Here is a 56,579-nt window from a genome sequence, read left to right as displayed (position 1 = left end):
ATCCGCTCGGCGATCCGCCAGACGGTCCGCCGGTAGACGCGCCACTTTCCCGCCTCCATCAGACCCAGCAGCCCCATGCGTCGGTAGTCATCACCGAGGTCGAGGCTGTGGTACTGGAAGGGCTGGACGACCTCGGGCAGCACAATCCGGCCGGGAGGTGTCCACAGCACGGGGACGATCGCGCTGACGGTGTACCGCTCGGAGCGGTGGTGCTCGGCCTGCCGTCGAAGGAAGCCGTCGAACTCGATCCCGCACCAGTGGCTGGCGAAGTAGCGAGGCGAATACATCGGCATGAAGACCCGGCAGGTCGCGAGCGCCTCCTTGAGGTGCTTCTCCCACTCGCCGCCCAGGGGCATGCGCTTGTCGAGGAAGCCGATCGGAGTCGTCCCGTCGTGCGTGGTCAGCTGCAGGACGAACTGGCACAGCAGCTTATGAAACTCCTCCTGCCGTTCGTCCGGCGCACGCAGGCCGGCGGCGAGGCCGGGCAGCTGTGCGTAGCTGTGGAAGAAATACAGATCCTGGCTGTCAGCCGGGCGGCCGGATAAGTGGGATTCGGTCACCTGCGCTGCCCCCTCCAGCCGTGCGGCGTTCCTTGGACCATTTCACAGCCAAGTGCACCGAATGAGCCATAGGGAGAAGCCGGGCAATCCCTGCACGGGCGGTGGTTCGGGCGGTACTCGCTGAGGTCACTTCTCACACCGCGACGTACGCCACCGGCTCACCCCCCTCCACCGCCTCCGCCCTCCCCAGCTTCACCAGCCGCCGTAGATGGGCCTCCGCCTCGGCTATCGCGATGTTCCTTGATCCGTACGGGATCTGGTCCCAGGGGCGGTTCCACTCCATGCGCTCGGCGAGTTGCCAGGGGGTGAGGGGGGTGGCGAGGAGGGTGAGGAGGTCGGTGAGGCGGGACTCGTGGTGGGTGAGCAACTGGGCGACGCGGGCGGGGGCGTCGGTGAAGGCGTGCTGGTGGGCCGGGAGGATCTCGGCGGGGGAGAGGAGGGCGACGCGTTCGAGGGAGGCCAGGTAGTCGCCGAGGGGGTCGGTGACGGTCGTGTCGTCGGGGTCCTCGTACAGGCCGATGTGGGGGGTGATCCCGGGGAGGAGGTGGTCGCCGGAGAAGAGGCGGCCGTGGCCGGGGAGTTGGGCGGGGTGGGATTCCTCGAGGTGCAGGCAGACGTGGCCGGGGGTGTGGCCCGGGGTCCAGATCGCGCGCAGGGTGCGGCCGGGGAGGTCGAGGAGTTCGCCGGGGACTATTTCGCGGTCGGGGGTGGCGGGGGAGAAGCCGGGCAGGGTGCTGGAGCGGCGGGCGGTGCGCAGGGGGGCCACATGGGCCTCGGGGGCGCCGGCCGCCGTGAGTTTGGCCGCCATGTAGGAGAACCAGCGGTCGGGGCGGGTCGAGCGGGTGCGCCGTACGATCGCCGCGTCCGCCGCGTGCATCGCGATCCACGCACCGGAGGCCCCGCGGACCTTGCCGGACAGGCCGTGGTGGTCGGGGTGGTGGTGGGTGATCACCACGCCGTGGATCTCGGCGGGTGCGGTGCCGCAGGCCACGAGGCCCTCGGCGAGGGTGTTCCAGGAGGTCGGGTCGTCCCAGCCGGTGTCGACGAGCACCGGGCCCCGGTCGGTGTCGACGACGTACACGAGGGTGTGGCCGAGGGGGTTGTCGGGGATGGGGACCTGGATGGACTTCACGCCGCCGCCGTGGTCGTACACCTGCGCCATGGATGCCATGGACTCCCCAATCGCCGTGACACGTTCCGGCCGACCGGGTCAACTATAACTAGAACAGGTTCCGATGGGAGCCCGAGTCATCTACCAGCAGTCCGGCGAGAGCAGGGTGGGGAAGTGCTCGCAGGGGTCCCAGACCGGCATGTCGACGGGCTCGACCTGTCTGATGCGCTCGGGGGTCCAGTACTCCCTGATCTCCTCCGGACTCTGCGTCTCCCGGTGGACCGACACACCGTTCTCGTGCCGCACGGTGTCCCAGTTCGTGGTCATCCACAGTCCGCCGCACACGGCCGCCGTCATGGATGCCCCGAACGCCGCCCAGTGGCCCTTACGCGCTGCCATCTCCATGCCCCTCCCCGACTTGATCAGCGTAGGGGTGAGGTGTGTGCGGTCCGTGGACTCCTACGGGTGGAACTGGTATCAGTTCCGTGTATCTGATGGATCGTCAGAGTCAATGCGTCAGTGAGTCAGTGAGCCAGTGCGTCAGCGTGACGCTCCGGGGAGGCAGTCGGCCATGACCGAGCTCGTGGAACACGGACAGCTGTTCATCGGCGGGGAGTTGACCGACCCCCTGGGCAAGGACGTCATCGAGGTGATCTCGCCGCACACGGAAGAGGTCATCGGACGCGTGCCGCACGCCTCGTCGGCCGATGTCGACCGGGCGGTCGCGGTGGCGCGGAAGGCGTTCGACGAGGGGCCCTGGCCGCGGATGAGCCTCGACGAGCGGATCGAGGTCGTCACGCGCATCAAGGACTCGATCGCCGTACGGCACGAGGAGATCGCCCGTGTGATCTCCTCCGAGAACGGCTCCCCGTACTCCTGGAGCGTCCTCGCACAGGCCCTCGGCGCGATGATGGTGTGGGACGCGGCGATCAAGGTCGCGCGGAACTTCACGTACGAGGAGACGCGCGACGGTGTCCTCGGGAAGATCCTCGTGCGGCGAGAGCCGGTCGGGGTCGTGGCGGCCGTCGTCCCCTGGAACGTCCCGCAGTTCGTCGCCGCCGCCAAGCTCGCGCTCGCCCTGCTCACCGGCTGCACGGTGATCCTCAAGCCGTCGCCCGAATCGCCGCTGGACGCCTATCTCCTCGCCGAGATCGCGAAGGACGCCGGGCTGCCGGAGGGCGTGCTGTCCGTCCTTCCGGCGGACCGCGAGGTGAGCGAGTACCTGGTCGGGCACCCGGGCATCGACAAGGTCTCCTTCACGGGGTCGGTGGCGGCCGGAAAGCGGGTCATGGAAGTCGCCGCCCGCAATCTCACCCGTGTGACGCTGGAGTTGGGCGGCAAGTCGGCGGCGGTCGTCCTGCCGGACGCGGACGTTGAGGCGACCGTCGCCGGTGTCGTCCCGGCCGCCTGGATGAACAACGGCCAGGCGTGCGTGGCCCAGACGCGCATCCTGCTCCCGCGCTCGCGCTACGACGAGTTCGCCGAGGCCTTCGCCGCCGCGGCCGGCGCCCTGGTGGTCGGCGACCCGCTGGACCCGGCGACCCAGGTCGGCCCGCTGGTGGCGGAGCGGCAGCAGCGCAGGAACCTCGACTACATCCGGATCGGCCAGGAGGAGGGCGCGAAGATCCTCACCGGCGGTGGGCGCCCGCCGGGCCTCGACCGGGGCTGGTACGTCGAGCCGACCCTCTTCGGCGACGTCGACAACTCAATGCGGATCGCTCGCGAGGAGATCTTCGGACCGGTGATCTGTCTCCTTCCCTACGGCGACGAGTCCGAGGCCGTGAAGATCGCGAACGACTCCGACTACGGCCTCAGCGGCAGCGTCTGGACGGCCGACACCGCGCACGGCATCGACGTCGCACGGCAGGTCCGTACCGGCACCTACTCGGTGAACACCTTCAGCCTGGACATGCTGGGCCCGTTCGGCGGCTACAAGAACTCAGGGCTGGGGAGGGAGTTCGGGCCCGAGGGGTACGGGGAGTATCTGGAGCACAAGATGATCCACCTGCCGGCCGGCTGGGAGGCGTAGGGGATGGGTGACCGCTGGCACGTCGAGGTCGACCGGTCGGTGTGCATCGGCTCGGCCCAGTGCGTCCACCATGCCCCCGACGGATTCCGCCTGGACACCGGCCGCCAGTCCCATCCGGCCGACCCGGAGGGCGACGCGAACGAGCGGATCCTCGCGGCGGCGGAGAGCTGCCCGGTGGAGGCGATCGTGATCACGCTGCTGGGGAGTGGGGAGCCGGTGTTTCCACCGGAGGAGTAGCGCCCGAAAAATTACCTTTTGAGGGGTTCTATTTCCGGACGGGAGTTCTATTCTGGAAATCGGCCTACGGGACGAGTGAGGGAGTTCGAACCGGAGTAGCCGACTCTGGCGAGAGGCACACGGCTTCCGCTGGGGCCGACATCGACGGTCCGGGCTGAGAGGCCGGAAAGTCGGAAGACCGAGAGGTCGGAAGACCGGAAGGCGACCCCCAGAACCTGATCCGGACAATACCGGCGAAGGGAACCCGTCTCGTAGGTCCTACTTGTGCCCTTCCGGCTTGTGCCCTTCCGGGTTCGTCAGGTCGATCAGACGGCAGACCGTCTCGATGTCGATCTTCACCTGGGCGATCGAGGCACGGCCCGACAGCCAGGTGATCAGCGCCGAGTGCCAGGTGTGCTCGATGACGCGGACGGCGGAGAGCTGCTCGGGCGTCGGGTTCTCCAGGCCCATCGCGTCCAGGATGATCACCGTGGTCTGGCGGGAGACCTGGTCGACCTCGGGGGAGACGCTGCGGTCGGCGAAGGTCAGGGCGCGGACCATCGCGTCGGCCAGATGCGGCTCGCGCTGCAATGCGCGAAAGGCCCGCATCAGAGTCTCCGCGACCCGCTGCGCCGCCGTGTCGCCCTGCGGTGGCTTCTTTCGCAGCGTGCCGTGCATGTGCTCCAGCTGGTCCTGCATCGTGGCGACCAGCAGATGCACCTTGGACGGGAAGTAGCGGTACAGCGTGCCGAGCGCCACCTGCGAGGACTCCGCGACCTCGCGCATCTGCACGGCGTCGAAGCCCCCCCGGCTGGCGAGCTGCGCGCTGGCGTGCAGGATGCGTCGGCGGCGGGCCTCCTGCCGCTCGGTGAGAGGCGGTGAGGAGGGGCTCGCGCTACTGACTTCCGCAGGCATGGATCCCGTCCGTGACAGTCGGTGAGGGTGAGTGACCGGACAGAGCATGCCAGGGTGTCGGCCGTGGCGTGAATCACCTGATCCATCGCTCACAGCGGCGCTACCTGCCGGTAGATTCAGAGCCTCTTGAACGATCAAGTCTGAAACTTGTTCTAGATTAGCGTCCCGGCGTAATCTCGCGGGACATTGCAGGGAGAAGGGGGTCCGGAGTGACCGCTGGGGCCAGGGAGGCCGGGTCCCCCAAGGACCTTGCCGCCGACGGCGAGCGACCGCTCGACATCGCGCTTCTCACCTATAAAGGGAACCCGTTCTGCGGCGGCCAAGGTGTCTACGTACGGCACCTCTCCCGCGAACTGGCCCGCCTCGGCCACCGCGTCGAGGTCATCGGCTCCCAGCCCTACCCCGTCCTCGACGAGGGAGCCGACCACGCCGAGCGCCTGACCCTCACCGAGCTCCCCAGCCTCGACCTCTACCGCCAGCCCGACCCCTTCCGCACCCCGGGACGCGACGAGTACCGCGACTGGGTCGATGCGCTCGAAGTGGGGACCATGTGGACCGGCGGGTTCCCCGAGCCGCTGACCTTCTCGCTGCGTGCCCGCCGCCTGCTGCGCGCCCGGCGCGGCGAGTTCGACGTCGTGCACGACAACCAGACCCTGGGATACGGGCTGTTGGGCGACGTGGGCGCACCCCTCGTCACCACGATCCACCACCCCATCACCGTGGACCGCCAGTTGGAGCTGGACGCGGCGGACGGCTGGCGGCGGCGGATGTCGGTGCGGCGCTGGTACGCCTTCACGCGCATGCAGAAGCGCGTGGCGCGCCGTCTGCCGTCCGTGCTCACCGTCTCCGGTACCTCGCGCCAGGAGATCGTCGAGCATCTCGGCGTACGGCAGGACCGTATCCACGTCGTGCACATCGGCGCGGACACCGACCTGTTCTCGCCGGATCCTTCGGTACGGCAGGTCCCGGGCCGGATCGTCACGACCTCCAGCGCCGATGTCCCGCTCAAGGGCCTGGTCTTCCTCGTCGAGGCGCTCGCCAAGGTCCGCACCGAGCACCCCGACGCCCATCTCGTCGTCGTCGGCAAGCGGCCCGACGAGGGGCCGGTCGCGCAGGCGATGGAACGGTACGGCCTCGAAGGCGCCGTCGAGTTCGCCAAGGGCATCTCCGACGCGGAGCTCGTGGACCTGGTCCGCTCCGCGCAGGTCGCGTGCGTGCCGTCGCTGTACGAGGGCTTCTCCCTGCCGGCCGCGGAGGCCATGGCCACGGGGACGCCGCTCGTCGCCACGACCGGCGGGGCGATTCCCGAGGTCGCCGGGCGGGACGGCGAGACATGTCTGGCGGTGCCGCCGGGCGACGCGGGGGCGCTGGCCGCTGGGCTGGGCCGACTGCTCGGCGACGCGGAACTGCGCGAGCGGCTGGGAGTGGCCGGGCGTGAGCGGGTTCTACGGCACTTCACCTGGGCGAAGGCGGCGGAGGGCACGGTGTCCCGCTACCGCGAGGCAATAGCCCGCTCCGCGGGCCACGACACCGACCGCTCCGCGGGCCCGGACACCAGCCGCTCCGTGGCCCCGAGCAACAGCCGCTCTGCGGGCCTGGACACCAGCCGCTCCGTGGCCCCGAGCAACAGCCGCTCCGCGGGCCTGGACACCACCCGCTCCGTGGCCCCGAGCAACAGCCGCTCCGCGGGCCTGGACACCAGCCGCTCCGTGGCCCCGAGCAACAGCCGCTCCGCGGGCCTGGACACCAGCCGCTCCGTGGCCCCGAGCAACAGCCGCTCCGCGGGCCTGGACACCCCCCGCTCCGCGGCCCAGGACACTGACAGCTCCGCGGCGCCGAGCAACAGCCGCTCCGCGGCAACAGGTATTGACCGCGCCGCGCCCCGAACACCCCGCCGCTCCGCGGCCGCTTCGGATGCCGAACCGGCAAAGGGGGCCGAGGCCGCGACGGTTACCGAGGTCGCCCCGAAGGCCGGCGAAGCCGTGCGCGTGACAGAGGCCGCCTCGGCGGGCGACGCCGTGCCTGTGACCGAAGCCGCCAGGGTCGGCGAGGCCACACGCGTGACCGAAGCCCCGAGCGTCGGCGAGGCCACACGTGTGACCGAAGCCGCGAGCGTCGGCGAGGCCACACGTGTGACCGAAGCCGCGAGCGTCGGCGAGGCCACGCGCGTGACCGAAGCCCCGAGCGTCGGCGAAGCCGCGCGCGTGACCGAAGCCGCCACAGCCGGCCAAGCCGCGCGTGTGACCGAGGGCGCTCAATGACCGCCGTACACACGCCTACCCACCCCACCCCCTCCAGCCGCCCCACCTACACCACCCCCTCCGGCGACTCCCCCCACCCCCACCCTTCCGACCGCGAAAGCAGGGCCACGTGCTGACCGTCGACTTCTCCCGGTTCCCGCTCGCCCCGGGCGACCGTGTCCTGGACCTCGGCTGCGGTGCCGGACGGCACGCGTTCGAGTGCTATCGGCGTGGTGCCCAGGTCGTCGCGCTGGACCAGAACGGTGAGGAGATCCGCGAGGTCGCGAAGTGGTTCGCGGCGATGAAGGAAGCGGGGGAAGCTCCTGAGGGCGCGTCCGCCACGGCCATGGAGGGCGACGCGCTCGCCCTCCCCTTCCCCGACGAGTCCTTCGACGTCGTGATCATCTCCGAGGTCATGGAGCACATCCCGGACGACAAGGGCGTACTCGCCGAGATGGTGCGGGTGCTCAAGCCGGGTGGGCGGATCGCCATCACCGTTCCCCGCTACGGCCCCGAGAAGGTCTGCTGGACGCTGTCCGACGCGTACCACGAGGTCGAGGGCGGCCACATCCGCATCTACAAGGCGGACGAGCTGCTCGCGAAGATCCGCGAGGCCGGCCTCAAGCCGTACGGCACCCACCACGCGCACGCCCTGCACTCCCCGTACTGGTGGCTGAAGTGCGCGTTCGGCGTCGACAACGACAAGGCGCTGCCGGTGCGGGCGTACCACAAGCTGCTGGTCTGGGACATCATGAAGAAACCGCTGGCCACCCGGGTCGCCGAGCAGGCGCTGAACCCGCTGATCGGCAAGAGCTTCGTGGCGTACGCGACCAAGCCCCACCTGCCCCACCTGCCCCACATCTCCGGCACCGAGGCGGCCACCAAGTGACCACTCCCCGGACAGAACACCTCGTCCTGCCCGGGGTCCTCACCGCCGAGCAGGCCGCCGCGACCGTGGCGGGGATCCTCGCCGTACAGCGGGAGGACGGGGCGATCCCGTGGTTCCGCGGGCACCACCTCGACCCGTGGGACCATGTCGAGGCGGCGATGGCGCTGGACACGGCCGGTGAACACGCGGCCGCCGAGCGGGCGTACACCTGGCTGGCGACCCACCAGAACGAGGACGGATCCTGGTACGCCGCCTACGCGGACGGCGCCTTCGACGACGTCACCGACACCGGCCGCGAGACCAACTTCGTCGCCTACATAGCCGTAGGCGTCTGGCACCACTACCTCTCCACCGGCGACGACACGTTCCTCGACCGCATGTGGCCGTCCGTCTACGCCGCGATCGAGTTCGTCCTGAAGCTCCAGCAGCCGGGCGGGCAGATCGGCTGGCGGCGCGACGACGACGGCACGGCTACCGCGGACGCGCTGCTGACCGGCAGCTCCTCGATCCATCACGCGCTGCGCTGCGCGCTCGCCATCGCCGAGCAGCGCGAAGAGCCGCAGCCGGACTGGGAGTTGGCGGCCGGGGCCCTGCGGCATGCGATACGCCGGCATCCGGAGCGGTTCCTGGACAAGGACCGGTACTCGATGGACTGGTACTACCCGGTGCTGGGCGGGGCGTTGACCGGTGCCGAGGCCAAGTCCCGTATGGAGGAAGGCTGGGACCGCTTCGTCGTACCCGGGCTCGGGGTGCGGTGTGTCGTGCCGAACCCGTGGGTGACGGGCGGGGAGTCGGCCGAACTCGCCCTCGCGCTGTGGGCGATGGGCGAGTCGGACCGGGCACTCGGGATTCTCCAGTCCATCCAGCATCTGCGGGACCCCGAGAGCGGGTTGTACTGGACGGGGTTCGTCTTCGAGGACGACGCCATCTGGCCGCGCGAACTGACCACTTGGACGGCCGGATCGCTGCTTCTGGCCGTCGCCGCGCTGGGTGGGCACGAGGCGACGTGTGCGGTGTTCGGTGGGGACCGGCTGCCGACCGGACTGGACCCGGACTGCTGCGGCTGAGCGCTATGGGGGCGTGTGTGGGGCGGGTCAGTGGCGGTGGACCCGGTTGGCAATCGCGTGGCCCACGAACAGGTAGACCACCGCAGCCAAGCCGTACCCTGCCACGACCCTCGCCCACTCCTCGTCGAACGTGAACAGGTCGTACGACCAACCCGCCAGCCAGCGGGCCGCGTCTTGGATGAACTGGACGAAATCGTTAGCCCGATTGGCGTCCAGCACGTACATCAAGATCCACAGGCCCAGAATGAGGGCCATGACATCGGCGACGATCGCTATGACCGTGCCGGCCTGATTGGCACCGTTGCGATATCGAGGGGACATGCCCCTGCGGGTAGCCCTGACGGTGTGACTCAAACCCGCTGCACCGATGCCCGAACGGGTCACTACGTTCAACTGGTGTTCCCCGCAGGGTCGTTCACCGGTAAAGATGATCACCGACGATCCTGCTCCCGGAGAGGGCAGGAGAGCCGGTGTCCGAAGCAGACAGACCGCACGCCACATCCGAAGCGGACAGACCACGCACCGCGCAGGAACCACGACTGCGCACCCGCGACAGGGACCGCCCCCGCACCCGCTTACCGAGCCATGTCCTGGTGGCCTTTCCGCTCGCGCTGGCGGGCCTGATCGCCCTGCTGGTCACGGGCAACGCGCTGCGCCCGTTCGACCGCATCACCACGATCGAGGCCAGGATGGCCTCCAAGTCCGACTACTTCAAAGACCCCGAGGTGCAGCGGCTGTTGCTGAAGCACGGTCTGCGCGTCGACATCCACCGGCTCGGCTCCCGAGGCATCGCCACCCAGTCCCTGAAGGGCATGGACGCGGTCTTCCCGTCCGGCCAGCCCGCGGCCAAGCAGATCCTCAACCGGCAGGACCACTCGGTCCGTTCGGTCCGTCCCTTCGTGACGCCGCTGGTGCTCGGCACGTTCCGGGCCTACGCCGAGACCCTGGAGAAGGTGGGCGTGGCCGCCGCGCAGCCCACGACCGACGGCGGCAGGACGCTCTACTACGACCTCGACATGCGCAAGTTCATGGACCTGCTCGACGGCCGCACCGGAGAGCGGAAGGCCATGGGCGACCAGGACGAGGACGGCATCGAGGAGCGCGCCGACACCTGGAACGGCATCGGCTTCGACCGGGCCGGCGGACGCAGCAACAGCGGCCGGATCCTGGTCCGCACCTCCAGCGTCTGCGAGTCCAACTCCGCGGGCACCTACCTCAGCATCCTCGCGTTCGTGGCGAACGGCGACAGCACACCCGGCGCCGGCGCGGGAGACGAGGGCAAGGCGATGGAGCAGGCCGAGCGGGTCGCCGCGAAGATCAAACCCCTGATTGACCTCCAGGGCATGTGGGCCGACGAACAGGCCGACAGCTACCTCTCCGACCTCGGCGAGAGCATCGCGCCCATCTCCCTGATCTACGAGCACCAGTACCTGACCCACCAGATCGAGTACGAGCAGAAGTACAGCAGGCAGGACACCGACCGCGTCCTGCTCTACCCCACCCCCTACGCCCTCACCGAGCCCCAGCTCATCTCCCTCAGCGACAAGGGCGACCGACTGGTCCGGGTCATCGAGAACGACCCCGAACTACGCCAGCGGGCCATCGAGTTGGGCTTCCGCGTCCGCTTCTCCGGCGAGGACGGAAGCAGCGACCAGCTCAACGAGTACCTGGGCACACGCGGCATCCAGGTGCCGAGGCCCAACCGCGACGAGACCAAGGTGTACGAGCCCGACCTGGACGTCCTCCAGGAGATCATCAACTCCGTGGGCTCCTGCCCGCCACCCGTGCTGGACGCCCCATGAAGCGCTACGCCCGCACCCTCACCGCCTGTCTGACCCTGACCCTGCTCGCCGCCCTCACCTCCTGCACCCAAGGGAACGAGGACGTCACCCTGCGGGTCCTCGCCAGCCCGGAACTCGCCGACCTGGAACCCCTGCTGGACGAGCTGAAGGACGACACCGGAGTCCAGCTGGACATGGACTACCGGGCGACAGCCGACCTGTCCGGCGCCCGGAGCTCGTCGTACGACCTGGCCTGGCCGGTCTCCGACCGCTCCTTCCTGCTGCGGCTCCTGGACGAGGACCGGCGGACGGCACGGCCCGAATCGACCCCGATCATGCGCTCACCCGTCGTGATCGGCCTCACCCCCGAGGTCGCCGACACCCTGCGGGCCGAGGCGCCGGACGGACGGCTGTCGTGGGCGGACATCGCGGACGCCGCGGCCGACGGCACCGTACGGTTCGGAATGGCCGATCCGCGCAGCAGCGACACCGGACGCGCCGCCCTCGTCGGCGTCGCCACCGCGGCCGCCGGCACCGGCAGCGCACTGCGCGAACAGGACGTCTCCTGCGACCGGTTGCGCGGCTTCCGCTCCGGACAGACCCTCACCGGCGCCAGCTCACGGGAGCTCATCGCGACGTACACCGGCCATCAGGGCGAGGCCAACGCGCTGATCGCCCACGAGTCGGAGCTGCTGTCCCTCAACGCGAGCAAGAAGCTGCGCGAGCCCCTGCGGATCGTCCATCCCGACGACGGCATGGTGCTGTCCGACTTCCCGCTCCTCCTGCTCGACCCCGGCGAACGCACCGCGTACCGCGAGGTCGTCGACTGGCTGCTGCGGGACGACGTACAGCGCAAGCTGATGCAGCGCACCTGGCGCCGCCCGGTCAACCAGGACGTCACCCCGTCCGAGCCCCTGCGCGAGTCGGTCGGCAACGCCCTGTCCTTCCCCGACCGGCTGTCCATAGTGGAGCAACTGGTCGCCGACTACGGTGATCCCGCGAGCGCCACCACCGACCAGGTGGTGTTCCTGCTCGACTTCTCCGGCTCCATGCGCGGCGAGCGGATCGCCGGCCTGCGCGCCGCCTTCGCAGGCCTCAGCGGCGCCGACGCGTCCTCCACCGGCAAGTTCGCCCGCTTCTACCGGGGCGAGCACCTCACCGTCGTACGCTTCGGCGGGCGGGTCCTCCAGGAGCGCACGGTCACCGTGCGCGGCGACCGCGACCTGCGCACCCTCGGCAAGGTCGTCGCCGCCGACTCCTTCGACGACTCCACCGCCGTCTGGTCGGCCCTCGACCGCGGCTACCGCATCGCCGCCGACGCCGTCCGGGAGGCGCCCGAACGGCCCGTCGCCATCGTGCTGATGACGGACGGCGAGAGCAACGCGGGAATCCCGTACGAGGAGTTCCTGCGCCGGTACGACCGTCTCGGCGCGGATGCCCGCCAAGTACTCACCTTCCCCGTGCACTTCGGGGAGGCCGACGCGGCGGCGCTGGAGAAGGCCGCCGACGCGACCGGCGGCCGCATGGTCGACGCCGGCCTTTCCTCACTCCCCGACGCGTTCAAGGAGATCCGTGGGTGTCATTGACAGTCAGTGGTGGAGCATGCGCTGGCCGGGGATGGTCCTCTGGCTCGCGACGGCGGCCTGCTGCGGCGTCGTGCTCCGGTACGGGGCGGGGCGCTTGGTGAAGGCCTGGCGCAGGAGGAACAAACCCGGGCACGCGGTCTCCGGCAGGTGCTTCTACCTGGACGAGGAGGAGGTCAAGGACGTGGCGGACCTCCTCCACATACCGAGGTCCGACGTCCAGGTCTCCCAGGAGGTCAATGTCTCGCGCGGCGCAGGAGTGACCGGCACGGTTGCCGGCGCCGGCGCCAAACTGGAGCAGTCCGGAGGCTCCTCGACCAAGACCGAGCGCAAGGACGTCAACACGCCGATGAAGACCATCAGCCTGATCATGGACAGGCTGTGGGAGCAGGACAGGGTGGTGGACGCCGACCTCGTCAAGGAGCGGATCGCCCTCACCGCGGCCCTCGCCGACGAACTGCGGGACACCGCCGCCACGGACGGGGTGGCGCTGACGGACGTCAGGGGCGGTACCTACATCTCGGTCTCCGGCCTCTTCACGGTCCGCGGCACCGACCGCGACGACTTCGTGCTGCGCGCCCGCTACGGCACCGGTGAGACGGCCGCGTGTGTGAAGATCACCTGCGAACGGCCCTGGGTCCGCAGGAGGTTCCCGGTCGACAACTACTCGGAGGACGAGAAGTTCCCCGCCACCTGCCTGGGCCTGGTGCGCTCATGGAACGACCGGACGGCCGAACTGACCCTGGACCCGGTCGCCATCTTCCAGTCCTGAACACCCGTCCCGCGCCTATGCGTTGAGCTCCGCCAACACCCGCAACGACTCCCGGTCCGGCGCCAGCGCGAGCAGATCCGTCACCGGCCCCTTCCGCCACGACTCCAGCCGCTCGGCGATGCGTTCACGCGGCCCGACGAGCGAGATCTCATCGGCGAAGGCATCGGGCACGGCCAGGACGGCCTCCTCCTTACGGCCGCCGAGAAACAGCTCCTGAATCCGCCGTGCCTCCGCCTCGTACCCCATGCGCGCCATGAGATCGGCGTGGAAGTTGCGGGCGGCGTGCCCCATGCCGCCGATGTAGAAACCGAGCATGGTCTTGACGGGGAGAAGCCCTTCCTTCACGTCATCGCAGACCTGGACGCGGGCCATGGGCGCGACGAGGAAGCCGTCGGGAATCTCGGAGATCGCCTCCCCGTACACCTCGGGCCGGTTCGGCGACCAGTACAACGGCAGCCAGCCCTCGGCGATACGGATGGTCTGGGCGACGTTCTTGGGGCCCTCGGCGCCGAGGAGGACGGGCAGGTCGGGGCGGAGGGGATGGGTGATCGGCTTGAGGGCCTTGCCGAGCCCGGTGCCGTCCGCCCCACGGTACGGATGGGAGTGGAACCGCCCCTCCAGCGCCACCGGCGCCTCGCGCCGCAGCACTTGCCGTACGACATCGACGTACTCCCTGGTCGCCGTGAGCGGCGACTTCGGGAACGGCCGCCCGTACCACCCCTCCACCACCTGCGGCCCGGACAGCCCGAGCCCGAGCATCATGCGCCCGCCGGAGAGATGATCGAGAGTGAGGGCATGCATGGCGGTGGTCGTGGGGGAGCGGGCGGCCATCTGCGCAACGGCCGTACCGAGCTTGATCCTTGACGTCCGCGCGGCGATCCAGGTGAGCGCGGTGAAGGCGTCGGAACCCCAGGACTCGGCGGTCCACGCGGAGTCGTAGCCGAGCCGCTCGGCCTCCTGGGCGAGCGGTACGTGATCCGGGGAGGGGCCGCGCCCCCAGTAGCCGAGTGCGAGCCCGAGCCGCATACGCCTGCCCCCTCCTGACGGTGTATCAGACTTACAGCCTGTCAGCCGGAGGGCGACTGTACGACAACGGCCCCTCACCGGGAAGGGTGAGGGGCCGTCGTACGACTTGCCTTACGGCTCAGCCGCGCTGAATACCCGAGGTGTCCTGAAGCACACCACGCCGACCGTCCTGCGTCTGCGCGACCAGGGCCGCACCACGCTGCTCGACGGCCAAGTACCAGGTGCCCGGCGCCAGTTCGGCGATCGGCGTCGGCGAACCGTCCTCCGCGAACAGCGGCCGCGGCACGGGCACGGCGAACCAGAAGGGCGAGAAGTCCCCCGCGGGCGCCGGCGCGGGAGCCTGCGGCTGCCCACCCCCGAAAGGCTGCCCCGGCTGCGGCTGCCCACCGTAGGGCTGCTGCCCCGGCTGCGCCTGCGACTGCTGGGCACCCGGATATCCGTAACCAGCCTGCGGCTGCCCGCCGTAGGGCTGGGGAGCCGCGGGGCGGGGGGCCGGGAGGAGAGCGGCCTGGAGGGCGGGGACGAGGGGGGTGGCGATGGCGCCGGCGGCGAGGACAAGAGCGGCGATGAAGCCCAGGATCAGCCCGGCGGCGGCGCTGCCGCCCTCCGGAACGTCCACCAGGGTCCAGAACATGCTCCACGCGGAGAGAATCGTGAATGCCACACCGACGGTCCCGAGGTCCAGCCCGGCGACCTTGCGCGGCTGGGGCAGGATGCGGTTGACAACGATCAGGGCAGCGCCGATGACCCCGCCCAGGTAGGTGCCGAAGCCGACTCCGAGGTTTTCCCACCCGTTGATGTCAACGTTGAACCCAGAGGCGGAGTAGAGCTGGAGGAACGACGCGATGAACAGCAATACCGCTGCTCCGATCACCACGCCGTCGCCTCGAGTGAGGGAGCGGATATTCACTTCAGGTCCTTGTCAATCGTCTCGTCGTCGGCATCGCTGGAGGCGTCGCTGTCACCATGTCGCCGTCAGGCCCCGGTGTGAAGCGCGGGGGTGGCCCCTCATCGTAGGACGACCTTATCGTCCGACCGACGAGGGTGTCCGCCGGGATCAGCCCGTGGACCACTACCCCCGCAGGAAACTCACGATTCCCTCAGAGATCCCTTGCGCCGCCTTCTGCCGCCACGCCCCGCTGGTGAGCAGTGCCGCGTCCTTGCTATCGCGCATGTTGCCGCACTCGATGAACACCTTGGGAACCGTTGACAGATTGAGACCGCCGAGGTCCTTACGCGTGACCAGGCCGGTGCCGTCGCCGACGTAGTTGGAGGGGGCGCTGCCCGTGACGCGGACGAAGGAACCGGCGATGCGCTCGCCGAGGTCGCGGGAGGGGGTGACGATGGGGGCGGTGTTCGCGGCGCCCTCGTTCACCTTGGCGGGGAGGATGACGTGGAAGCCGCGTTGGCCGGCGTCCGCGCCGTCGGCGTGGAGGGAGACGACGGCGTCGGCGTGCGCCTTGTTGCCGATCTCGGCCCGCTCGTCGACGCAGGGACCCCAGGAACGGTCCCCGTCCTGGGTGAACTTGACCGTGGCGCCCTGCTTGCGCAGCAGCGTGCGCATGCGGTGGGCGACGTCCAGCGTGAACTCGGCCTCGGAGTAGCCGTCGTTGGTGGACGTCCCTGTGGTGTCGCACTCCTTCCAGTTCGTGCCGATGTTCACCTTGCGGTTGATTTCGGCCGTGTGCTGGAAGTTGTTCGGGTTGTGACCCGGGTCGATGACGACGACCTTGCCCTTGAGGGAGCCGGAGGTGGCGTCCGTCGTCGGGGTGGGGCCCGGCGGCTTGTCGTTGTTCGTGGCGGAGATCGTCGGCGCTGAATTCGACGGTGCCCCCGACGGCCGTACGGCGGCGTTGCCGGCGCCACCTCCGTCGCCGCCCACCGCCTCGTACATCACCCATCCGAGCAGCGCCCCGGGCACCAGCGCGGCGAACGCGACGGTCAGGGCTCGGCGGCGGCTGCGGCGGGGCTGGGGAGGATCGAAGTCCGGACCTACGTACGACACGCCTGCCACCTTACGGGCCGACCGCGGCCTGCGCGGGAAGGCCACGGCCGAGCCGCGCCGGAGTTCAGATTCCTGTGCCCGTCCGCTTCAGCACCCGCAGCGAGCCCGTCACCGACACCTCCGTGAACGCGCCGGACTCCAGTGCCCGGAGGTAGACGCGGTACGGGGCCTGGCCGGTGAACTCGTCCTTAGGGTCGGGGAACACGTCGTGGATGACCAGCAGCCCGCCGTCGGCCACATGCGGCGCCCAGCCCTCGTAGTCGGCGCTCGCGTGCTCGTCGGTGTGGCCGCCGTCGATGAAGACCAGGGCGAGGGGGGCGCCCCAGACCTTGGCCACCTGGGGTGAGCGGCCGACCAGGGCGATCACATGGTCCTCCAGGCCCGCCCGGTGCAGCGTGCGGCGGAACGTCGGCAGGGTGTCCATCAGACCCAGCTCGGGGTCGACCGTCTCCGGGTCGTGGTACTCCCACCCCGGCTGCTGCTCCTCGCTGCCGCGGTGGTGGTCGACCGTGAGGGCGGTCACCCCGGCCTCGCGGGCGGCGTCGGCGAGCAGGATCGTGGAGCGGCCGCAGTAGGTGCCGACCTCCAGGAGCGGCAGTCCGAGCCGTCCGGCCTCGACGGCCGCCGAGTACAGGGCCAGGCCCTCGCCGGTCGGCATGAACCCCTTCGCCGCCTCGAACGCGGCCAGGATCTCGGGCTTGGCGGCCGGGGCCATGGGGGTCCTTCCGGTTGTGCGGGTGTGTCCCGTCGTACGTGAGTGTCCTGCGTACGGCCGTATGGGCGCCCATCGTGCACCACACCCCCCGTCATGTGGACGACGGGGGGTGGGGGGCGGCGGGGAGCTCAGGCGGTGACCGTCTGCCCCGGTAGCGCCAGGTCCACGGCCACCGTGCTGTCGTCGCCGGCGTGCGTGGCGGACGAGGCGAGCGGGGCGTGGCCGTCGGCTCGGGCGGCCAGTACGTAGGCGCCCTGGGCGGGGACGGCGAGGGCGTAGCTGCCGTCGTCCGCGGAGAGGGTGGCGCCGGCCTGGCGTCCCCGGCGGTCGATCAGGGTGACCTTGGCGCGGGCCACCGGGCTGCCCTCGGCGTCGACGACCCGGCCTCGGAAGCCACGCAGTGCCTCCTCGGCGCGTGCCAGGTTGGCGTCCTCCTCGCTGCTGGCGCGCAGCTGCGGGTGAGCGGAGGCCGGGCGCTGCTTCGGGAGGAAGAGGGCCAGGAGGAGGCCTACGGCGACCGCGGCGGTGGCGATCAGGAAGGAGACGCGGAAGCCGTGCATGGTCGGGATCGCGACGCCGCCGACGTTGTTCGCGGTGTTGGCCAGCACCATGCCGATGACGGCGCTGGAGACCGACGTACCGATGGAACGCATCAGGGTGTTGAGGCCGTTCGCCGCGCCCGTCTCCGAGGCGGGGACCGCGCCGACGATCAGGGCGGGGAGGGAGGAGTAGGCGAGGCCGATGCCCGCGCCGAGGACCACCGAGATCACGAGGCTCTGCCAGGGGGCGCTCATCAGGCCGAGGCCGGCGCCGTAGCCGATCGCGATGATCAGCATGCCGAGGATCAGGGTGGTCTTGGGGCCGTACTTCGCCGAGAGCCGGGCGTAGACCGGGGCGGTGACCATCATCGTCAGGCCGAGCGGGGCGACGAGCAGGCCGGCGACGACCATCGACTGGCCGAGGCCGTAGCCGGTCTCCTTGGGGAGCTGGAGCAGCTGCGGGAGGACCAGGGAGACTACGTAGAAGCTGACGCCGACCATGATCGAGGCGAGGTTGGTGAAGAGGACGGCCGGGCGGGCCGTGGTGCGCAGGTCGACGAGGGGGGCCTTGGTGCGCAGTTCGTAGACGCCCCACAGGAGGAGGACGACCGCCGAGGCGGCGAACATGCCGAGCGTGGTGGCCGACGTCCAGCCCCAGTCGCTGCCCTTGGTGATCGGGAGGAGGAAGAGGACGAGTCCGGCGGACAGGCCGAGCGCGCCGAGGAGGTCGAAGGTGCCTTCCGCGCGGACCTTGGACTCCGGTACGACGAGAAGGGTGAGGACGATGGAGAGGACGCCGAGGCCTGCGGCGCCGTAGAACAGGGCGTGCCAGTCGGCGTGCTGGGCGACCAGGGCCGCGGCGGGCAGTGCGAGACCGCCGCCGACGCCGATCGAGGAGCTCATCAGGGCCATCGCCGAGCCGAGCTTCTCGCGGGGCAGCATGTCGCGCATCAGGCCGATGCCGAGCGGGATCGCGCCCATCGCGAAGCCCTGGAGGGTACGGCCGACGATCATCGGGAGCAGCGTGCTGCTGAGGGCGCTGACGAGCGCGCCGGCCACCATCACCCCGAGGCTGAGGATCAGCATGCGCCGCTTGCCGTACAGGTCACCGAGGCGGCCCATGATCGGGGTGGCCACGGCGCCGGAGAGCAGGGTGGAGGTCAGGACCCAGGTGGCGTTGCTGGGCGCGGTGCTCAGCAGCTGCGGCAGGTCCTTGATGACCGGGACGAGCAGGGTCTGCATCACCGCGACAACGATGCCCGCGAAGGCGAGGACCGGGACGACGGCGCCGGAGGTGCCGGGGGCGCCCGTGGTCGCTCTGCCGGGGGGCTGGTCAGTCGTCGTTTGTGTCATGTGTACACCGAACTCCGTCTGCCCGGGCAACTATTCCGATGCTTTGGCTCACTAACGAATTCTTGACCTTCTCTTGGGAAACGGGCCTGTTCGTTCGTGTGCCTGGGGCCCGAGGGGACGGTCTGTTCACAGCCACCCCTGCTGCCGTGCCTCCCGCAGTGCCTCCATCCGGTTGCGGGTGCCGGTCTTGCCGATGGCGGAGGAGAGGTAGTTGCGGACCGTGGACTCGGACAGGTGGAGCTTGGCGGCGATGTCGGCGACCGTCGCGCCCTCCGTCGAGGCGTTGAGGGCGTCGCGTTCGCGGGCGGTGAGGGGGTTGGGGCCGGCGCTCAGGGCCGCCGCGGCGAGCGCCGGGTCGATGACCGTCTCGCCGGTCAGCACGCGGCGGACGGCGACGGCCAGTTCCTCCACGGGGCCGTCCTTGACCAGGAAGCCGGCGGCGCCCGCCTCCATGGCCCGGCGCAGATAGCCGGGGCGGCCGAACGTCGTCAGGATCAGCACCCGGCAGTCGGGGACCTGGTCGCGCAGCTCGGCAGCCGCGTCCAGGCCGCTGAGGCCCGGCAGTTCGATGTCGAGGAGGGCGACATCGGGGCGGCTGGTGAGAGCGGCGTCCACGATCGCGTCCCCGGCCGACACCTGGGCCACGACCTCGATGTCGGGCTCCATCCCGAGCAGTAAAGCGAGAGCTCCGCGCATCATGCCCTGGTCCTCGGCGAGCAGGACCCGGATGGACTTGGCGGGCCGGTGGTCCCGGGGCATCTCGTTCACGGGCCAAGGGTAGGTCGTGCGGGGCGTGGTGGACCCGGGGTGTGGCGGGGGTTCGCCCAAGGGCTCGGGGCTTGCGGAGCGGTGCAGCGGTGGCGGGTCCGCGGTGGCCGGCCTGCGGTTCCCCGCGTCGCTGAGGTTGCCTCCGTGGCTCTATCCGACCGGTTGCCGCATCGCATCCGGTGTCGGTTCCCTCGACTCCGTCGGCAGTTCCGCCGTGACCGCGAAGCCGTTGCGTGGGCCGGGGCCCGCTGTCAGCGTGCCGCCGGCCGTGGTCAGGCGTTCCGTGAGGCCGATCAGGCCCGTGCCGCGGAGCGATGCCGGCCTCTCGGGGTGGTCGCAGACGTGCGTGTCCCCGTCGTCCGTCACCGTCAGCCGCACCCGTTCCCCGCTGCCCGACAGGACGAGCTCGCACCGGTCCGCGCCGCTGTGCCGTACGACGTTCGTGACCGCCTCCCGCACCACCCAGCCCAACAGGACCTCGGCCTGCGGCACGAGCGGCGGGCCCGAGCGGCGTACGACGGGCTCGATGCCGGCCGCCCGCAGCGCCGAGACGGCGCGGTCGAGCTCGGTGTTCAGGCTGCCCCGCCGGTAGCCCGTCACGGCCTCGCGGATCTCCGTGAGCGCCTGGCGGCCGACCGCCTCGATGTCGTTGAGCTGGGACTGCGCCGCCGCCACGTCCCCGGCGGCCAGCCGCCGCGCCGCCTCCGACTTCACCACGATCACCGACAGCGTGTGGCCGAGCAGGTCGTGCAGATCCCGGGAGAAGCGCAGACGTTCCTCCTCCACGGCACGCCGGGCCAGCTCCTCGCGGGCCGTGCGCAGCTGCCGTACCGCCTCCGACAGGGACAGGATCGCCGCCGTCACCATCGTCGAGATCCAGGTGGCGTACGCGATGTCGAGGCCGCCCCACCCGTCGTGGGCCACCGAGACGGCCCCGGCCAGCACACCCACGAGCAGACCGGCCGGGCGCAGCTGCGGCATCCGCACGGCCGCGCCCGTGGCCAGCCCGAGCAGCGGGAAGAACAGCAGCCAGTTGCCGCCGTACGCCAGCGCCAGCGCGCAGGTGACCAGGCCCAGCAGCACCAGTGCCACCCGGGTCGAGGTCTCCTCCCGCTTCTCCTTCACGAAGGAGCGGAACGACACGTAGATGTAGAGCGAGTTGAAGGTGAGCAGCCCGAGCCCGCCGATCCACGGCTCCTGGGTCTCCCCCTGGAACAGGTTGGAGAAGGCGCCCATGCCCATCAGCAGCCAGGGCAGCAGACTGTAGGCGTTGGGGCTGCGCTCCTCCCTGAAGGTCTCGCACTCGGTCCCGCGGCTCTTGTGCAACCAGGCCATGCCCCTGCCCCCTGTCGGTACGAACCGATGACATCGACGGTACGGACCCGGACCGCCGCGCGGCAGTGGCGGCTGTACGCGATTCCGCAGGACAAATGTCATGGGCGACCGAGCCGGGCGTGGACCGGGATTCCGACCGACCTGACACGGCGTCAGAAGCCTTCACAACTGCGGAGCGCTCGGCTATACAGAGGGCGCCGGACTGGAACGCGTTCTAGAACGGCCCGTGACGACCTCGGTGCGGCCGACGGTGCGGACGGCCGTACCGAGGTCTTGACCCCCGCCACCGTCAGGAGCCGTATGCCCATCGACGCAGCCAAGGCTCTCGCCGCCGAGCCCCGGACCGACGAGATCTCCTGGAACTCCAAGGACGTCCAGCTGTACCACCTCGGCATCGGTGCCGGCGTCCCCGCCACCGACCCCGACGAACTGCGCTACACCCTGGAGTCCCGGCTGCACGTCCTGCCGAGCTTCGCCACCGTCGCGGGCTCCGGCTCGCCCGGCGTGATCAGCGGACTGTCGATGCCCGGCATCGAGGTCGACCTCGCCCGCGTCCTGCACGGCGGGCAGGCCCTCGTCGTCCACCGGCCCATCCCGGCGGCCGGCACCGCCACCGCGACCCACAGCGTCCCCGCCGTGTACGACAAGGGCAAGGCGGCGGTCCTCGTGCTGCGCACCGAAGTCGCCGACGCCGAGGGCCCGCTCTGGACCAACGACGCCCAGATCTTCATCCGCGGAGAGGGCGGCTTCGGCGGCGACCGGGGCCCCTCCGCCCGCCTCGCACCCCCCGAGGGTGAGCCCGCCCGTACCGTCGAACGGCCGATCCGCGAGGACCAGGCCCTGCTCTACCGCCTCTCCGGCGACTGGAACCCGCTGCACGCCGACCCGGAGTTCGCCAAGGTCGCCGGGTTCGAACGGCCCATCCTGCACGGGCTGTGCACCTACGGCATGACCCTCAAGGCGGTCGTCGACACACTGCTCGGCGGGGATGTGACGCGGGTGCGGTCCTACGTCACCCGGTTCGCCGGGGTCGTATACCCGGGGGAGGCCCTGCGGATCCGCATGTGGCCCGGGGGCGGGGCCGTGCGGGTCGCCGTGAGCTCGGTGGAGCGGGACGACACGCCCGTTCTCGCCGACACCGTCGTCGAACACTCCTGAACTCCGCATGACCTGAGGGGAGCCGCACCATGCGCGCAGCCGTACTGCACGAGATCGGCCAGGACAAGCTGGAGGTCCTCGACGACGTCGAGGCGGTGGGCTTCGGCCCCGGCCGGGTGAGGGTCCGGATGCGGGCCACCGGGCTGTGCCACTCGGACCTGTCCGCGATGAACGGCGTACTGCCCCAGCCCGCGCCCTTCGTCCCCGGCCACGAGGGTGCCGGGGAGATCCTCGAAGTCGGGGAAGGCGTACGGCATCTGAAGCCGGGCGACCGGGTCGTCCTGTGCTGGCTGCCCGCCTGCGGTGCCTGCCCCGCGTGCAAGCGTGGTCAGACCGAGCTGTGCCTGGCCGGGTTCATGAACGCCGGCACCCCCAACTTCAAGCGCCCCGGCGGTGACCTCTTCGGCTTCGCGGGCACCGGCACCTTCACCGAGGAGGCCGTGGTCGACGCGGGCTGCGCGGTGCCGATCCCCGACGACGTGCCCTTCGACATCGCGGCCCTGATCGGCTGCGGCGTCACCACCGGGCTCGGCGCGGCACTCAACACCGCGGATCTGGAAGCCGGTTCGTCGGTCGCCGTCATCGGCTGCGGAGGCGTCGGTATCTCGGCGATCCAGGGCGCGAGGCTCAGGGGCGCCGCCGAGATCGTCGCCGTCGACCCGGTCGCCTCCCGCCGCGAGGCCGCGCTCAGGTTCGGTGCCACCAGGGCCGTCTCCCCGGACGGGCTGGCCGACGCCAAGCAGCAGGTCACCGCGGGCGAGGGCTTCGACTACGTCTTCGAGGTCGTCGGCAGGTCCGCCACCGCCCGCACGGCCTACGAGAACACCCGGCGCGGCGGCACCCTCGTCGTCGTGGGCGCCGGCGCCATGGACGACTTCCTCCAGCTCAACATGTTCGAGCTGTTCTTCGACGAGAAGCGCATCCTGCCGTCCATGTACGGCGGCGGCGACGTCCTGCGCTCCTACGAGCGGACGATCGCCCTGTGGCGCGCCGGCCGTATCGACCTGGACGGCCTGATCACCCACCGGGTGCCGCTGGCCGAGATCAACGAGGCCCTGGACCAGATGCGCACGGGCACGGCACTGCGCACCTGCATCGAGATCTGACGGGGGTATTCGTGTCGCTGCCACTCGAAGGGCTGTCCGCCGTGGTGACCGGTGCCGGTCGCGGGCTCGGCCGGGCCGAGGCGCTCGAACTCGCCCGGCTCGGCGCCGCCGTCGTCGTCAACGACTACGGGCAACCCGGCCGGGACGGCTCGGGCGATGCCTCCGCCGGCCCCGCCGAGCAGGTCGCCGCCGAGATCCGTGCGGCGGGCGGCAAGGCGCTCGCGCACACCGGGGACGTCGCCGACTTCCAACAGGCCGGTGAGCTTGTCGAGTTGGCGATCGCCGAGTTCGGCAAGCTGGACATCCTGGTCAACAACGCGGGCATCCTGCGCGACCGCATGGTCTTCTCCATGGCGGAGGAGGAGTGGGACTCGGTGATCCGGGTGCACCTCAAGGGGCACTTCAACACCACCCGGTTCGCCGCCGCGCACTGGCGTGAGCGGTCCAAGGCGGCGGGAGGGCCGGTGTACGGGCGGATCGTGAACACCTCCTCGGAGGCGTTCCTCGCCGGATCCGCCGGGCAGCCCAACTACGCGGCGGCGAAGGGCGGCATCGTCGGCCTCACCACCTCCACCGCCCTCGCGCTCGCCAAGTACGGCGTGACCGCCAACGCCATCTGCCCACGCGCCCGCACCCGTATGACCGAGGACGTCTTCGCGGGCCTCGAACGGCCCGAGGACGGCCTCGACCCGCTCGCCCCCGAGCATGTCGCCCCACTCGTCGGCTACTTGGCCGCCCCGGCCGCCGCCCGGCTCAACGGCCAGCTGCTCGTCGTGCACGGCGGCATGGTGGCGATCGTCGAACGGCCACGGGTGGCCGCCAAGTTCGACAGCAAGCAGGACACCTTCACCTACGACGAGCTGGACGCGCTGCTCACACCGCACTACGCGGAGCGGCCGGCGGGGGAGACGTTCGCGGCGGCGGAAGTGCTCGGACTGAAAAGGGCGTAAAGGGTGTAAGGGTGTAAAAGGCGTAGAGACAAAACCGCCATGGGCAGATACGAGAACGGCCCCGCCCCTCATGGTGGGGGCGGGGCCGCGCGGCGTCGGCGTCAGGCCGCCGTCTCGTTCTCCTCGGCCGGCTTGCGATGCCGGCCGCGCGGGGCCGTCTCGCCGTCCTGGGCCGAGACCGGGCCCCGGTGCCTGCCGCGGCCGGAGACCTTCTGAACGTCGTGAACGTCGGCCGGCCCCGGCTGGGTCGTGCTGGCGTTGCTCATCGGAAAACTCACCCCGTCAACATGATCTTTCTTACAGCCGGGCGAGTTTAACCGGCCGACCATGGGCCGAATCCAGACGGCCACGCCAACCGCCACTAGTTCGTTACAAGACCGCCCAACGGGGCTTGCTGCAAGGGCACAGGACGGGGCGCGACGGGACGCGGAGGCTCCGTTTCCGCGGGCTCGGACACCGTGGATTCCGGTGTCGCGCCGGGTGCTTCGGCCTCCGCCGCCGACGAGAACTCCTCCCCGGCGGCCACCCCCACCCGAGCCACCCCGCACCGCACCTCCGCCGTGGCATACGGCAGTTGGAGCACTCCGTCCCGAGTCCACCACCCGGCGCCCGCCAACCACCCTTCGGGCGCCGCGAGATGACACACCTGCCGTTCCGCGGGCCGCCACACCCCGACCCAGCTGCCGACCGGCCCGTCGACGCGCAGCGCCACCCCGCAGCTCTCCGGCGTCAGCACCTGCCCCGGCTGGATCGCGAACGGCGTCACCGCGCATTCCGGCATCCGCAGGCACTCCGGGAAGCGCACCGGCAGGGTGCTGCCCAGCACGCCCCAGCCCAACCGTTCCTGCCCCGGCGAGGGGGCGTCCGAGCGGATCAGCAGCAGCCCGCTGTCCGGGTCGGCGAGCAGCACCCGGTCGTCGCTGTCGTCCGCGATCTGCAGCAGCGGCGACACCTCGCCGCCCCGCCCCAGATCGACCACCACCGCCTTCGTACGGCCCCCGGACTCCCGGTCGAGGGCCAGCATCCGCCCCTCCCGGTCCAGCCACACTCCACCCGAGCAGCGCCCCGGGATCTGCGCGAGGTGCTCCGGCCCGAAGGCGCCCCCCGCGACCAGCCACACCGCGCTGGAACGCCGGCCCACGGCGAGGGCGTAGGCCTTGTCGCCGCCCGGCGCCGGAGGCAGCATCCGCAGCCGGGTCCCCTCCTCCGGGCACTGGACCGCGCCCAGCAGCAGCTCACCCGTGCCGGGCCCGGTCGGGTACAGCAGCGAGAACACATGCCGTCCATCGGTCGGGCGGCGGATGAGGACCCGCCCGTCGCCCATCGGCTGCACCTCGGTGCCGGGCTCCTCCGGCTGGTGGGAGGGCAGCGGCACGGCGTAGGGCTCGGGGCCGTCCAGGGTCCAGCGCTCCGGGAACCAGCAGTCGCCCGCCGGTGCGAGACGCGCGGCGTAGGAACCGTCCGCCGTGATGGCGCATCCCGCCCGAGGCGCGTCGCCGTCCTCGTGCTCCGCCGCCGACTCGATCGCACAGGCCGTCATGGTCCGGTCACCTCCAGTGACGAAGCTAGTTTTCGCACGCACAGGCGTGGGACCGGGAAGGTTCCGCTTCACACAAAGGGGTGGCAGAGGAACGATTCGCCTGAGGAAACGGGGGTGCGTGTGCTGAACGGAGCCGTGGTGGCGCCGGACGGCCACCGGGGAGTCGCTCCGGCCGCTCCGGCGCCGGTACAGCCGTACGGACCAGCCAGGTAGCCTGTCCCTCGTGCCCCGTCTGTCTGAAGTCATCGCCGCGCTGGAGAACCTGTGGCCCGCCGAGCGGGCCGAGTCCTGGGACGCGGTCGGCACCGTCGTGGGCGATCCCGACCAGGCGGTCTCCCGGGTGCTGTTCGCCGTCGACCCGGTCCGGGAGATCGTGGACGAGGCGGTGAAGCTGGACGCCGACCTGCTGGTCACCCACCACCCCCTCTACCTTCGCGGTACGACGACGGTCGCGGCCTCCACCTTCAAGGGCCGGGTCGTCCACACGCTCATCAAGAACGACATCGCGCTGCACGTGGCGCACACCAACGCGGACACGGCGGACCCGGGAGTCAGCGACGCGCTCGCCGGCGCCCTGGACCTGCGCGTCGTACGGCCCCTGGTGCTGGACCCGACCGACCCGGAGGGGCGCAGGGGCCTGGGCCGCGTCTGCGAGCTGGACCACCCGCTCACCGTCCGCGAACTCGCCGCCCGCGTCGCCGAGCGGCTGCCCGCCACCGCGCAGGGCATCCGCGTGGCCGGCGACCCCGAGGCGACGGTCCGCACGATCGCCGTCAGCGGCGGCTCCGGCGACGGCCTCTTCGACCAGGTGCGGGCGGCCGGCGTCGACGCCTTCCTCACCGCGGACCTGCGCCACCACCCGGCATCCGAGGCCGTGTCCCACAGTCCTCTCGCGCTGCTCGACGCGGCGCACTGGGCCACCGAATGGCCCTGGTGCGAGCTGGCCGCCGCCCAGCTCGACGAGATCTCCGACCGCAACGGATGGGACCTGCGCGTCCACGTCTCGAAGACGGTCACCGACCCCTGGACCGCCCACGCGGCGTCCAACCCGCCCACTAGAACCACGGGAGCCCCCAACTGAACGCCGCGCCGGCCGACCAGATCCGACTTCTCGACGTCCAGGCCCTCGACGTCCGCCTCCAGCAGCTCGCGCACCGGCGGAGGTCGCTGCCCGAGCACGCCGAGATCGAGTCGCTGACCAAGGACCACACCCAGCTGCGCGACCTGCTCGTGGCCGCGCAGACCGAGGAGAGCGACTGCGCCCGCGAGCAGACCAAGGCCGAACAGGACGTGGACCAGGTGCGCCAGCGCGCCGCCCGCGACCAGCAGCGCCTCGACTCCGGCGCCGTCACCTCCCCCAAGGACCTGGAGAACCTCCAGCACGAGATCGCCTCCCTCGCCAAGCGGCAGGGCGACCTGGAGGACGTCGTCCTGGAGGTCATGGAGCGCCGCGAGTCCGCGCAGGAGCGGGTCGCCGAGCTGACCGAGCGGGTCGGTGCCGTCCAGGGGAAGGTCGACGACGCGACCGCCCGCCGGGACGCCGCCTTCGAGGAGATCGACAGCGAGTTGGGGACGGTCGCCAAGGAGCGCGAGGTCATCGCGGGGTCGGTCCCCGCGGACCTGCTCAAGCTCTACGACAAGCTGCGCCAGCAGCAGGGCGGCATCGGCGCGGCCAAGCTGTACCAGCGCACCTGCCAGGGCTGCCGCCAGGAGCTCGCCATCACCGAGCTTAGCGAGGTCCGCGCGGCGGCGCCCGACACGGTGGTGCGCTGTGAGAACTGCCGCCGGATCCTGGTGCGTACGGCGGAGTCGGGTCTCTAGGACCCGGTCGGTAAGGGGCTTTGGTCGTGCGGGAGTTCATCGTCGAGGCCGACGGCGGGTCACGGGGCAACCCGGGGCCCGCGGGCTACGGAGCGGTCGTCATCGACGCGGCGACGGGCCAGACGCTGGCCGAGGCGGCCGAGTACATCGGCGTCGCCACGAACAACGTCGCGGAGTACCGGGGCCTGCTCGCGGGCCTGCGCGCCGCGCACGCACTCGACCCCACGGCCACGGTCCACGTCCGCATGGACTCCAAGCTGGTCATCGAGCAGATGTCGGGCCGCTGGAAGATCAAGCACCCCGACATGAAGCCGCTGGCGGCGGAGGCGGCGCGGGTGTTCCCGGCCCCGCAGCTGACGTACGAGTGGATCCCCCGCGAGCAGAACAAGCACGCGGACCGGCTGGCCAACGAGGCGATGGACGCGGGCAAGCGGGGAGAGCAGTGGTCGGCCGCGGCTTCCATGGCGGAACTGGAGGCGGCTGACGCGAGGGCGGCGAGGGCCGCGGTGACCGAGGCGGAGCCTCAGCCGTCCGGCCGGCCGGGAGAGGCCGGGGCCGAGGCCGTGGCCCGGGCCGAGGCCGATGTACGGGCCGCGCGTACCGTGGCCGCGCCCTCGACCGGCTGGGGTCCCGCCGACATGGGAGCGCCGGCCACCTTCGTACTGCTCCGGCACGGCGAAACCCCCCTCACCCCCCAGAAGCGGTTCTCCGGCAGCGGCGGCACGAACCCGTCCCTCTCCGACGTCGGCCGGGAACAGGCCGAGCGCGTCGGCGCCGCCCTCGCCCGGCGCGGCACCATCCAGGCCGTCGTGGCCTCGCCGCTGGCCCGCACCCGGGAGACCGCCGGCATCGTCGCCGCCCGCCTCGGCCTCGACGTGAGCATCGACGACGGCCTGCGCGAGACCGACTTCGGCGCCTGGGAGGGCCTCACCTTCGGCGAGGTCCGCGAGCGCTACCCGGGCGACCTCACCGCCTGGCTGGCCGACCCCGAGGCCCGTCCCACCGGCGAGGGCGAGAGCTTCGCGGCCACCGCGACCCGCATCGCCGCCACCCGCGACAAGCTGATCGCGGCGTACGCGGGCCGCACGGTCCTCCTCGTCACCCACGTCACCCCGATCAAGACGTTCGTACGCCTCGCCCTGGGCGCCCCGCCCGAGTCCCTGTTCCGTATGGAACTCTCGGCGGCCTCCCTCTCGGCGGTGGCGTACTACGCCGACGGCAACGCGAGCGTACGGCTCCTCAACGACACCTCACACCTGCGCGCCTGAACCCTTGAGCCCGGCCGCCTCCCGCGCCAGCGCCTCGACCCGCCCCCAGTCACGCGCCGACACCACGTCCGCCGGAAGCATCCAACTCCCGCCCACGCACCCGACGTTGGGCAGCGCGAGATAGCCGGGCGCCGACGCCGGACCGATCCCGCCCGTCGGGCAGAACCGGGCCTGCGGCAGCGGTCCGTACAGCGACTTGAGAAACGCCGTGCCGCCCGCCGCCTCGGCCGGGAAGAACTTCATCTCCCGCACCCCGCGCTCCAGCAGCGCCACCACCTCGGACGTGGTCGACACCCCTGGCAGACACGGCACCCCGGACGCCCGCATGGCGTCCAGGAGTACGTCCGTCCAGCCCGGGCTGACCAGAAAGCGCGCCCCCGCCGCGGCCGCGTCCATCACCTGCCCCGGCGTGATCACCGTGCCCGCCCCGACCACCGCGTCCGGTACGGCGCCGGCGATCTCGCGTATCGCCTCCAGGGCGGCCGGCGTCCGCAGCGTCACCTCGATGGCGGGCAGCCCGCCCGCGACAAGGGCCCGGGCCAGCGGTACGGCGTCGGAGGGGTCGTCGACCACGACCACGGGGACGACGGGCGCGAGATCCAGGACGGAGGTCATGGCCTCATCCTGCCCAGGGCTAGCAGCATGCGCAAAGGTCGTTGCGCATGCTGCAATAGTGGCCTAGTGGATCTCCGCCACCAGCACATCCAAGGTCCACGCCTTCCCGGCCTTCCCGGGCGCCTCCACCTCTACCTCGTACCCGAGGTCCCGCAGCGCCTCCACCAGCTCCGCCGGACCCTTGGGCGCGGCACCCGCTGTCAGCAGGCTCCGTACGATCCGCCCCTTGGTCGCCTTGTTGAAGTGGCTGACCACCTTCCGCGTCGGCGCGTGCAGCACCCGTACCGAGGCCGTCCGCCCGGCCACCTCGCCCTTCGGCTTCCACGCCGCCGCGTACGCCGACGACCGCAGATCCAGCACCAGCCCGTCCCCGGCCGCCTCGGGCAGCACATCCGCCATCGGCGCCCGCCAGTGCGCCCCGAGCGCCCCGAGGCCGGGCAGCTTCACACCCATCGAGCAGCGGTAGGAGGGGATACAGTCGTTGACGCGCACGGCTCCCCACAGCCCCGAGAACACGAGCAGCGACCGAGTCGCCCGCTTCTTCGCGGCGGCGTCCAGCGACGCCAGGTCGAGGGCGTCGTACAGCACCCCGGTGTAGATCTCCCCGGCCGGCCGCGCACCCGCCGTCGGCAGCCCGGCGTTCTTGGCGACCTCGCCCCGCAGCCCCTCACTGAGCCCGAGTACGTCCCGTGCCTTGTCCTCATCACCCGCACACAGCTCGACCAGCTCGGTGAGGACGGCCTCACGGGCTTCGGTGAGTCCCGGCAGGGACAGTGACTCCAGCTTCAGCGAGGCACCCCGACCGGACGAGGCCTTCCCCTCGGAAGGCGGCAGCAGGACAAGCACACGTACTCCTTCAGTCGAACTCCGCCACAGCGTACGGCGTGCCCGCCGACGACCCTCGCCCTACGCTCGACTCATGCCCCGCCGCCACATCCGAGTGACCGGCGCCCCCGAGGCCCCCCTCCGGGCCGCCCTCACCGAGCTGCGCACCAAGCTCGGCATCCCCGGGAGCTTCCCGCCCGAGGCGCTGGCGGAGGCCGAGCGAGCCGCGAAAGCTCCCGTCCTCCCGTCGTACGACGCCACCGACATCCCCTTCCTCACCATCGACCCGCCCACCTCCACCGACCTCGACCAGGCGATGCACCTGTCCCGGCAGGGCACCGGCTACCGCGTCCGGTACGCCATCGCGGACGTCGCCGCCTTCGTCGTACCGTCGGGCCCGCTCGACCGGGAGGCCCACCGGCGGGTGACCACGCTCTACTTCCCGGACCTGCGGATCCCGCTGCACCCCGAGCCGCTGAGCGAGGGCGCGGCAAGCCTGCTCCCGGACCGGGACCGCCCCGCCGTCCTCTGGACGATCGACCTGGACGGGGACGGCCGTACGCTCGCCGTCGACGTCCGCCGGGCCCTCGTCCGCAGCCGGGCCAAGCTCGACTACGCGGCTGTGCAGAGGGAGATCGACGCCGGGACGGCGGAGGAACCGCTGGCGCTGCTGAAGGAGATCGGCGAGCTGCGGGAGCGGCTGGAGGTGGAGCGGGGCGGGATCTCGCTCAGCGTGCCGGAGCAGGAGATCGTGGAGCGCGATCACGCCTACGAGCTCGCGTACCGGGCCCCGCTCCCCGCCGACGGCTGGAACTCCCAGATCTCCCTGCTGACCGGCATTGCCGCCGCCGACCTGATGCTGGCCGGCGGCACCGGCATCCTGCGCACCCTCCCAGCCGCCCCCGACGGAGCGGTCGGCCGCCTCCGCCGTACCGCCCACGCCCTGCACATCGACTGGCCGCACCACGTCTCGTACGCCTCGCTGGTCCGCTCCCTCGACCCGCACCGCCCGCACCACGCGGCCTTCCTCCAGGAGTGCACGACACTGCTGCGCGGCGCCGGCTACACGGTCTTCACAGGCGGTGCCCTCCCGCCCCTCACCACCCACTCCGCCGTGGCCGCCCCCTACGCCCACTGCACGGCCCCGCTGCGCCGCCTCGCCGACCGGTACGCGTCCGAGATCTGCCTGGCGGCCGCCGCCGGCCGGCCGGTGCCCGAGTGGGTGCCGGCCGCCCTCGACGCGCTGCCGGCCCGGATGGCCGAGGGCACCCGGCGGGCGGGCACGGTCGAGCGGGAGTGCGTCGACATCGTGGAGGCGGCGCTGCTGAAGGACCGGGTGGGGGAGGTGTTCGACGGCTGGGTGGTGGAGGTGGAGGAGCGCCGACCGGCCGTCGGGACCGTGCAGTTGGAGTCCCCGGCGATCATCGGCCGCATCGAGGGCATCGAGGGCATGGACGCGCTACCGCTGGGGGAGCGGCTCAGGGTCCGCCTCACACAGGCGGATCCGGGAGCGGCGAAGGTGCGCTTCGAGCCCGTGTGACCGCCTTGACGAGACTGTCGGCGTCGTCGGCGTGGAAGCGGACGAGGTGGATGTCGCGCCGACGGCCGAGAAAGGTGAAGTGGGCGACGGGCTCGGCGAGTTCGAGCGTGACGGAGGTCTGTGCGCCGATGGCGAGGTCGAGTTCGCCGGCGGCGCGCTCATGGGTGGTGCGCAGCTCACGACGCACGTGCGCGATCTTCTCCAGCGGTATGCGCAGATCGACGTGCGCGCCACGGCGGACGCGCAGGAAGCCGGCGTCGAGGACGTGCGGCCGCACGACGGAGGCGGCGTGCATCCCGATGACGACCAGGAGGGTGTACATGTCCACCATGAACCACACCCGCTGCACGGCCGGGTGGTTGCGCAGCAGCACGGACATCATGATCGACTCGATCACGATCACGAATCCGAACCCCAGCATCATCGTGCCCTGCCCGCGCGCGTACCCGAAGCCGGTGCCGTCACCGAGCCCGTGCCGACGCCGGGCCACCCACAACCAAAGGCTGACGACGAGCCGCAGCTCGTGCCGCAGCAGAGTGAGCGCGGTCCGCGTCATGGCCCGTGCCCTTCCGTGAGGATCCGCAGCGTGCGGCGGATCGCCTCGGCCTGTGCCGGGGCGAAGTCGGCGTAGAAGGCGCGCAGGAAGCTGTTGTCGGGGTCGACGTCCGGCCGCTCCGGGAGCAGGTCGGGGGGCAGACAGTCGGCCAGGGCGCGGGCCGCGTCGTCCACGCGCGGGTCGGAGGGGTCGGCCTCGGCGAGGTCGTCGAGCAGCGAGTAGGCCGCGAGGACCTGATCCTTGCCGCCGGGCCGGGCGAAGGCCTTCCCGAACGCGCTCACGAGCTGCTCCCGCCCCTCGGGGCCGGCCGTGGCCTCGATCAACGCGAGCATCTCGCGGTCCTTGGCGGCCATGGGGGAGTCGGAGACGACGTGGGCCATGTCCTGGAACAGGGCCGCGAGCCGGGGCGACACGGGCCCCTCGGCGGTCACCGCGCCCTCCGTCGCCAGCAGCGCCCGCAACCGCGCCCGCCGCTCCCGGATGGCGTCCTCCTGCCGGGCAAGATCCTCATCGAGCTCGGTGAGCACCTCGACAAGATCCTTCCCGGCCTCCTCCGCGAGCACGTCCCGCACCTCCGCGAGCCCGAGCCCCAACTCGGTCAGCCGCCGGATCCGCGCCAGCACGACGGCATGCCGCAGCGTGTAGTCCCGATAGCCGTTGGGCCGCCGCTCCGGCTCGGGCAGCAGCCCCTGATGGTGGTAGTGCCGCACCGTCCGGGTGGTGACACCGACGGCGGCGGCGAGTTCTCCGATCCGCATGGGATCAGTAGAGACGTTGACGTTGCGGCGGGGTCAAGCGGCTGCCTCCGGCGGACTCCCGTACAGGTGACCTGCCACTGTTCCGTGCCGGTGAGCTGCTGTAAGGGCGTTCCATGGACGCCATGGCACAGGATCCGATCACCCAGAAGCTCCTGCTGGAGTGGATTGTCGACCTTGAGGCCCCGGAGGGCCTCCGCGTGGAGCTGGTCGAGGGGGAAGTCACCGTGGCCCCGCTGCCGGACGGTCATCACGAGCACTGCGTCAGCCGCATCGTGGGTCAGTTGCATCGGCGGTCTCAGACCGACATGCAGTTCTCCGGGAACAAGGGGTTGAAGCTGAAGAATGCGGAGGGCTACCCCCAAGACCACGTGATCCCGGACGGCACGTTCGCTCCCAAGGAGCTGAGGCTCTACCGGGGGGCCGATCCCTGGATGCCGTGTGAAGGAGTCGCCATGGTGCTGGAGGTCACGTCGTCGAGGCCGCAGACCGACCGTGAGGCCAAGCGCCGCTGCTACGCCCGCGGAGGTATCCCGCTCTACCTGCTGGTCGACCGAGAGACCTCGTGGGTCACGCTGTTCAGCGACCCGAAGTCGGCCGACTACCAGGAGTTGCGCGCCGTAGCCTTTGGTAAACCGCTCGCCCTGCCCGAGCCCTTCGCCTTCGACCTGGACACGGCGGACTTTCTCTGAGGCCGCCTGCGTTGCACTGCTAGGCGGAGCGAGGGGGTGCGTGGTGAGGGAAGAGGCGCTGTGGACCAGGGCGCGGCTCGGCCAGGACGGCCCCCCGCTCGATCTGCTGACCGCCCGCTTCGACCGGCACGTCTACGCCCCGCACGCTCATGACGAGTTCACGATCGGCGTCTGCCTCGGCGGCAGCGAGGTCATCGACTACCGGGGTGGCCGCATCCGCCCCGGCCCGGGCTCCATCGTCGTACTGGCACCCGGCGAGATGCACACAGGCGGCCCGGCCGAGTCCGGCGGCTACGCCTACCGAGCCCTGTACGCCGAGCCGTCGCTCCTGACGGACGGCACCCTCGGCACCGTCCCATACTTCCACGCCCCCCTCCTGGACGACCCGGAACTGGCCGCTGCCCTGAGCCTCGCGCACGCCGAACTGGCCGCCTGCCCCGACCCGTTGGAGGCCGAGTCCCGCATCCCGTGGCTCATGACAGCCCTGACCCGCCGCCACTCCACCGCCCGGGCGACGACCGACACCGTCGCGGGCGCGGGCCACATAGCGAGGACGGTCCGCGACCGCCTGGCCGACGAACTCACGGCCCCACCCTCACTCGCGTCCCTCGCCACCGACCTCGGCCTCTCCCGCTACCAGCTCCTGCGCGCCTTCCGTACGACGATGGGGATACCGCCGTACGCCTGGCTGGCCCAGTACCGGGTGAGCAGGGCGCGCGGCCTGCTGGAGACGGGCCTGCGCCCGGCCGAGGTCGCCGGGATGGTCGGCTTCGCGGACCAGGCGCACCTCACGCGATGGTTCCGCCGCGTACTCGGGGTGACCCCGGCGGCGTACCGCAACAGCGTTCAAGACAGCAGGCGGTGAGGGGGCCGAAACTCGCCGCATGACTGCACGCGGCTGGTTCCTGTTCGCCCTGATGAGCGTGGTCTGGGGCATCCCGTATCTGCTGATCAAGGTGGCGGTGGAGGAGGTCTCCCCGTCCATGGTGGTGTTCACGCGATGCGCCCTGGGCGCCGCGCTCCTGTTCCCCTTCGCACTCCGCCAGGGCGGCCTGCCCCGCACGATACGGACGCACTGGCGCCCCCTGCTGGCCTTCGCCTGCATAGAGATCATCGGCCCCTGGTGGACCCTGACCGACGCCGAGCGCCACCTCTCCAGCTCGACGGCGGGCCTGCTCATCGCGGGCGTTCCGATCGTCGGGGTGGCCCTGGCCCGCTTCTTCGGCGCCACGGAACACCTCGGCCTGCGCCGCCTGACCGGCCTGGCCCTGGGCCTGGCCGGCGTAGCGACCCTCACGGTCCCGCACCTGACCGGCGGCGATGCCCGCTCCCTGGCGGAGGTGCTGCTGACGGTACTGGGCTACGCGACGGCACCGCTGATCGCGGCGAGGTGGCTGAGGGACGTGCCGTCCCTCCACCTGACGGCGGCGTGCCTGACCCTGGCGGCGCTGGTCTACGCCCCCGCGGCGGCGCTGACCTGGCCTTCCGCCATGCCGTCCGCCGGGACCCTGACGGCCCTGGCGTCCCTGGGCGCGATCTGCACGGCGGTCGCCTTCGTGGCCTTCCTGGAACTGATCAGGGAGGTGGGCCCGACGCGGGCGACGGTCTTCACGTACGTCAATCCGGCGGTCGCGGTGGCGGCGGGGGCGCTGTTCCTGGACGAGCCCCTGACGGCGGGGGTGCTGGCGGCGTTCGTCCTGATCCTTGCCGGATCGGTACTGGCGACGGCCGCACCCCGCGGGCCGGTAACATGGTCGACACGGCAGACGAGCCGGGCGGACGGCCGCGTGGAGTCCCTGAAGGGGCTTCCCGAGGAACGTCCGGGCTCCACAGGGCAGGGTGGTGGCTAACGGCCACCCGGGGTGACCCGCGGGACAGTGCCACAGAAAGCAAACCGCCGGGGACCTCGGTCCTCGGTAAGGGTGAAACGGTGGTGTAAGAGACCACCAGCGCCTGAGGTGACTCAGGCGGCTAGGTAAACCCCACCCGGAGCAAGGTCAAGAGGGAGCACCCCGGTGCTCCTGCGCGGACGTTCGAGGGCTGCCCGCCCGAGTCCGCGGGTAGACCGCAGGAGGCCGGCGGCAACGCCGGTCGTAGATGGATGGCCGTCGCCCAGGGGCCCGCGAGGAACCCTGGGAACAGAACCCGGCGTACAGCCCGACTCGTCTGCCGCTCCTCCCAGAACGGCACCCCCGGAGAAACTCCCCAGGACGCGCCGCTCCTTCAGGGTGCCACTCCCCGACTGCTCACCTCTTAGGAAGCAGGCGGCGTAGGAACGGGCTCGGGATGCCGTGCCAGAAGATGTCGAGGCTGTCGCGAGCCCGGGTCACCGCCACGAACAGCAGGGATCGCGCCCGCTGGAGTTCCCTCCGGTAGCGGGCTGGGTCCACTTGACGCAATTGGTTGACCTGTTCGCGGGGGACCAGGCCGTCGCTGACCCCGGCGATGATCATGCGCTGGTACTCCAACCCCTTGAACCGGAACATGGTCCCGATGTGAACTCCGGGTTCGCCCCGCGCGCCGTCGGCACCGATCTCCAGGGCCCGGATGCCGTGTTCCCCGAGGGTGTTTCCCAGCTCACTCGCCATCACATTGGTGGGAACGCAGATGGCGATCTGCTCGTGTGCGATCCGCTCGTCCGGGTGGGCGTCCCAGGCCAGGATGTGTGCGGCGATCGCTTCGCGTTCCGTCTGCCAGTCCGTGCACGGGTGCATGCCGGGTGCGCTGCCGCTGAGCACGGAACGGTATCCGGCGAGGGTCTCCGAGTTCCCGTCGAGGTCGTCGTAGGTCTCCTCGCCCAGCACCTCCAGCGCGGAGCGCAGGATCTGCCGTGTTGTGCGGTAGCTGAGGCTGAGCTTCGCGGACCGGCCCCGGATGTTGATACCGAGGCTGCCGAGCGTCACCTGGTTCTTGTAGATGCGCTGGTGGGTGTCGCCCACCAGGAACAGGTCATCCGCGTCGCGGGCGGTCATGGCGCGCAGCATCTTCCAGTGCGCGGGGCGCAGGTCCTGAGCCTCGTCGACCACGATGTGCCGGTACCGGTAGCGGAGCCAGCCGCCGGAGCCGTCCTGGAGGTGGATGTTATCCAGACCGCCCGCTTCCTCCCGCTGCCGTTCGATGGCGCGGATGCGCTGCTCGCGCCCTATCTCCAGACGGGCGGCCCGTTCGGCGACCTGGTCCCACGTCTGGCGCCCGAGCCGGTCCAGACGCTGCGTGAAGCGTTCGGCGAGCTGCCAGATGGCGGCCCTGTCCGCCCGGCCGATGTTCTTGCCGCGTCCGGCCCGGCGAGCCCGGAAGTAGTCGGTGCGGGTACCGACTGCCTGTCCGAGAATCACCTGCGTCCACTCGTCGTGCAGGAACTCCGCGTCCCAGCCGCTCTCGCCGAGTTCGTCCAGCATCGCCCGCCATTCCCGTACGGCCTGGCTGTCGTCGATGGTCTGCTTGCGGCTGCCGGGCTCGGCTTCCCTTACGACGCGCAGCGCGAGCTGGTCGACGTGGCTCACCTCCACCCGCGACAGCAACAGCTCACCGCCCAGTTCCAGGAGGCGGGAGCGCAGGTCGGCAGCGAGATTCTTGTTGTAGGTGGTCAGCAGCACCGGCTTGCTGTGACCGGGCGCCAGCTGGGACACGAGGTGGCGGACGCGGTGCAGGGCAACGATGGTCTTCCCGGTGCCGGGGCCGCCGCCGACCCGTGCGGGACCGGAGTAGCGGCGCTCGACCAGCTTGGACTGAGCAGGGTGGAGGAAGACCTTCCAGCGGCCGAAGTCCCCTGCCTCCAGCGCCTCGCGCAGCGCGTCGTCGGACGTGGTGACAACGGTGGCCGGCCGTTCGGCGGCGGTCTGGAAGTCCTCGGTGTCGACGGGCTCCGGAGCCGCGACGGGGGCGGTGACCTCGTCCCGTACCTCTTCGAAGGGCTTTCCGTCGTAAAGCGCGAGCAGGACTTCGCCGGTGAGCTGCGGTGCGTACTCGATCAGACCGAGGAGCTGCTCATCGGTGGTGAGGGAGCGGATGACCGGAACCAGGGGCTCGGCCACGCCCAGCTCGATCAGCTGCCCGTCGGTCCAGGCGGCGAACAGCGGCTCGGGGGCGAGCGGTTGGGCTTCGGTGGGTGGGGCTGGGACGGCCGGGGCGGCGGGCGACGGCCCTTGCGGCGGGATGCGCCGCAGCACGCTGTCCTCCACCACCTGGAGGTCGACGTACTCGATGCCGCCGGTGACGGTGTTGATTCCGTACGCCAGCCGGTCGTATACCTCCTTGCGGTGCTTGACCGAGACGATGAGCCAGTCGTCCTCGGCCAGTCTGAGCAGGAGGGCGCGGTACTCGTCGTTGATCCGAGCGGACCAGATTCGACTGTCGCCCTTGAGCTGCTTGAGCTTGAGCCCCGGGGTTCGAGGGTTCTCCTTGAACTTGTGCTGGAAGTCGAACAGCGCGCCCTTGACCGTGCGCGGGAGCCGGAGGATCTCTTTGTCCGCCTTGTCGAGCAGGCGCAGCGTCACGCCCCCGGTCCTCGTCATGCCAACTCCCCGTCTTCGTTCTCGTTCTTGTCGTTCTTGGTCGTGCCGGTGTCACGCCGCCCCGCCCCTGTAGGACTGCCGTCGTGAGTCCGCGCGGCAGCGACGCCGAGGCGTCCGGCGATCTCCTCCGCGGTCCACCCGCCCGCCGGACGTACGTCCCAGCGGGCGGCGGCGAAGGCACGGTCACGGTCCTGTGCCTCGTGATCCGGCTCCTCGGACGTTCCCTGCGGCGCCAGCACCACGCCGAGCCGGGCGTCGGGCCAGGCCAGTTCGGCCTGCCAGCCGTGCTCGTCGAGTTCGAAGCCGTCCTCAGGCGCGGGAACGCCCAGGTCTGCGAGTGCGTGGGCCAGTTCGGCCAGGCCGGCTTCGTCGGGGTCCACGTACTCCAGTACCGCGTCCCAGGCGCCGTCCCGCTCGGGCCGGGTTTCGGACCGTGGCTCCTCGGTTGTTCTCGCCGGTACTGCGGGCAGTCCGGCGGTCACGGCAACCGGTGGCAGGGTGTCCGACGCCCGTTGAGGCTCGCCGTTGACGACCGGCGTGATCCGCGTCGAGGACAGCCACCCCTGGCCGCCGGTCACGGTGAGCACGTCGGCGGTGAAGCCGTCGAGCAGTGTGGTGGTGAGCTGTGCGCTGTCGCCCCCGCCGTGCTCCAGGAACTGCAGCACGTTGCTCCAGTACAGCCATGCCTGCCAACGCCGCTTGTGGGTCTTCTCCTCCGCAACGGCGTGGGCACTGTCGTCCAGGAGTGTCAGCGCCGTCCATGTCGGCGGCCGGTGCCGCACGTCGGCGACCAGGACGAGCCGGCATCCAGACCTGTCCGTCGCCACCAGGACGCGCACAGGCCCCTTCTGTTCGTGCACGACCTCGTCGCGCAATGCCGCCTCGACAACTCGGCCGACCGCTTCCGCCTCGACCGGTGTGTCCCGTAGGCCAGGGGTACCGATGAGGCCGGCGACGGTGGCTTCGGCGCGATGGTGCCACTGTTGCGCGTCAGGGGCGCGGAGGTAGGCGAGCAGCAGTTCGGCCGGGTTGACCCAGACGGTCTCCGACAGCTCGCCGGGCAGCCCGCCCCGGGTCTGGGCGTAGTAGGAGCGTGCCCGGTTCTGCGCCGCCGGGTCGTAGGGCATCCACACCGGATCGACCGAGGCGACTCCGGCATAGCCGGTGTCGCGGACGCGGCGCCGCCACTCCTTGACGTCGTAGTACGTCAGTTGGAACACCCGCAGTCCGTCGGCCCGCAGCCGGGCGCGTTTCGTCGCGTCGTCCGCGAGACGGTTGTGCTCGGGGGTCGCGTGATACCGGTAGCCGTCCAGATAGACGGCGAGCCGTGGACCGGGAGCGTCGAGCCGCTCGAAGAGCACGTCGGGCCGGGTCCCGTCGAGGACGCGCTGCTGTGAGACCCGCCAGCTCACGGTGGCTCCGTCGCCGGTCGTCAGCCGCAGATCCAGCGCCCGGGTGCCCGCCGGGGTGGTGTACGTGTCCGCCGCCGCACGGGACTCGGGCTGCTTGGCCCACTCCTCCAGCGTGTCGACGAACATGACCTCCAGGTCACTCTCCGCCTGCTGTTCCAGCGGAATCTGGCGGGTCGTCGAGACCGGTGAGGTCTGCCAGCGTTCGCCGTCGGCGCCCAGGAGTTCGTCCAGCATGGACTGCACCTCGCGACGGGAGACCCGGTCGTAGTCCGACGGGGGCACCCTGCGCAGGAGGCACTGGTGGCAGCCGTCCAACTCCTTTTGCTGGCACGGGCAGTTCTCGATGACCTCGCGCGCCTTCAGCAGCACCTCGCGGAACCCGGCCGCGGATGCCAGCCGGTGCAGATAGCCGGTGCCGCCGGGTAGCCGGTCGTAGACGACGAGGAAGCGCCGCGGGAAGTCGGAGCCGAGCTGTTCCGGGCTGTCCGGCATCGAGGCCGCGGCGATCTCGATGTGGTCGGGGTCGCCGCCGTAGCGCGCCGCGATACCGGCGAACAGCGCCGCGGTGAAGGAGGCCAGTCGCTCCCGGGCCCGTGTCACGGAGGCGGGCAGCAGGATCCGCACGGCTTCCGTGGTCAACTCGTGGGCCAGCAGCAGCGGTACGTCCTGCCCCGCCCCCTGCCTCTCGCCGTGCCCGGAGCTCTGAGTGCGCCGACGAGGGCACCACAGCAGATGGTGGCCGCTCCCCTTCGTGGCCGCGGCCCCCGATTCGGTCAGCGCGTGCTGCGACTGGTCGACGACCGGCCGACCGTCTGCCGTCGCGCCGCCGCAACTCGTGCAGACATAGAAGGGGTTGATCCGGACGTCCTCGCCCGCCAGCGGAACCGTTGAGCTGCCATCCTGCCGGTCGAGTCCCAGGTTCAGCGTTCTGATGACAGCTCGGCGGGAGAAGTCCACGCCGAAGGTCGCCGTGTCATGCCGCCAGGAACCGGTTGCCAGGTGGGCGGGATCGATGTCCACGGTGGTGAGGACTGCGTACTGCCTGCGGGCACGCTCGTCGCGGTCGTCGCGCACTCGTGCGTCGTCCCGCTTGTCGCGGGCCACGACCCGGCGCGGCTGGAGCACGTACTGGACACAGCCCGCGTCCGCGATCTCGCGCCCGTCGCAGCGCGGACAGGGCGAGGTGTCGGTCTGGGCGTCGCGTGTGCGCACGTATCCGCAGGACGGACACAGGCGCCACACCGACCACGCACGGCGTTCCGGGCTGCCGATGTCGAGGGCGCGTACCACATGCTTGTAGCCGTTGACGTAGAAGCTGTTGCCCGGGGCGAGTTCGGTGAGGGCGATCTTGCGGGAGCGCTCGTAGTCGCGGGTCTCGCTGCGGTAGACGCGAGGCGTACCGGCGGGAGTTCGGTGTTCTCTTGGCGCGTCGGTCCCGCCGGGCGCCTCGGCGGTCTCGTCGGTGTCCGAGGGGACCTCGGACCAGTACAGCATGGCCTCCAGCTGGGTCGTGGTGTCGGCCAGGCTGTAGTTCGGCAGGAGACCCAGCTCTACGAGGGTGCCGTGCGCGCTGGTCCGGCTCAGGTCCCGCAGCAGATCGCCGGTGCTGCGGCGCTCGGCGAGCAGTTCCCGCCGCTCCCGGTCCTGGACCTCGTCCGTGCGGGCCAGTGAGTCGACGGCCTCGTCGATCGCGGCGATCCTGCGCCGCAACTCCTCCCGCCGCCCCGTCCAGTCCTCCTCCGCCTCCTGGAGCGCACGCACGATGCCGCCGGTCGCGTACTCCCGCAGTGCGTCGGCGGCGTGCGCGGACACCCCGGCGTCGTCACCGTCCCGCGCGGCGGAGTCACCTTGGCCCTGTACGGGGGACCCGCCCTCGGGGAACAGGGCCAGGAACTGCTCGACGAGTGTCGCCCCGTGCGTCTGTGCGGCATCCGCGAGGTCCTGGCACCAACCCGTCGTACCGAAGAGAGCGGAGGCCAGCCGGGGCACCGGCTGCAACTGTTCGCCGTCCGCGGTCCTGAGCCCGCCTCGCGCGGCGAGGTCCAGCAGCCACGCCGTGTACTGGCGGCGCAGGATCTCCACCGCCGACAGATAGCAGCCCGGCGGCACGATGTCGCCGGCGATCATCTCTCGCGGCTGGTCCAGGTAGTACAGATCCCGGGCCCGGCGTCCGCCGAAGGCGACGACCAACGCGTTGCCGGTCTTGCGTCCCGCGCGGCCCGACTGCTGCACATAGTTGGCGGGGCCCTTCGGCAGTGAGCCGATGAGTACGGCCGACAGGTCGCCGATGTCGATGCCGAGTTCCAGCGTGGGCGTGCAGGACAGAACGTTCGGGTCGGTGTAGTGCGTTCCGGCGCGGAAGGTCCGCTCGACCTGCTCTCGTTGCGCACGGGTCAGCATGCCGGTGTGCTCGGCCGTCACGACACGGAACGTGCCACCGGTCAGGTACAGCCGCCGGTAGTAGTCGTTCGTGTAGTCGCGCTCTTGGAGAGCACCGAAGCCCGCGCCGGTGACGCCCCCGCTGCCGCCGCGCGGTTCGGACGGTGCCATGAGGCGCATCCCCGGTTGCGGCGGCGTCAGGTATCCCTTGCACCGGTAGCGCGGGCACGGATGGCCGTACCAGCGGGTGCGCCGCTCCGGCGGTACGACCTGCTGCCAGCCGCAGTCCTCGCACGCCACGAACGCCTTGTTGACGATCGAGTCGTCCAGCAGCCGCACCTGGATGTGGCCGGGCTGAAGGCCGTAGACGCGCGTGGTGCGGTCCTTCGCCGTCCGGACGCTGAGCACGTGCTCGTCGGCCAGGGCAGGCAGCAGCCGACGGAGGTACTCGGTGGCCCCGGCGGCGTCCAGTCCGAGGCAGCGGCGGGTCCAGTCCTGGAACCAGGCCTGCCGACCTGTGACCACGTCGAACTCTGTCCTGTCCTTCTGCCCGTCCAGCAGGAACCTCGGCGGGGCGACCCCTTCCGGGAAAGCGGGCATGCCATCGGGCCGCCGGCCGCTGATCAGGAACCGGTCGGCGCCGGCCTCCCGCATCCACTGCTCGAGCCACCGGTGCCGGACCGCGCCGCGCAGGCGCAGCCGCTCCAGAAGGCCTCGCACGTAGGCGAGATACCGCTCGGGTGTGGGGAGACCGCCCGCCATCACCATCTGTCCCGGCAGCGCGAGGTGTAGATCGCGCGCGAGGTCGGTGACCCGCTCAGGGTTCTCGACGACGACCTCGGCAGCGGCCGTCCGCGTGAGCTCCAGGGTGCGGCCCAGCCGTGACCGCAGCCCGAACTCCATGACCGTGGCGAACGCGAGCCGTTCACCGATCAGCCGCCAGGTACGGGCGTCGCCGGTTCCGCGCCCCGACAGCACCCGGTCGACACCAGGCTCGTCGTGCAGATCCGGCGGTACGACGGCGGCCAGCGCTTCGGGGTCGTCCACCGAGTCGAGTACGTTGCCGATCAGGTCGTTGAGCGCGGTCGCCGCTCCGGAGTCGTCGAGGTTGTGCGCGAGCAGCGACCTCAGCGAGAACTTGTACGAGGCGTTGGCGACGTATCCGGCGCGATGCGCGGCGTCCTGCGTGGAGTCGTTGAACAGCAGTGTTTTGCGTTCCTCCGGTACCAGCGCGATGTCCCCGCCCGTGAAGAGCTGGGTGACTGTGGCCGAGGCCAGCGCCGCCTGCGTCGTACCGAGGAACCGGATGCTGTTGTCGGTGTTGCACGCCGGGCAGCGGTCGTCCCTGGCCGCCTTGTCGGCGGTCTTCTTGTCGAGCAGCGCGAGCGCGAACCAGGCGTCCACCAGGTCCCCGTCATCTCCCGCCGTCGGCAGCCGGTAGGTGCCCTGTGCCCCGTCGAGTACCACCACGGAGAGCGGATCAACGCCGCCGCCCGCGGGCAGTCGCCCGGCCAGCGCGTCGAGTGCCTGGCGCCGCTCCGGCTCGGTCGCGGAGACGAAGTAACGGATGCGGCGCTTGTCCCGGCCGACACCCGCCCGCCAAATCCGGTCCTGCGCCATGACGAGCTGCTGCGGATCGGCCTCCGGGGACAGCGCGGCCCAGCCGGAGCGCCCGCAGGCGCGGCAGTACACGGCGGGTAGGTGGACCTGGGCGGGGCGTACCGCCGTATCCGTGCCCGCCAGGGGCTGCGGCCGGTTCGCCCCGGCTGAGGACCCACTGCCCGCGGAGGGGCCGTCCTCCTCGTCCGACGGCGGAGCCGCGGCCAGGGCGGCGCGCCGGGCCTGCGCGCGGTCGTCCTCGTACCAGCGGAACTCCGGTGTCCGGCCGACCCCGCGCAGCACACGCGTCACCGGCCGCACCCAGAGATGGGCCTCCACGTGCAGCAGGGGACGCGGACGCCGTTCGTCGGAGTCGGGATCCCGGGCGGCGGACAGCAAGGCCACGAAACGGGCCAGGGCCTGCAGGACCAGCTGCGGGTTCTCCCGGGCGGTGCGCCCCCAGGCGTAACCGAAGCGCGCGAGCCGGTCCCGCAGGCCCCACTCGTCCAGCGGGTCACCGTCGAGCAGCGCGAGCACGCCCTGCGTGAAGTCGTGCCGCTTCAGCAGACGGCCGATACGGAATGCGTCGAGGCCCTGCCGCCCCAGCATGCGGGCGGCGAGCCCGTCCAGGTCCAGCAGATCCGGCTTCGCCTCCACCCCGATGCCGCCCGACACCGCGATGACCTCCTGCGGAGTGGGCGGCTCGGGAAGCGCGTAGTCGACCTCGCCGGTGAACTCCTTGGCGGTCATCCGCTCTTCGCCGATGACTGCGTCCGCCGTGAACGGCATGCCGAACACCTGCGCCGCAACGTCCAGGATGCCCCCGGCGGGTGTGTCCGCCCGCCCCGCCCCGAGCGTCGCGGAGGTCGCCACGGGGCAGATCCGCCCGAGCGGCCGGTCCGGCCGCGCGGCGCCGACCGCCGTCGCCAGCCGGCGCAGCAGCATGGCCACGTCGGTGCCCTGCGCGCCGTCGTAGGTGTGGAACTCGTCCAGCACCACGTACGCGACGTCCGCGCCCTCCCACAGCGCCCGGTCCTCACCGCGCTGCAGCAGCAGGTCCAGCATCTTGTAGTTGGTGATCAGCACGTCCGGCGGGGAGACACGCATCTCCTCGCGCCGGGTCATGACCCGCCGGAAGTCGGTGTCCGGCCGGTCGCCGATGTACAGACCCGCGGACACCTGGGCGAGGTCGGGCGCGGTCAGGTAGTCGCTGATGCGGCCCGCCTGATCGGTGGCGAGCGCGTTCATCGGATACAGCAGGACGGCCTTCACACCGCGCCGCCCGAGAGCCTTCTGCCGTCGGCAGTGGTCGAGCACCGGCACCAGGAACGACTCCGTCTTTCCGGAACCCGTGCCGGTCGTCACGAGCGTCGGCTCGGCCTCCCTGCCGCCCAGCGTGCTGAGCCGCTGCCACGCCTTGGCCTGGTGCCGCCACGGCGTGAACCCGGGCTGCCACTCCAGATGCCGCTCCCACCCGTCGTCCGCCTTGTGGAACGGCGTCCTGATCCGCAGATACGGACCCCGGAAGATCCCCGACTCCGGGTCCCCCAGGAACCGCTCAAGGGCCCGACGGGTGTCGTCGTCGGCCAGCGCGTAGGTCGTCGTGAGGTACTGCGTCAGACTGCCCCGCAGTTGCGCGGCGGCCAGAGTGGGTTTCACGACGCTCCCCTTCGTCCGTGGATCCCGGGACGCTCGCGTGGCAGCGGTTGCCCCGTGTGGTGCGGATCAACCGTATATGGCAGGTCGGACAGTGTGTGACGGGACGGGTACACCGGCGGACCGTTCCCGCCGAGAGGTGGCCGCGACAACCCTGCCCTCGCCAAACCGTGGCTGAATGGCGCTCTTTCGGGCTTTCCGTGCTGGTTTCACCCTGAACGAAGACGAAGGAAGCGCAGGAAGAACCGAGCACGGGCAGGGCCGAGGGGGAACGCCATGTCCGTCGTACCGCTGTACGTTCCCGTCCTGCCGACCCGGCCGCACGCGGCAGCCGCCTACCGCGCGCTGGCGCCGGACGTACAGCGCCAGATCGCCCCGCTGTGGACGCTGCCTCCCCACCCCGGCATGCTGCCGAAACCACTGGCCGAACGCCTGACCAAGGAGGCCGGGGACATCTCCACCGCACAGCGCCTCGGGTCCGCCTGGCTGGATGCACCCTTCGCCGACGACGTTGAAGCAGCGGTCCTGGCCGACGTCCTGATCCCCGAGTGGTGGGACCACCGCAACCTGCGGCCGGTCACCGGACCCGGCCGCCCCGGCGCCCAACAGTCCCTCGCTCTTGCCGCAGCCCGACACCGCGAGGACGGACTGGGTATCCGCGTACGGCTCCCCGGCGACTGGAACGACCGCACGGCCTCGGACGTCGCCGCGCTGCTCGACCGACTGCCCACGGGCCATCCCGCCGACCTGTTTCTCGACCTCGCCACCGTCCTGCCCGACCGCCCAGACGCCGCCAAGGAGGCCCTGCGCGCCCTGGACACCCTGATCCCGCTCGCCTCATGGCACACCATCACCGTCGTGGCGGGCGGATTCCCCGAACCGCCCGACGACTTCCGGGAAGGCGTCCCGTACGAGGCCCCGCGCACGGACTGGGAGACCTGGCACGAGATTCGGCACAGCGAACGCTCGTACCTGCCCCGACTGCGCTACGGCGACTACGGGATCCATCCCGCCACGTACGTAACCAAGACCCCGCCCGCGCGCGGCGGAGGCCCTCCCTGGGGCATCCTCCGTTACACCGCCGCCCGCTCCTACCACCTGTCCAAGGTGCCGCACGGTAAGCAGTACGACGACGCCAACCGGGAGGCCGCGCGTTGCCTCACCGGACTCCCGGACTTCCGAGGCGTGGAAGCGGGAGCGGGCGAGCAGTGGTTACGCGACCGGACCGAAGGCTCCGTCAGTACCGGCAACCACTCCACGTGGAACCAGGTGGGAAACACCCAGCACATGACCTTCGTGGTGCGGAGCCTCGGTGGGAGGAATCCTCTCCACTGAACCGAGGCCGCCCCCGCTCGTCTCGAGGGCGGCTGGCCGGCGCCAGGTGCAGCAGGTGACACCAAGTCAGCAAAGCGCCAACGCCGCCCACACGGTCTTCCCGGGTGCGTTCACGCGTGGCATGGTCCCCCATGCGTCGGCCAGTGCCGCGACCAGCAGCAGGCCCCGACCGGTCTCGGCGTCGCCTGCTGGTTCGTCGAGGGACAGCGGTGGTACGCGTTCGGCGCGCGTGTCGGTCACCTCCACGCGCAGCACCCCACCGGTGCGGGTGAGCCGCACCTCGAAGTCCCGTCCGGGCACGTGGCCATGGCGTACGGCGTTGGCAGTCAGCTCCGCCGTGATGAGCGTCAGCGTCTCGTTGGCGGTGGACGTGTGGGGGTGGCCCCACGCGTCGAGCCGGTCCGCGACCAGGCGGCGGGCGAGGCGGGCACCCCGCGGAGTCGAGCTGAAGCGCATGGTGAACTCGTCCGTCGTGGTGCCCACTTCTGCCGTACTGAGCGCTGCGGCCGTCGCCGTGGAGGTGGGTGAGTGCTCGCTGTTCATGGCGCCTACGCTGCCGGGCGCACCCTGATCAGCACAGATCTGACGCGCACACAGCGAGGCGCTGTGGGTGACCGTGTGTTTTGTGTACGCGGCGGTGTGTGCCAGCGATTTTGTGGATCTACTCCCCGTACTCCCTCAGCAACTTGTTGAGGTTGCGGATCTTGTCCACGTCAGCCTTCGGGAGGGGATCGCTGCTGTTGAAGTGCATGACGTTGTTGCGGATCCTGCGGATCTCCTCAAGCCGTGCGATGAACACTTTGCGGTCGAGCGGCCATCCGAGCCGCTCCCACAGCCCAGGGTTCTCCAGTACGCGTTGGTAGTCGCCGACCGTCATGTCGCCGAAGGAGGTGATGCGTTCGCACTCCGGGTCACAGAGTTTCGTGATCTCGGGCAGGGTGAAGGCCCCCGCGATGACCTGGCGCAGCCTGCGGTCCATCTCTCCGATCAGGAGGAAGTGTCCGGCCAGATCACCGTAGGCCTGGGCTACGTCGGCGGCGGTGACGATGCCGGCGACGGCGTTGCGCTGGTCCCTGACGAGTACGAAGTCGTGCTCGGCCAGTGTGGGAAGAACATCGATCAGGTCGTGGTCGTAGCGGACGTCCCGTGCGTCCACGATGGCCTGGGAGAGATGGACGCCTGGGTCGGCGTGCCGGGCACGGGCTATGGACTTCCACGAGACGGATCCCCGCAGGTTGTGCGGCCCGGCGAGGACAGGCAGCTGGGAGAAGTCGTGGAGCACCATCAGCGTGATGACCTCCTCGAAGGTGGCCGTCGGCTTGACGCTGATGACCCCGCCGAGGGCGGACGGCAGTGTGCCGACGGTGAGCCCTGTCTCACGCGACTCCAGGTCTTCGGATGCTCCGGCCGACGCCGCCGCCGTCAGCGGAGATCCGGTGAGGGGGACGTCCTCGGGGTCTTCTTCCGCGGCCTTGACCAGTTGGATGGTCGTGGTCAGGGGCACCTTGTCGAATTCGGGGGAGGTGATCAGGCTGTGGTTTGCGAGCTCGGCCTCGATCTGGTCGTTGACGAGACCTCGGCCCGTCGCGCCCCACCAGGCCAGTAGCTCGTGAACCGAGAGGGACACCGGATTTCCAGCCTCGGCCGATTCGCGGGCCTTCTTCAGCCGGACGTGTCGCTCGCTGGGCGTCACCGCCGTTTGCTGCTCTTCCGGTTCCGTGGGATCGACCTCCTCGGCGGCACGGTCCAGCAGCTCCTGGCGTAGCTGCGTGAGATATCTGCCGTCGTCCACCTGCCATGCTTCCCACCCGTCGAACGTCCCGTATCCGACAGCGACCGTGGCCGCCTTGGAAGGCGAGCGGAGTTCCTCTCCGTCTGCGAGACGGATCCATCCCCGGGACGTGACCGTGGCCTTGTGTGTCTCGCCCATCCGGGGCCGTTGGAACCACAGTTCCTGGTCCTCTTCGAGTAGCCCGGCACTGAGCAGGTCGGCGAGGGTTACCCGCCGTCCGTCCAGGAGGTAGCGCGCGCGGGACTGCGCCTCTGCGGGGTCGGCGGTGGAATCAGTCATTTCACCTGCGCCTTTGTTGGTGGATGCGAGCCGAAGGGTCTGTTCAGAGGTGGCGCCCGATGTGGGCGATACGGATGGCTTTCTCGTCGTGTACGAGCCGGAAGTAGATGCGGCCGGCGCCGCGGTTGAGGTTCCCGTGGAGCTCGAAGCAACGGCTCTCGCCGTCTTTGTCCTCCCAGAACCGGTTCCTGCGGGCGTTCTCGTGCTCCGGTCTGATGTTCGGGGCTTCCCAGTGCGGGCCGGTGGGGGAGGTGACCGGGTCCCAGGCTGCCGCGCTCGCCTGAAGCTGGCGCAGCAACTGGCGCGCGCCTTTGAACCACCTCGGGTCGAGGTTCTCCAGATCGTCCTGCACTCGGTCGAGGAACTGGAGGTTGGGGAAGAAGTCCGCGTGTCCCGCCCAGAGTTCAGCACCACTGGATACGCGGTCCAGTCCCTCCAGACGCCCCCATTCCTCGTGTTCGCCGAGGTGCGCCTTCTGGGAGGCATGCCGAATCGTCTCCGGGTACTCGTCGGCGACGGTCTCCCCGGTCTCGGGGTCCTCCGACAGTTCCTCGATGCGAAGTTCCAGCCAGGCCGTGTCCCAGTCCGGGGCGAGCGGCAGGCTCACGGCGAGTCCGTCCGCCATCCGGGCCGCGCCGAGCCCGTGTACGTCGACACCGTTGTGCCGGTGCCAGATGTCGTCCCGGTCGGGCGCCGCAGCGTCGTGGAGGGCGGCCGTGAAAGTCGTGCAGCGGTCGCGCATCCGCTGGATGAAGCGGTGTTCGTCCCTGTTGCGGGCGTCGTTGCGCCACTGCGCGTAGTAATACCCGTCGGCGAGTTCCGCCTGGTCGAGTGGGCTCTGCGTGGCGAGGCTGATGTCACGCCAGCGCCGTAACTCCCGGAGCACGTCCACGAAGGTGCGCATGCCCGAAGCGACCTCGTCGGGCCCGCACTTCGTCGCACAGGACCGTTCGTTGAGAAACACAAGCAGCGGCACGCCCCACCCCATTCTTGTTCCGCGCCGATGGCCCCGACCCCCCGGGGCGCGTCGTTGACTCGGTGTGCCTGCTCAGTCGAGCAGTTGGTCGAGGGAGTTCTCCCACTCGTCGAAGAAGCCCTCGGGCCATTCGGAGAGCCGTCCGTCCGCCCCGATGGTCGGGTTGACGACCTCCGAGGTCTGGTCCTTGCGACGGAAGTAGTGCACGGCGGTCGCGTCGGTGCTCAGCAGTCCCTGCTTCACGCGGAGCCGCAGCCCGTTGAGTACGTGGTCGCTGTGCGTCTCCATCACGATCTGCGCCCCGCTCGCCGCCGCCGCGCTTGCCAGGTACGCCATCCAGGTCTGGCCCTGCGGGTGCAGGTGCGCCTCCGGGTTCTCCAGCAGGATCAGCGTCCCCGGCTTGGCCGACAGGCAGGCCACGACGATCGGCAGGACGTACGTGAGCCCGAACCCGACGTTGGTGGGGCGGTACCGGTTGGACTGGGAGACACCCGAGCCGAAGCGGTAGCTGAGCCGGACCGTGTCGGTGCCGTCAATCCCGGCCGCCTCCAGACTCACCCCGGGGCAGAGCTTCTGCATCCAGGCTTCCGTCTGACCGAGCAGCGTGACGGACGCCGCGTCTGGGACGAGGAGCGCCGACGCCTCGACGGGATCGTCCTGGTGAGCGCGCAGGTAGTTCACGGTGTGCTCACCATGCGCGCCGAGGAAGCCGCGCGTGGTCACGGCGTGGTGCGAGCGCGGGTAGCTGACCTGGGGTGAGACGCGGTCGGCCTTCAGGTACTGGAAGCCGGGTCCGAACAGGGTCGGCAGGTACTGGCTCGGTTCGCAGCGACCCCTGTCCTCGTCGGGCAGCAGCTTGAGGTGGTCTGCCTCGCGCTCGTAGACGGCGCTCCACTGCATGGTGTGACCGTCGCCCCGTACCGCGAGGGTGATGTGCGGACCGGTCTCGTCGTACGACTCGTGCCGTACGTCCTGCCCGATGCCGAGCTGCACCAACTCCTCGTTGAGCAGCAGTCCGCCCTCGCCGCCGCCGACCGGGGCGAGGTCACCGGACTCGTACGACTGCCGCAGCAGAGCCAGGGACTGGAGCACGGAACTCTTGCCGGAGGAGTTGAGTCCGGTCAGCAGGGTGAAAGGGGCCAGACGCAGTTCCTGGTGGGCAAACGCCTTGAAGTTGGTGAGAGTGAGCGACTCAAGCATCCGTGGACTCCAACACCTCGCGGAACAGGTCCTTCATGGACTGGAAGCGGTAGTTGACTTTGTTAGCGTCGCCGGTGCCGGAGGAGATGGCGTCGTAGAAGTCAGGGTCGTCCATCAGCTTCTGGAACTTCTCGGCGACGGTGTCCGCGCGCTCGAACAGCACCTTGGTTTCGTCTGGTGTGCACCGGGCCAGGGTCACGGCCTGTACCTCGAAAAGTGCCTTGTTGATCGGATGACGGCGTACCGATGTGTCGAACTGCTTGCGGAACGCCTGGTCACGGAAGACCCGTTCGCTGTCGACCATGGCGAGGTAGAAACGGGCTTCCAGGTCCTGCAGCTCCGCGGGAGTCAGCTGGTTGATGTGGTGCATCGCCGCCCGCAGGAAACCGTCGAAGTCCTGGGTGACGTACCGCCCTGGCGGAGTCATCCAGAACGCCAGGAAACGCAGGCACAGTTCACGTTCCGCCATGCGGCTGGGGGAGACGCTGCCCGCGGTCGCGTTGAGGAAGAAGGGGCTCTCGGCCAGCCGGGCCAGTAGATCCCGCGCCTGACCGGGAATGAGCGCGTGCCGAAGCTCCTGCTGGGAGAGGGGCAGCCCTCCGGTGTTGATCCGCGTGAAGATGTTGAACCGGGCCTCTTCGGGCGTGCCCTTCCGGATGAGCAACAAGGACAGTTCGGTCTCCAGGATGCGGGTCTGCATGCGCCCCGGCAGGTCCTCGAACGTCTTGCCGTCGTAGTCGAGGTACTCCAGGTTCCTCAGGACTAGCGGTTCCAGCCCGGCGGCCTCAGGCTTGACGAACCGGACGATGGTGGTGAGCCGCTGCACCCCGTCCACAACGGTCCAGGAGTCGTCGGCCTCCTCCGCCACGTAGATCGTGGGCAGCGCGATGCGCAGGAGAAGGGACTCGATCAGTCTGCTCTGGGCCGTCTCGTTCCAGATGCCGGAGCGCCGCTGAAAGTCGGGTTGCAGATCGATGAGCCCTCGTTTGAGGCGCTGAAGCATCAGGTCGATGGTCGTCGCGCGCGGATAGACGTCGATCAGCTCCGGGTCGAACGGCGCCCGGTGGCTCGGACCGAGGTCCTCCGCTTCGATGCCGGCGCTCAATCCGGTGTCGGTCAGCTCGACGAGCGGTTCGTCGTTCCGCGGTGTCGAGGACACGGTGGACGTGGCGTCCGGTGACGACTGTTCCGGCTCCGGCACGGGAGCGCTGCCGACCAAGATGTGCCCCTCCGCATACGTACATGCCGCCCATGAATCGAACGTGTCCGTACAGTAGCTGATCGACTACCGGCAGCGCCTGGCGTTGGCTCCGGAGCGAGCCGAGCCGGGGTGCTGGGGGAGGCGGGCAGCCCTCCGGGATGTCCTGATCGCAAGGCGCGGGCGGATGCAACACGCGACGGTGGCGGTCTAACCGCCCGACCCGGCCCCACACGCCGCCCGGTCGCCTCCAAGCCGAGCTCATCGAAGTGTCGAAACGTCGTCAGGTCCGGACAGGCGGAGGTAGCGTCAGGCACCTTGAGGTCTCCGAGATGGGCAGCGTGAGAACTTCCATCGTCGGAAGACCCCGACCCCTGCCCGGCCACCCCCGCGGCCACCGCCCACGCCCTCGACTGCGAAGAGTCTTCAGGAGCCGACGATGGATGACGACATTCAGCTGATCAGTGACGGCGATGGCCTGGCGGTCATCGGAAGTCCGACGGCTGTCGAACGCTTCCTCGTCTCCGAAGGACTGCCGTCGAAGGACCTCGGACTGCCAAGGCTCGGATCCATCCTCAATGCCGCGGCTGGAGCCGCGCAGACAGGTTCCGATATTGCAGCCAAGTCGGGTCGCTGGGTGAAGTTGTCTGAGCAGTCCGCGCAAGCTGCTGAGAAGTACGGGCTGATGAAGGGTTCGCATGCGGGTGTCAGCCGTGCCGTGTTGACCAAGAACGGCAAGATCAAGGGACTACTCGAATTGGAGAGGACGCCCGGGTGGTTTCTGACCAATCCGGCGCGTCTGGCCGGTGCAGCGGGGCTTATGGCGCAGCTTGCGATGCAGCAGACCATGGACGAGATCACCGACTATCTCGCCGCGATCGACGAGAAGGTCGACGACGTGCTCCGCGCCCAGAAGGACGCGGTGTTGGCGGACATGATCGGAGCGGGCTTCGTCATCGAGGAGGCCATGACCGTCCGAGAGCATGTGGGTCGGGTTTCCGAGGTCACGTGGTCGAAGGTGCAGGCCACGTCGATGACGATCGCGCGAACCCAGGCCTATGTGTTGCGTCAACTCGACGCGCTCGCCGAGAAGATGGAGAGCAAGACCAAGATCGGCGATCTCGCCAAGGCGTCCAAGGACGCGGAGTTCACAGTTCGGGAGTGGCTCGCCGTTCTGGCTCGTTGCTTCCAACTGCACGACGCGATCGCCGTGCTCGAACTCGACCGCGTGCTCGATGTGTCTCCGGATGAGCTGGACCGGCATCGCCTCGCACTTCGGGCTGCCCGGCAGAACCGGATGGAACTCATCTCACGGAGCACCGAACGTCTGATGGCCCGCGTGGATGCGGCTGTCGGCATGGCCAACGCGAAGGTGCTGTTGCACCCGACCGCGTCCCCAGCTGTGGTGAATTCGGGCAACCACGTCGCGATCGCCGTCGTTGACTTCCACGGGCGGCTCGGGATCGAGCGCGGTCGACAGTCATTGGACGCGAGACGATGGGGGGAGGCGGCCGCGGAGACGAGGGACAAGGTGCTCGAGGCGGGAGCAGAGGGCGTCAATGCCGCCAGGCGCCTCGGTAACGAGACCCTCGGCCGAGCCAGATCGGTGACGGGCAACCTCTCCGGCGGGATCGCCGAGCGAGTGCTCCGTCGGCGCGGGGACGACGAGGAACGGGACGAGAAGGGCTGAGACGTCGGCACAAATGCGCCTGCGGCGGGCCGGTCGCTGCTGGAGGCCGACGGATTCGGCCCCACCTGCACCCTCGATTGCGATGGGCCCCGACACCTCGCCGCTGCGGCTGGGAGTCGGTTCACACACCGTCTTGGCCAGAGTCGCCCACAACCCGGGACCGCTTGCGGGGCAATGGGGCACAGAGGGCCCGGTGACCGCCTGTTTGCCCAGCTCGGCACCGGGGCGCGGGATGCCGTGACTCGGGTGGGCGCGATGTTCTTTAAAGCCTTCGGGGAAACTACCAACCCCACCAAACCCGGCCTGGACGTCCGCGAGTTGGGGCGCCACTCGTTCGAGTGATGGGAGCGTCGGCCGGTCGCCCGGGTGGGGTACGGTCGCCGCACACAACCACAGACAGAGAACGGCCCCCGGCAGGACGGCAATCCCGGCGAGGGCCTGACCAACCAGGAAGATACGAGCTTCCCAATGGCTGATCCGCAGTCTAACGCGGCCCTGCCCGCGTACCCGACGCCCGAGCACTCGTTGCCCGCGCCTCCGGAACTCCCGCCGGACGCACCCCGCGCCGGAGTCCTCCACGTACGGCACCGTCACACCGAGCGCTACACGGTTGTCGGCAACCACCTCGCCCAGCACCCCCGCCTCTCCGCCACGGCGATCGGCATCGGCGTCCACATCCAGTCCCTCCCCGATGGCGCCTCGGTCACCATCAAGGCGTTGACCCTGCGCTTCCGGGAGGGCGAGGTGACGATCGGCAGGGCGCTGCGGGAACTGGAGACAGCCGGGTATCTCGTCCGCCGCCGGGTGCCGCTCGGGGGTGGCCGTATCGCCACGCGTACGTTCTTTCTCGATCACCCGGGGGCGTTCGTACGAGCCTCGGTGCGGGACAGCGGTTTGGAGGCTGCCGCCCCTGTCCCGTCCCCTGCGGCAGGGGATGAGCCCGAGGCTCGACCTGCTCCGGGGGCGGTGGCTGGTCAGGGCCTGGCGGAGGGCTCGCGGCCTGACTCGCCGTCGGCTTCCGTACGTACGAGGCGTGCTGCCCCCGAACCCGTTACGGTGCCCACCGGATCGGCGGCCGACCTGCTCGCGCGTCTGCGTGTCGCTGACGCCCGGCTGTTGCTGTCCGAACGGGACGTTGCGCGGCTCACGCCCGCTGTCGAGGCCTGGCTCGCTCGTTCCGCGACGCCGGATCAGATCACCCGCACGCTCACCGCGGGCCTCCCGTCCGAGACCGTCCCCATCCGCCACCCGGCGAGCCTCCTCGAATACCGCCTGGCCACGCTTCTTCCACCGCCGTTGCCGGCGGGGCCTCCTGGTACGGCGACGGTGACGTCTCCACCGTCACTGGTACCGCTGGTCACCTGCGACGGCTGCGAACGCGCGTTCCGCTCGCATGACCCGCGCGCCCTCTGCCGGGATTGCAGGGAACGCCATGGCCGCCACAAGGCCGAACCGGTCTACTCGGCCGCCTGAGCCGGTACCGGCAGCGAGCACTTGTGCGGGTGAACTTTCGAGGTTCGGCGGTGTGGTGACCGTGTGCTTTTTAGCGTGGACGTGGGTCGGTAGGGGCGGTGGAGGTGAGCGGGCGGGTGAGTGAACTGGCACGGGAGCCGGACGGAACCGGGGCTGCGGGCATGGGCTCGGACGGCGAGACGGAGGCTTCGGGGGCGCCCGAGCCGGGCTCGAGCATCCTTCGGGTGTTCGGGCGGCAGCTGAAGCGGTTCCGGCTTCGGGCGGGGCTGGAACGCGCTGAGTTCGGGTCGCGGACGGGGTACTCGGCATCCACGATCGCGGCGTTCGAACAGGGGAGGCGGGTGCCGCCGCCTCGGTTCATCGATGTTGCGGACGAACTGCTGGACGCGGGCGGGGTCTTGCAGGAGATGAAGGAGGAGGTTGCGAGGGCGCAGTTTCCGGCGTTCTTCCGGGATGCGGCTCGGTTGGAGGCGGAGGCGGTCGAACTCCACGTGTACGCGAATCAGGCGGTACCGGGCTTGTTGCAGACGAAGGAGTACGCGCGGGCAGTGTTTGGGATGTGGCGTCCCTTGTTGGACGAGGACACCATCGAGCAACGGGTTGCCGCTCGCCTCGCCCGGCAGGAGATCCTCTTCCGGAGGCCGATGCCCACGATTAGCTTCGTCCTTGAGGAGACCTTGCTCAGTCGGCCTCTCGGAGGCCCCTCTGTGATGCAGGGACAATTGGAGCAGCTTCTCTTGGTTGGTCAGTCGAGGAACGTGGAGATCCAAGTGATGCCGACGTGCCGCGAGTCACACGCGGCGCTTGGCGGACCGTTCACCTTGATTGAAACGAGGGAAGGGCGCAGGATCGCATACGTGGAAGCACACCAGGACAGCCGCCTGCATACGGAACGAGGTGCAGTTCGCGAGTTCGAGGAGCAGTACGGCATCCTGCGAGCACAGGGGCTGACTCCACACGATTCCCTGGCCTTTGTAAAGAAGCTTCTTGGAGCGACATGACCTTCGCGATGCCTGAACATGCTGTACCTGATCTCGTTTGGATCAAGAGCAGCTACAGCAGTGGAGCTGGCGGGGAGTGCGTAGAGGTTGCCACCTGTCCTCACACGATCCATGTGCGGGACTCCAAGGACACTGCCCGTCCGGGACTGGCTGTGGGCCCGGACGCTTGGGCGATGTTCGTCGGGCACGCGGTCCACCAGATCGGCTGAGCCACAGGGCACAAAAGTGAACGGGTTACCTACAGCGAGGACTTGGGACGGAGGCTGCGGACCACTGGCCAAGTTCGTGGGCGAAGTCCTTGTAGGAGCGGTTGGTGCCGGTCGGACCCGAGGCCAGTAGGCCTAG

48 protein-coding genes, 1 other RNA gene and 1 pseudogene (2 of these 50 cut by a window edge) are annotated in these 56,579 nt (G+C 70.3%); 24 read left to right on the top strand and 26 right to left on the bottom strand.

All coding sequences use genetic code 11. From position 1 onward, the window contains the following. The 3 genes from ACZ7NC_RS25890 to ACZ7NC_RS25880 all read right to left on the bottom strand — a co-directional run. Positions 1-560 carry the 5' portion of a TIR-like protein FxsC gene (locus ACZ7NC_RS25890; protein WP_471491640.1) on the bottom strand. The gene continues 100 nt to the left of window position 1, outside the view, so the window shows 560 of its 660 coding nt (coding positions 1-560); the start codon lies at positions 558-560; its stop codon lies off the left edge, out of view. A 133-nt stretch (positions 561-693) separates the two neighbouring features. Next, positions 694-1,722, bottom strand: a complete 1,029-nt coding sequence (locus ACZ7NC_RS25885) for an MBL fold metallo-hydrolase (RefSeq protein ID WP_471491721.1) — start codon at positions 1,720-1,722, stop codon at positions 694-696. Positions 1,723-1,812: 90 nt separating this feature from the next. After that, positions 1,813-2,070, bottom strand: a complete 258-nt coding sequence (locus ACZ7NC_RS25880) for a hypothetical protein (RefSeq protein WP_471491639.1) — start codon at positions 2,068-2,070, stop codon at positions 1,813-1,815. A gap of 172 nt (positions 2,071-2,242) precedes the next feature. On the opposite strand from ACZ7NC_RS25880, the gene ACZ7NC_RS25875 reads away from it, so the two are divergent. Then, on the top strand, positions 2,243-3,700 hold the full coding sequence (locus ACZ7NC_RS25875) for an aldehyde dehydrogenase (protein ID WP_471491637.1): 1,458 nt from the start codon (positions 2,243-2,245) through the stop codon (positions 3,698-3,700). A gap of 3 nt (positions 3,701-3,703) precedes the next feature. Next, positions 3,704-3,937, top strand: a complete 234-nt coding sequence (locus ACZ7NC_RS25870; protein WP_471491635.1) for a ferredoxin — start codon at positions 3,704-3,706, stop codon at positions 3,935-3,937. Positions 3,938-4,195: 258 nt separating this feature from the next. Here ACZ7NC_RS25870 and ACZ7NC_RS25865 read toward each other — a convergent pair whose 3' ends face one another. Continuing rightward, the gene (locus ACZ7NC_RS25865; RefSeq protein WP_471491633.1) at positions 4,196-4,831 is read right to left on the bottom strand and encodes a TetR family transcriptional regulator; all 636 of its coding nucleotides are present in this window, start codon (positions 4,829-4,831) and stop codon (positions 4,196-4,198) included. Between the two features lie 209 nt (positions 4,832-5,040). Here ACZ7NC_RS25865 and ACZ7NC_RS25860 point away from each other — a divergent pair, with 209 nt between their 5' ends. The 3 genes from ACZ7NC_RS25860 to ACZ7NC_RS25850 all read left to right on the top strand — a co-directional run bounded on the left by ACZ7NC_RS25860 (position 5,041) and on the right by ACZ7NC_RS25850 (position 9,027). Further along, positions 5,041-7,092 carry a glycosyltransferase family 4 protein gene (locus tag ACZ7NC_RS25860; RefSeq protein ID WP_471491632.1) on the top strand — a complete coding sequence of 684 codons (2,052 nt, stop codon included), beginning with the start codon at positions 5,041-5,043 and terminating at the stop codon, positions 7,090-7,092. Positions 7,093-7,201: 109 nt separating this feature from the next. Continuing rightward, on the top strand, positions 7,202-7,960 hold the full coding sequence (locus ACZ7NC_RS25855; RefSeq protein ID WP_471491630.1) for a class I SAM-dependent methyltransferase: 759 nt from the start codon (positions 7,202-7,204) through the stop codon (positions 7,958-7,960). Next, entirely contained in the window at positions 7,957-9,027 is a 1,071-nt protein-coding gene (locus ACZ7NC_RS25850) for a prenyltransferase/squalene oxidase repeat-containing protein (RefSeq protein ID WP_471491629.1), read from the top strand. The genes ACZ7NC_RS25855 and ACZ7NC_RS25850 overlap by 4 nt, the downstream gene beginning before the upstream one ends. A gap of 27 nt (positions 9,028-9,054) precedes the next feature. On the opposite strand, the gene ACZ7NC_RS25845 is transcribed toward ACZ7NC_RS25850, so the two are convergent. Next, positions 9,055-9,348: a hypothetical protein gene (locus ACZ7NC_RS25845; RefSeq protein ID WP_471491720.1), complete on the bottom strand. Its 294-nt coding sequence runs from the start codon at positions 9,346-9,348 to the stop codon at positions 9,055-9,057. A gap of 149 nt (positions 9,349-9,497) precedes the next feature. Between ACZ7NC_RS25845 and ACZ7NC_RS25840 the strand changes: the two genes are divergently transcribed. From ACZ7NC_RS25840 to ACZ7NC_RS25830, 3 genes are read left to right on the top strand one after another with little or no spacing between them, the layout of a single operon-like run. Continuing rightward, complete coding sequence (locus tag ACZ7NC_RS25840; RefSeq protein ID WP_471491627.1) at positions 9,498-10,829, top strand: hypothetical protein; 1,332 nt, start codon at positions 9,498-9,500, stop codon at positions 10,827-10,829. Next, the gene (locus tag ACZ7NC_RS25835) at positions 10,826-12,394 is read left to right on the top strand and encodes a vWA domain-containing protein (protein WP_471491626.1); all 1,569 of its coding nucleotides are present in this window, start codon (positions 10,826-10,828) and stop codon (positions 12,392-12,394) included. The genes ACZ7NC_RS25840 and ACZ7NC_RS25835 overlap by 4 nt, the downstream gene beginning before the upstream one ends. Further along, positions 12,381-13,163 carry a hypothetical protein gene (locus tag ACZ7NC_RS25830; RefSeq protein ID WP_471491624.1) on the top strand — a complete coding sequence of 261 codons (783 nt, stop codon included), beginning with the start codon at positions 12,381-12,383 and terminating at the stop codon, positions 13,161-13,163. The genes ACZ7NC_RS25835 and ACZ7NC_RS25830 overlap by 14 nt, the downstream gene beginning before the upstream one ends. A 15-nt stretch (positions 13,164-13,178) precedes the next feature. Here the strand turns inward: ACZ7NC_RS25830 and ACZ7NC_RS25825 are convergent, their stop codons facing one another. The 7 genes from ACZ7NC_RS25825 to ACZ7NC_RS25795 form a co-directional block, all read right to left on the bottom strand. Next, positions 13,179-14,189, bottom strand: a complete 1,011-nt coding sequence (locus ACZ7NC_RS25825; RefSeq protein WP_471491622.1) for an LLM class F420-dependent oxidoreductase — start codon at positions 14,187-14,189, stop codon at positions 13,179-13,181. Between the two features lie 118 nt (positions 14,190-14,307). Beyond that, positions 14,308-15,099 (bottom strand): hypothetical protein, encoded by a 792-nt coding sequence (locus ACZ7NC_RS25820; protein WP_471491620.1) that lies wholly within the window; start codon positions 15,097-15,099, stop codon positions 14,308-14,310. A 162-nt stretch (positions 15,100-15,261) separates the two neighbouring features. After that, positions 15,262-16,194, bottom strand: coding sequence for an N-acetylmuramoyl-L-alanine amidase (locus tag ACZ7NC_RS25815; RefSeq protein WP_471491619.1), 933 nt, complete (start codon positions 16,192-16,194; stop codon positions 15,262-15,264). Between the two features lie 64 nt (positions 16,195-16,258). Beyond that, positions 16,259-16,909, bottom strand: coding sequence for a class I SAM-dependent methyltransferase (locus tag ACZ7NC_RS25810; RefSeq protein WP_471491617.1), 651 nt, complete (start codon positions 16,907-16,909; stop codon positions 16,259-16,261). A gap of 128 nt (positions 16,910-17,037) precedes the next feature. Continuing rightward, positions 17,038-18,801 (bottom strand): MFS transporter, encoded by a 1,764-nt coding sequence (locus ACZ7NC_RS25805; protein WP_471491615.1) that lies wholly within the window; start codon positions 18,799-18,801, stop codon positions 17,038-17,040. Positions 18,802-18,927: 126 nt separating this feature from the next. Continuing rightward, a complete protein-coding gene (locus tag ACZ7NC_RS25800) occupies positions 18,928-19,560 on the bottom strand; it encodes a response regulator (protein ID WP_471491718.1) in 633 nt (210 codons plus the stop codon). A 159-nt stretch (positions 19,561-19,719) separates the two neighbouring features. Continuing rightward, positions 19,720-20,904, bottom strand: coding sequence for a sensor histidine kinase (locus tag ACZ7NC_RS25795; RefSeq protein WP_471491614.1), 1,185 nt, complete (start codon positions 20,902-20,904; stop codon positions 19,720-19,722). 300 nt (positions 20,905-21,204) lie between these two features. Between ACZ7NC_RS25795 and ACZ7NC_RS25790 the strand changes: the two genes are divergently transcribed. The 3 genes from ACZ7NC_RS25790 to ACZ7NC_RS25780 are packed head-to-tail and all read left to right on the top strand — an operon-like array spanning position 21,205 to position 24,118. Next, the gene (locus tag ACZ7NC_RS25790; RefSeq protein WP_471491613.1) at positions 21,205-22,062 is read left to right on the top strand and encodes a MaoC/PaaZ C-terminal domain-containing protein; all 858 of its coding nucleotides are present in this window, start codon (positions 21,205-21,207) and stop codon (positions 22,060-22,062) included. A gap of 29 nt (positions 22,063-22,091) precedes the next feature. Continuing rightward, a complete protein-coding gene (locus ACZ7NC_RS25785; protein ID WP_471491611.1) occupies positions 22,092-23,168 on the top strand; it encodes a Zn-dependent alcohol dehydrogenase in 1,077 nt (358 codons plus the stop codon). 11 nt (positions 23,169-23,179) lie between these two features. Then, the gene (locus ACZ7NC_RS25780; protein ID WP_471491609.1) at positions 23,180-24,118 is read left to right on the top strand and encodes a 3-oxoacyl-ACP reductase; all 939 of its coding nucleotides are present in this window, start codon (positions 23,180-23,182) and stop codon (positions 24,116-24,118) included. Between the two features lie 101 nt (positions 24,119-24,219). On the opposite strand, the gene ACZ7NC_RS25775 is transcribed toward ACZ7NC_RS25780, so the two are convergent. Further along, positions 24,220-24,384 carry a hypothetical protein gene (locus ACZ7NC_RS25775; protein WP_471491607.1) on the bottom strand — a complete coding sequence of 55 codons (165 nt, stop codon included), beginning with the start codon at positions 24,382-24,384 and terminating at the stop codon, positions 24,220-24,222. A 95-nt stretch (positions 24,385-24,479) separates the two neighbouring features. Beyond that, entirely contained in the window at positions 24,480-25,658 is a 1,179-nt protein-coding gene (locus ACZ7NC_RS25770; protein WP_471491606.1) for a hypothetical protein, read from the bottom strand. A gap of 223 nt (positions 25,659-25,881) precedes the next feature. Here ACZ7NC_RS25770 and ACZ7NC_RS25765 point away from each other — a divergent pair, with 223 nt between their 5' ends. Genes ACZ7NC_RS25765 through ACZ7NC_RS25755 form a run of 3 tightly spaced genes read left to right on the top strand, consistent with a single transcriptional unit; the run spans position 25,882 to position 28,747 of the window. Then, positions 25,882-26,739 (top strand): Nif3-like dinuclear metal center hexameric protein, encoded by an 858-nt coding sequence (locus tag ACZ7NC_RS25765; RefSeq protein ID WP_471491604.1) that lies wholly within the window; start codon positions 25,882-25,884, stop codon positions 26,737-26,739. Next, a complete protein-coding gene (locus tag ACZ7NC_RS25760; RefSeq protein WP_471491716.1) occupies positions 26,736-27,479 on the top strand; it encodes a zinc ribbon domain-containing protein in 744 nt (247 codons plus the stop codon). Before ACZ7NC_RS25765 ends, ACZ7NC_RS25760 begins: the two co-directional genes overlap by 4 nt. Before the next feature lie 26 nt (positions 27,480-27,505). Further along, entirely contained in the window at positions 27,506-28,747 is a 1,242-nt protein-coding gene (locus ACZ7NC_RS25755; RefSeq protein ID WP_471491602.1) for a bifunctional RNase H/acid phosphatase, read from the top strand. Here ACZ7NC_RS25755 and eda read toward each other — a convergent pair. Both eda and yaaA read right to left on the bottom strand, forming a co-directional pair. After that, positions 28,730-29,362 carry a bifunctional 4-hydroxy-2-oxoglutarate aldolase/2-dehydro-3-deoxy-phosphogluconate aldolase gene (gene eda / locus ACZ7NC_RS25750; protein WP_471491600.1) on the bottom strand — a complete coding sequence of 211 codons (633 nt, stop codon included), beginning with the start codon at positions 29,360-29,362 and terminating at the stop codon, positions 28,730-28,732. The two genes, ACZ7NC_RS25755 and eda, sit on opposite strands and share 18 nt — an antisense overlap. A gap of 63 nt (positions 29,363-29,425) precedes the next feature. Then, positions 29,426-30,208: a peroxide stress protein YaaA gene (yaaA, locus tag ACZ7NC_RS25745; RefSeq protein WP_471491599.1), complete on the bottom strand. Its 783-nt coding sequence runs from the start codon at positions 30,206-30,208 to the stop codon at positions 29,426-29,428. 73 nt (positions 30,209-30,281) lie between these two features. Here yaaA and ACZ7NC_RS25740 point away from each other — a divergent pair, with 73 nt between their 5' ends. Continuing rightward, positions 30,282-31,727 (top strand): RNB domain-containing ribonuclease, encoded by a 1,446-nt coding sequence (locus tag ACZ7NC_RS25740; protein ID WP_471491598.1) that lies wholly within the window; start codon positions 30,282-30,284, stop codon positions 31,725-31,727. Here the strand turns inward: ACZ7NC_RS25740 and ACZ7NC_RS25735 are convergent. Further along, positions 31,678-32,283: a hypothetical protein gene (locus ACZ7NC_RS25735; protein ID WP_471491596.1), complete on the bottom strand. Its 606-nt coding sequence runs from the start codon at positions 32,281-32,283 to the stop codon at positions 31,678-31,680. The two genes, ACZ7NC_RS25740 and ACZ7NC_RS25735, sit on opposite strands and share 50 nt — an antisense overlap. Beyond that, positions 32,280-33,041 carry a MerR family transcriptional regulator gene (locus ACZ7NC_RS25730; protein WP_471491595.1) on the bottom strand — a complete coding sequence of 254 codons (762 nt, stop codon included), beginning with the start codon at positions 33,039-33,041 and terminating at the stop codon, positions 32,280-32,282. The genes ACZ7NC_RS25735 and ACZ7NC_RS25730 overlap by 4 nt, the downstream gene beginning before the upstream one ends. A 113-nt stretch (positions 33,042-33,154) precedes the next feature. Here ACZ7NC_RS25730 and ACZ7NC_RS25725 point away from each other — a divergent pair, with 113 nt between their 5' ends. The 4 genes and pseudogenes from ACZ7NC_RS25725 to rnpB all read left to right on the top strand — a co-directional run bounded on the left by ACZ7NC_RS25725 (position 33,155) and on the right by rnpB (position 35,899). Next, a complete protein-coding gene (locus ACZ7NC_RS25725; protein WP_471491593.1) occupies positions 33,155-33,730 on the top strand; it encodes a Uma2 family endonuclease in 576 nt (191 codons plus the stop codon). Positions 33,731-33,773: 43 nt separating this feature from the next. After that, positions 33,774-34,595, top strand: a complete 822-nt coding sequence (locus ACZ7NC_RS25720; RefSeq protein WP_471491714.1) for a helix-turn-helix domain-containing protein — start codon at positions 33,774-33,776, stop codon at positions 34,593-34,595. Between the two features lie 19 nt (positions 34,596-34,614). Then, a pseudogene (locus ACZ7NC_RS25715) lies at positions 34,615-35,394 on the top strand (DMT family transporter); the annotation flags it as partial. A 103-nt stretch (positions 35,395-35,497) separates the two neighbouring features. After that, positions 35,498-35,899: RNase P RNA component class A (gene rnpB, locus ACZ7NC_RS25710), an RNA gene on the top strand. A gap of 77 nt (positions 35,900-35,976) precedes the next feature. Here the strand turns inward: rnpB and ACZ7NC_RS25705 are convergent. Next, positions 35,977-38,244 (bottom strand): UvrD-helicase domain-containing protein, encoded by a 2,268-nt coding sequence (locus ACZ7NC_RS25705; RefSeq protein ID WP_471491591.1) that lies wholly within the window; start codon positions 38,242-38,244, stop codon positions 35,977-35,979. Continuing rightward, on the bottom strand, positions 38,241-45,293 hold the full coding sequence (locus ACZ7NC_RS25700; RefSeq protein WP_471491589.1) for a DEAD/DEAH box helicase: 7,053 nt from the start codon (positions 45,291-45,293) through the stop codon (positions 38,241-38,243). Before ACZ7NC_RS25700 ends, ACZ7NC_RS25705 begins: the two co-directional genes overlap by 4 nt. A 273-nt stretch (positions 45,294-45,566) precedes the next feature. On the opposite strand from ACZ7NC_RS25700, the gene ACZ7NC_RS25695 reads away from it, so the two are divergent. Further along, the gene (locus ACZ7NC_RS25695) at positions 45,567-46,625 is read left to right on the top strand and encodes a beta family protein (protein ID WP_471491587.1); all 1,059 of its coding nucleotides are present in this window, start codon (positions 45,567-45,569) and stop codon (positions 46,623-46,625) included. Between the two features lie 66 nt (positions 46,626-46,691). Here the strand turns inward: ACZ7NC_RS25695 and ACZ7NC_RS25690 are convergent, their stop codons facing one another. From ACZ7NC_RS25690 to ACZ7NC_RS25670, 5 genes are all read right to left on the bottom strand, one after another. Further along, positions 46,692-47,168, bottom strand: coding sequence for an ATP-binding protein (locus ACZ7NC_RS25690; RefSeq protein WP_471491585.1), 477 nt, complete (start codon positions 47,166-47,168; stop codon positions 46,692-46,694). A gap of 118 nt (positions 47,169-47,286) precedes the next feature. After that, positions 47,287-48,696 (bottom strand): restriction system modified-DNA reader domain-containing protein, encoded by a 1,410-nt coding sequence (locus ACZ7NC_RS25685; protein ID WP_471491584.1) that lies wholly within the window; start codon positions 48,694-48,696, stop codon positions 47,287-47,289. Between the two features lie 43 nt (positions 48,697-48,739). Next, positions 48,740-49,600 carry a hypothetical protein gene (locus ACZ7NC_RS25680; protein ID WP_471491582.1) on the bottom strand — a complete coding sequence of 287 codons (861 nt, stop codon included), beginning with the start codon at positions 49,598-49,600 and terminating at the stop codon, positions 48,740-48,742. Between the two features lie 144 nt (positions 49,601-49,744). Continuing rightward, the gene (locus tag ACZ7NC_RS25675) at positions 49,745-50,872 is read right to left on the bottom strand and encodes an AAA family ATPase (RefSeq protein ID WP_471491580.1); all 1,128 of its coding nucleotides are present in this window, start codon (positions 50,870-50,872) and stop codon (positions 49,745-49,747) included. Beyond that, entirely contained in the window at positions 50,865-52,091 is a 1,227-nt protein-coding gene (locus ACZ7NC_RS25670) for a DUF262 domain-containing protein (RefSeq protein WP_471491578.1), read from the bottom strand. Before ACZ7NC_RS25670 ends, ACZ7NC_RS25675 begins: the two co-directional genes overlap by 8 nt. Before the next feature lie 418 nt (positions 52,092-52,509). On the opposite strand from ACZ7NC_RS25670, the gene ACZ7NC_RS25665 reads away from it, so the two are divergent. The 4 genes from ACZ7NC_RS25665 (at position 52,510) to ACZ7NC_RS25650 (ending at position 56,443) form a co-directional block, all read left to right on the top strand. Further along, positions 52,510-53,760 carry a hypothetical protein gene (locus ACZ7NC_RS25665; protein WP_471491576.1) on the top strand — a complete coding sequence of 417 codons (1,251 nt, stop codon included), beginning with the start codon at positions 52,510-52,512 and terminating at the stop codon, positions 53,758-53,760. A 468-nt stretch (positions 53,761-54,228) separates the two neighbouring features. Next, positions 54,229-55,233, top strand: coding sequence for a hypothetical protein (locus tag ACZ7NC_RS25660; RefSeq protein WP_471491574.1), 1,005 nt, complete (start codon positions 54,229-54,231; stop codon positions 55,231-55,233). Between the two features lie 161 nt (positions 55,234-55,394). Then, positions 55,395-56,234: a helix-turn-helix domain-containing protein gene (locus ACZ7NC_RS25655; protein WP_471491713.1), complete on the top strand. Its 840-nt coding sequence runs from the start codon at positions 55,395-55,397 to the stop codon at positions 56,232-56,234. Then, positions 56,231-56,443 (top strand): DUF397 domain-containing protein, encoded by a 213-nt coding sequence (locus ACZ7NC_RS25650; RefSeq protein ID WP_471491573.1) that lies wholly within the window; start codon positions 56,231-56,233, stop codon positions 56,441-56,443. The genes ACZ7NC_RS25655 and ACZ7NC_RS25650 overlap by 4 nt, the downstream gene beginning before the upstream one ends. A 25-nt stretch (positions 56,444-56,468) precedes the next feature. On the opposite strand, the gene ACZ7NC_RS25645 is transcribed toward ACZ7NC_RS25650, so the two are convergent. Continuing rightward, on the bottom strand, positions 56,469-56,579 hold the 3' end of the coding sequence (locus tag ACZ7NC_RS25645; RefSeq protein WP_471491572.1) for a hypothetical protein. 567 nt of this gene lie beyond the right edge of the window; the window shows 111 of its 678 coding nt (coding positions 568-678); the start codon falls outside the window, past its right edge — the gene reads right to left on this strand; it ends in the stop codon at positions 56,469-56,471.

This window comes from Streptomyces sp. NPDC111802, from assembly GCF_055634335.1.
The sequence above is the reverse complement of the archived record's forward strand: the minus strand, read 5'-3'. Positions and strand labels throughout refer to the sequence as shown.

What these genes read in the sequence shown, in the direction of transcription:
- ACZ7NC_RS25885 (WP_471491721.1), bottom strand. Translation starts at nt 1,722, where the DNA reads ATGGCGCAGGTGTACGACCACGGCGGCGGCGTGAAGTCCATCCAGGTC.
- ACZ7NC_RS25880 (WP_471491639.1), bottom strand. Translation starts at nt 2,070, where the DNA reads ATGGCAGCGCGTAAGGGCCACTGGGCGGCGTTCGGGGCATCCATGACG.
- ACZ7NC_RS25875 (WP_471491637.1), top strand. Translation starts at nt 2,243, where the DNA reads ATGACCGAGCTCGTGGAACACGGACAGCTGTTCATCGGCGGGGAGTTG.
- ACZ7NC_RS25870 (WP_471491635.1), top strand. Translation starts at nt 3,704, where the DNA reads ATGGGTGACCGCTGGCACGTCGAGGTCGACCGGTCGGTGTGCATCGGC.
- ACZ7NC_RS25865 (WP_471491633.1), bottom strand. Translation starts at nt 4,831, where the DNA reads ATGCCTGCGGAAGTCAGTAGCGCGAGCCCCTCCTCACCGCCTCTCACC.
- ACZ7NC_RS25845 (WP_471491720.1), bottom strand. Translation starts at nt 9,348, where the DNA reads ATGTCCCCTCGATATCGCAACGGTGCCAATCAGGCCGGCACGGTCATA.
- ACZ7NC_RS25835 (WP_471491626.1), top strand. Translation starts at nt 10,826, where the DNA reads ATGAAGCGCTACGCCCGCACCCTCACCGCCTGTCTGACCCTGACCCTG.
- ACZ7NC_RS25825 (WP_471491622.1), bottom strand. Translation starts at nt 14,189, where the DNA reads ATGCGGCTCGGGCTCGCACTCGGCTACTGGGGGCGCGGCCCCTCCCCG.
- ACZ7NC_RS25810 (WP_471491617.1), bottom strand. Translation starts at nt 16,909, where the DNA reads ATGGCCCCGGCCGCCAAGCCCGAGATCCTGGCCGCGTTCGAGGCGGCG.
- ACZ7NC_RS25805 (WP_471491615.1), bottom strand. Translation starts at nt 18,801, where the DNA reads ATGACACAAACGACGACTGACCAGCCCCCCGGCAGAGCGACCACGGGC.
- ACZ7NC_RS25800 (WP_471491718.1), bottom strand. Translation starts at nt 19,560, where the DNA reads ATGCCCCGGGACCACCGGCCCGCCAAGTCCATCCGGGTCCTGCTCGCC.
- ACZ7NC_RS25795 (WP_471491614.1), bottom strand. Translation starts at nt 20,904, where the DNA reads ATGGCCTGGTTGCACAAGAGCCGCGGGACCGAGTGCGAGACCTTCAGG.
- ACZ7NC_RS25790 (WP_471491613.1), top strand. Translation starts at nt 21,205, where the DNA reads ATGCCCATCGACGCAGCCAAGGCTCTCGCCGCCGAGCCCCGGACCGAC.
- ACZ7NC_RS25785 (WP_471491611.1), top strand. Translation starts at nt 22,092, where the DNA reads ATGCGCGCAGCCGTACTGCACGAGATCGGCCAGGACAAGCTGGAGGTC.
- ACZ7NC_RS25775 (WP_471491607.1), bottom strand. Translation starts at nt 24,384, where the DNA reads ATGAGCAACGCCAGCACGACCCAGCCGGGGCCGGCCGACGTTCACGAC.
- ACZ7NC_RS25770 (WP_471491606.1), bottom strand. Translation starts at nt 25,658, where the DNA reads ATGACGGCCTGTGCGATCGAGTCGGCGGCGGAGCACGAGGACGGCGAC.
- eda (WP_471491600.1), bottom strand. Translation starts at nt 29,362, where the DNA reads ATGACCTCCGTCCTGGATCTCGCGCCCGTCGTCCCCGTGGTCGTGGTC.
- ACZ7NC_RS25740 (WP_471491598.1), top strand. Translation starts at nt 30,282, where the DNA reads ATGCCCCGCCGCCACATCCGAGTGACCGGCGCCCCCGAGGCCCCCCTC.
- ACZ7NC_RS25735 (WP_471491596.1), bottom strand. Translation starts at nt 32,283, where the DNA reads ATGACGCGGACCGCGCTCACTCTGCTGCGGCACGAGCTGCGGCTCGTC.
- ACZ7NC_RS25730 (WP_471491595.1), bottom strand. Translation starts at nt 33,041, where the DNA reads ATGCGGATCGGAGAACTCGCCGCCGCCGTCGGTGTCACCACCCGGACG.
- ACZ7NC_RS25725 (WP_471491593.1), top strand. Translation starts at nt 33,155, where the DNA reads ATGGACGCCATGGCACAGGATCCGATCACCCAGAAGCTCCTGCTGGAG.
- ACZ7NC_RS25705 (WP_471491591.1), bottom strand. Translation starts at nt 38,244, where the DNA reads ATGACGAGGACCGGGGGCGTGACGCTGCGCCTGCTCGACAAGGCGGAC.
- ACZ7NC_RS25695 (WP_471491587.1), top strand. Translation starts at nt 45,567, where the DNA reads ATGTCCGTCGTACCGCTGTACGTTCCCGTCCTGCCGACCCGGCCGCAC.
- ACZ7NC_RS25690 (WP_471491585.1), bottom strand. Translation starts at nt 47,168, where the DNA reads ATGAACAGCGAGCACTCACCCACCTCCACGGCGACGGCCGCAGCGCTC.
- ACZ7NC_RS25685 (WP_471491584.1), bottom strand. Translation starts at nt 48,696, where the DNA reads ATGACTGATTCCACCGCCGACCCCGCAGAGGCGCAGTCCCGCGCGCGC.
- ACZ7NC_RS25680 (WP_471491582.1), bottom strand. Translation starts at nt 49,600, where the DNA reads ATGCGCACCTTCGTGGACGTGCTCCGGGAGTTACGGCGCTGGCGTGAC.
- ACZ7NC_RS25675 (WP_471491580.1), bottom strand. Translation starts at nt 50,872, where the DNA reads ATGCTTGAGTCGCTCACTCTCACCAACTTCAAGGCGTTTGCCCACCAG.
- ACZ7NC_RS25665 (WP_471491576.1), top strand. Translation starts at nt 52,510, where the DNA reads ATGGATGACGACATTCAGCTGATCAGTGACGGCGATGGCCTGGCGGTC.
- ACZ7NC_RS25660 (WP_471491574.1), top strand. Translation starts at nt 54,229, where the DNA reads ATGGCTGATCCGCAGTCTAACGCGGCCCTGCCCGCGTACCCGACGCCC.
- ACZ7NC_RS25655 (WP_471491713.1), top strand. Translation starts at nt 55,395, where the DNA reads ATGGGCTCGGACGGCGAGACGGAGGCTTCGGGGGCGCCCGAGCCGGGC.
- ACZ7NC_RS25650 (WP_471491573.1), top strand. Translation starts at nt 56,231, where the DNA reads ATGACCTTCGCGATGCCTGAACATGCTGTACCTGATCTCGTTTGGATC.